The organism is Micromonospora sp. NPDC093244, from assembly GCF_040683695.1.
GTDB lineage: Bacteria > Actinomycetota > Actinomycetes > Mycobacteriales > Micromonosporaceae > Micromonospora.
Genome location: NZ_JBFBEO010000002.1, coordinates 111220 through 168080, shown reverse-complemented (window position 1 = coordinate 168080; position 56861 = coordinate 111220). Strand labels below are relative to the sequence as shown.

The window sequence follows — 56861 nt, the reverse complement described above, 5'->3', positions numbered from 1 at the left end:
GACACCGCGCCGGCCACCGCCGGATCGGCCTCGCATCGCCGCATCGCCGCGCTCGCCCTGCCGGCCCTCGTGGTGCTCGCCGCCGAGCCGCTCTACGTACTCGTCGACACGGCGGTGGTCGGGCACCTCGGCCGGGTTCCGCTCGCCGCGCTCGCCGTCGCCGGCACGGTGATGACGCTTACCGCCTGGGTCGGCACCGTCGTCGCGTACGGCACCACCGGACGGGCGGCCCGTCGCTTCGGCGCGGGCGACCGGGCCGCCGCTGTCGCCGAGGGCGTCCAGTCGTCCTGGTTGGCGTTCGGTGTCGGACTGCTGATCGCGATCGGCATGCAGTTCGGCGGCGGCGCGTTGGCACGTACCCTCGCCGGCGGTGGTGGCGACGTGGCCGACGCCGCCGCGCAGTGGCTGCGGATCGCGGCCCTCGGCGCCCCGGGCCTGCTGCTCGCCGCCGCCGGCAACGGCTGGCTGCGCGGCGTGCAGGACACCCGCCGCCCCTTGTACTTCGTGCTCGGCCCCAACCTGCTGTCCGCGCTGCTCTGCCCCCTGCTGGTCTACCCCGGCGGGCTCGGCCTGGTCGGTTCCGCGGTCGCCAACGTGGTGGCCCAGACCATCGCCGGTGGGCTCTTCGCCGCCGCGCTTGTCGCCGAACGGGTGTCGCTGCGGCCGCAACCCCGGGTGATCCGCCAGCAACTGGTGCTCAGCCGGGACCTGCTGATCCGGGGCGTGGCGTTCCAGGCCAGCTTCCTGTCCGCGACCGCCGTCGCCGCCCGCTTCGGCGCCGCCGCCGTGGGCGCCCACCAGATCGCCCTGCAACTCTGGTTCTTCTCGGCGCTGGTGCTCGACGCCCTCGCCATCGCCGCGCAGTCCCTGGTCGGTGCCGCGCTCGGAGCCGGCGACGCGGCGGACGCCCGGGCGCTGGCCCGACGGATCGGCAGGCTCGGCGGCGTCTGCGGCATCGGCTTCGCGGCGCTCATCGCCGCCGGCGCCGGCGTCGTGCCGTCGTGGTTCAGCTCCGATCCGCAGGTACGCGAACAGGCCATGGTGGCCTGGCCGTGGTTCGTCGTCATGCTGCCGCTGGCCGGGGTGGTGTTCGCCCTGGACGGCGTGCTGATCGGCGCCGGCGACGTGCGGTACCTGCGCAACCTCACAATCGTGGCGGCGCTCGGCGGCTTCCTGCCGGCCATCTGGCTGGCGTACGTGCTGGATCTCGGGCTGGGCGGCATCTGGGCAGGGCTCACCCTGTTCGTGGTGATCCGGCTGGTCGCCCTGCTGCTGCGTCTGCGCAACGGCAGGTGGGCGGTCGTCGGGGCGGCCCGCTGACCAGGTCGCGGTGGTCGCCGCTCAGCACCGCGTGGTGCTCGGCGCAGGCGCGTCGAGGTCGAAGATCGTGCCGGGGTCACCCGCTGGCAGCCGCTTCCCGTGCAGGTCAGCCATCCAGTACTGCTCCTGGATCCAGCCGGCGCGCAGTTGGGCGCAGTCCGCGTTCCAGGTGACGGCAGTCGCCGACGCGATCCACAGACCACGGGAGGACGCCTGCGTGTCCTCCGGATACGGCACCTGCCAGACGACACGGTCGCGGACCGCCACCACACCGGCACCGGCGGGTGCCCGCAGGTCCACGTCGAACGGGTACGCCCAGACGAACTCCGTCGAGACCTCCAGTAGTCGGATCCCCTCCTCCTCAGTGGCCCGGAAACTGACCCGACCGGCGGCTCGCGCACCAGGCTCCCACTCCGACTGCGACCCCATCCGGGTGGCGTAGCGCAGGAAACTGCCGTCGGAGAAGTCCGCACGACGCTGCTCGCGGGCGTCCGGCGCGAGCAGGGCGAGGAACGGTTCGGGGTCGCCCAGGAACATCGACGTGTCCAACCGGCTCTCGACCAGCGCCTTGCGGACCGACTCCAGCGCGGCACGCACCTCGTTCGCCGTGAACGGTCCGGTGGCCTTCGCCGCCGGCATCCGCACGGACTCCTCGCCCGGCGTGAAGGAGGCCGCCGGTGTCCCGGCGAACAGATCGCGGGGATCGCCCACCCTGCTCACTGGTGGGGTGGGACTCGGCGTGGCACCCTCGGCGGCGGAGGCGCGGACGCCGTCGGCGACCTGCCCGATCAGCACCGCGCCGCCGATGATTACCAGCAGGGCCAGCGCCAGGCCGAAACCGATGAGCAGCGGGCCGTTGTGCCGGGCCGAGAGGAAGCGCAGCCGGTCCAGCCCGGTCGGCTGGTGCTCGACCTCCGGTGAGCGCATCCAGTCCGGCAACTGGACCGGGTTGATCTCGGCGACCGGTGCGGGGCCGGGGGATTCTCCCGGATCCGGTGGCGTCCGCTCGCCCGTCGTTGGCGTGTCCGCCACAGGTCCTCCGTCAGTAGTAGTAGTCACCCATCGCCAGCGCGAACAGGTAGTAGGCGCCGAACACCGCAGCCGTCCCCAGCACGGCGGCGACGACGAACGACACCACGGCGACGACGTGCGGATGCGAATCGCCCCACCGGGTCCGGTCGCGCCACCGCCACCACGCGCGGCGGGCGGCGTCCAACCTCGGCTGCCGCTCCACGAGGCCGTCGAGCAGCCGTGCGGGGGTTCGCCGCGCTGGGGTGGGCTGCCGCATCCAGTCCGGCAGGTCGACGGGGTTGCGGTGCTCGTGGGCCGGACGTTGGTCGGGGGTCATCGGCGGTCCTGGTGTGGCGACGACGGTAGGGCGGATGATCATTGCATCCCGGGGGCCGGCGCGCTGCCCCGTCCACTCCCGTCGCGGGCGGCACCGAAGCGCCGCCCACGCATCCGCGCCTACCGGGCGTCTGGCAGGCTTGGCCGACGTGAGCACCGATGGCCTGATCGTGGTCGACAAACCCGGCGGCATGACGTCGCACGACGTCGTGGCGCGGATCCGCCGACTGGCGAAGACCCGCCGGGTCGGCCACGGCGGCACCCTCGACCCGATGGCCACCGGAGTGCTCGTCATCGGTGTGGGCCGGGCCACCCGGCTGCTGACGTACCTGATCGGCGCCGGCAAGAGCTACACCGCCACCATCCGACTCGGTCAGGCCACAGTCACCGACGACGCCGAGGGTGACGTGATCGCCACCACCCCGGCCGGTCTGGTGACCGACGAGGCGATCCGCGCGGCGCTGGCGGCCCTGAGCGGCGAGGTCGACCAGGTGCCGAGCGCGGTCAGCGCCATCAAGATCAACGGACAGCGGGCGTACAAGCGGGTCCGCGACGGCGAGAGCGTGGAACTGCCGGCGCGTCGGGTCACCATCTCCCGGCTGGAGGTGCTGACGATCCGCCGTACCGAACCGGACGTGGTGGACGTGGACGTGGACGTGACCTGCTCCTCCGGCACGTACATCAGGGCCATCGCCAGGGACGCGGGCCTGGCGCTCGGCGTCGGTGGGCACCTGACCGCGCTGCGCCGGACCGCCGTCGGCGGCTTCACCCTCGACGAGGCGGCCACCCTCGACCAGCTGGAGCAGCGCGCTCCGGCCGTGGTGAACCTCTCGCTGGACGCCGCGGCCGACCGGTTCTTCCCGCGCCGTGACGCCACGCCCGACGAGGCGCGGGTGCTCGCCCACGGCGGCCCGCTGGACCCCACCGGGCGCACCGGGCCGTACGCCGTCTTCGGTCCGGCGGGCGGCCTGATCGCTATCGTCAGCGAGCGGGACGGGCGGGCCCGCGCGGAGATCGTGCTCGCCCCGGCCTGACGGCGGGGCGCAGGTCCGCCGGCCCCGGCCGGCGGGACAGCAGGGGAGGAGCGGCATGCAGCGGTGGCGGGGGTACGACGCGGCGCCCGGAGGGTGGGGACGCTCGGTCGTCACCATCGGCGTCTTCGACGGCGTACACAGGGGGCACCAGGCGACGATCGGCCACGCCGTGGCCCGCGCCCGGGAGTTGGGCGTGCAGTCGGTGGTGGTCACCTTCGATCCGCACCCGGCCGAGGTGGTCCGCCCCGGCTCGCACCCGGCGGTGCTCACCGAGCAGGCCCGCAAGGCGGAACTGATCGAGGCGCTCGGCGTGGACGTGCTCTGCGTGGTGCCGTTCACCCAGGAGTTCTCCCGGCTGCCGGCCGAACAGTTCGTGCACGACGTCCTGGTCGAGCACCTGCACGCCGCGCTTGTGGTGGTCGGCGGCAACTTCCGCTTCGGGCACCGCGCCGCCGGTGACGTGGCGCTGCTGGAGCGGCTCGGCCAGACCTTCGGCTTCGGCGTGGAGGGCGCCCCGCTGGTCACCGAGGACGGCACCGTCTTCTCCTCCACGTACATCCGCTCCTGCGTCGACGCGGGCGACGTCGGCGCGGCGGCGGCGGCGCTGGGCCGGCCGCACCGGCTCGAGGGCGTGGTGGTCCGCGGCGACCAGCGCGGCCGGGAGCTGGGCTTCCCCACCGCCAACCTGCTCTGCCACAGGTACGCGGCGGTGCCCGCCGACGGGGTGTACGCGGCCCGGCTGATCCGCCGCGGCCAGCACGAGCCGCTGATGGCTGCCGTGTCGGTGGGCACCAACCCGACCTTTTCCGGCCGGGAGCGGCGGGTCGAGGCGTACGCGCTGGACTTCTCCGGCGACCTGTACGGCGAGCGGCTGGCCCTGGACTTCGTGGCGCACCTGCGTGGGCAGGTCCGGTACGACTCGATCGAGCCGTTGATCGCCCAGATGAACCAGGACGTCGAACGCACCCGACGCGCCCTGAGCTGACGCTCACGCGGCCCGGCCGAGGCCCTTGGCCGGCTGTTACCGGCGGGTGCTGGTAGTCTTGCCGGGACGTCGGGTGACCGGCGTGGGGCCTCGCGTGCCTGCTCGACGCCGCGGGTGCGAGGTACCGGTCCGTTCCCGGTCCATCGGGACGACGGACATCTACTTGATCAACCCATCGAAACAGGGAGAACATGGCGCTCGACCAGGAAGCCAAGGCCAGCATCCGTGCGGAGTACGCGACCGCCGAGGGCGACACCGGTTCGCCGGAGGTCCAGGTCGCGGTCCTCACCAAGCGGATCGCCGAGCTGACCGAGCACCTGAAGGTGCACAAGCACGACCACCACAGCCGCCGTGGGCTGCTGCTGCTGGTCGGCCGTCGCCGTCGGCTGCTCAACTACGTCCAGAAGAAGGACATTGCGCGCTACCGGTCGCTCATCGAGCGGCTCGGCCTGCGCCGGTGACGTGACGGGGGAGTGGCCGACCGGCCGCTCCCCCGCACCGCGTCCCACCTGAAGAACACGGGCCGCGCGACCACCCGAGAGGGAGCCGGTCAGCGTACCGGTCTCCGGTAGTGGCCCCCGGGAACCCGGCATTGCGCCGGCCACCCGGGCGCTTCGATCGAAGACCGGCCGGCTGAGCAGCTCCCCGACGTCGCGGGCCCACGACGCGAAGGAGCACGACAGCACATGACCGAGACCAAACTCGGCACCGAATCCCGCACCGCCGTGATCGACAACGGGTCCTTCGGCACCCGTGAGATCACCTTCTCCACCGGCCGGCTGGCCCGTCAGGCCGCCGGCTCCGTCATCGCCCAGCTGGGCGAGACGGTGGTTCTCTCCGCCACCACCGCCGGCAAGCAGCCGAAGGAGCAGTTCGACTTCTTCCCGCTGACCGTCGACGTCGAGGAGCGGATGTACGCCGCGGGCCGCATCCCCGGCTCGTTCTTCCGCCGTGAGGGCCGGCCCAGCGAGGACGCGATCCTCACCTGCCGCCTGATCGACAGGCCGCTGCGCCCGTCCTTCGTCAAGGGCCTGCGCAACGAGGTCCAGGTCGTCGAGACCATCCTCGCGCTCGACCCGCAGCACCCGTATGACGTCGTGGCGATCAACGCCGCCTCGATGTCGACGAAGCTCTCGGGTCTGCCGTTCTCCGGCCCGATCGGGGCGACCCGCGTCGCCCACATCGACGGCCAGTGGGTCGCCTTCCCGACCCTGGAGGAGCTGGCTCGCGCCACCTTCGACATGGTCGTGGCCGGCCGCACGCTCGACGACGGCGACGTCGCGATCATGATGGTCGAGGCCGAGGCCACCCCGAACGCCGTCGCGCTCATCTCGGCCGGTGCCACCGCACCGACTGAGGAGGTCGTGGCCAGCGGCCTGGAGGCCGCCAAGCCGGCCATCCGCGAGCTGTGCCGCGCGCAGAGCGAGCTGGCCGAGGTCGCCGCCAAGCCGGTCGCCGAGTTCCCGGTCTTCCTGGACTACCAGGACGACGTGTACGACGCGGTCTCCGAGCTGGCCCGCGGTGACGTGGCCGAGGCGATCACCATCGCCGGCAAGGCCGACCGCGAGGAGGCCCTGGACCGGGTCAAGGCCCGGGTCGCCGAGGAGCTGGGTGCTCGGTTCGAGGGTCGGGAGAAGGAGCTCAGCGCCGCCTTCCGGTCGCTGACCAAGTCCGAGGTGCGCAACCGCGTGCTGCGCGAGCAGGTCCGCATGGACGGCCGTGGCCCGCGCGACATCCGCGCGCTGACCGCCGAGGTCGGCGTGCTGCCCCGGGTGCACGGTTCGGCGCTGTTCGAGCGCGGCGAGACCCAGATCCTGGGCGTCACCACGCTGAACATGCTCCGCATGGAGCAGATGGTGGACACGCTGTCCCCGGAGAACCGCAAGCGCTACATGCACAACTACAACTTCCCGCCGTACTCGACGGGTGAGACCGGCCGGGTCGGCTCGCCGAAGCGTCGCGAGATCGGCCACGGCGCTCTCGCCGAGCGCGCGCTGATCCCGGTGCTGCCGTCGCGCGAGGAGTTCCCGTACGCCATCCGGCAGGTGTCCGAGGCGCTCGGCTCCAACGGCTCCACCTCGATGGGTTCGGTCTGCGCCTCGACGCTGGGCCTGCTCTCCGCGGGTGTGCCGCTGAAGGCACCGGTCGCCGGCATCGCGATGGGTCTCATCTCCGACGAGGTGGACGGCAAGACCCAGTACGTGACGCTCACCGACATCCTCGGTGCCGAGGACGCGTTCGGTGACATGGACTTCAAGGTCGCCGGTACGCCTGAGTTCGTCACCGCGCTCCAGCTCGACACCAAGCTCAACGGCATCCCGTCGGACGTGCTGGCCGCCGCGCTTCAGCAGGCCAACGAGGCCCGGCAGATCATCCTCGGCGTGATGAAGGCGGCTATCGAGGCTCCGGCCGAGATGTCGGACTACGCGCCGCGGGTCACCACCGTCAAGATCCCGGTCGACAAGATCGGCATGGTGATCGGCCCGAAGGGCCAGACCATCAACGCGATCCAGGACGAGACCGGCGCCGAGATCTCCATCGAGGACGACGGCACGATCTACGTCGGCGCCACCAACGGCCCGTCGGCCCAGGCGGCCGTCGACCGGATCAACGGCATCGCCAACCCGACCCTGCCCAAGCAGGGCGAGCGGTTCCTCGGCACGGTGGTCAAGACCGCCGCGTTCGGTGCGTTCATCTCGCTGCTGCCGGGCCGGGACGGCCTGCTGCACATCTCCAAGGTGGGCGACGGCAAGCGGGTCGAGCGCGTCGAGGACTTCCTCAACGTCGGCGACCGGGTCGAGGTCGAGATCGCGGACATCGACGCCCGCGGTAAGATCTACCTGGACAAGGTCCGCCCGGAGGGCGCCGAGGCGCCGGCCGCCGGTGAGGCCGCCGGTGGCGACCGACCGTCTGGCCGGGACCGGGGCGACCGGGGTCCGCGTGACCGGGGCGACCGCGAGCGTGGCGGCGACCGGGGCGGGCGTGGCCCGGAGCGCGGCGACCGTGGCGAAGGCGGCGGCGAGGGTGGTGGCGAGGGCGGCGAGCGTCCGCGCCGCCGGACCCGGCACAGCTGACAGTCGTACACCGCATCACCCACCCCTCGTCGAACCGGGAGCACCACGTGAGTCGGGCCTTCAGTGCGCCGTTTCCACCGGATCGACGGGGGGTGGCTCCGTCTCGGGCCACCGGGGCGGGCCGTTCCGGCGGCACCGCCCGCGCGGTGACCCGGACGCTCAGCGACGACCCGCTGGGCGGCACGGTACGACGTACCGTGCTGCCCAGCGGCCTGCGCGTGCTCACCGAGGCGATTCCGGCGATGCGCAGCGTCTCGTTCGGCGTCTGGGTGGCGGTCGGCTCGCGTGACGAGACCGGCCCCCAGGCCGGCGCCGCGCACTTCCTGGAGCACCTGCTCTTCAAGGGCACCCACAAGCGCACCGCGCTGGAGATCTCCTCGCAGATCGAGGCGGTGGGTGGCGAGACGAACGCCTTCACCACGAAGGAATACACCTGCTACTACGCCCGCGTGCTGGACGAGGACCTGCCGCTGGCGATCGACGTGATGTGCGACCTGGTCGCCGACTCGCTGCTGGAGCCGGCAGACGTGGAGACCGAACGTGGCGTGATCCTGGAGGAGATCGCCATGCACGACGACGAGCCCGGTGACGAGGTGCACGACCTCTTCGCCCGCGCCGTCTACGGCGACCACCCGCTGGGTCGGCTGATCTCCGGCACCGAGGAGACTGTCACGCCGATGACCCGGCGGCAGATCCAGAGCTTCTACCGAAGCCGCTACACGGCGCCGCAGATCGTCATCGCCGCCGCCGGCAACCTGGATCACGCCGCGGTGGTCAAGCTGGTGCGCCAAGCCGTCCGGGGCACCCCCCTGGACAGCGACCCGGCCAGCCCGGCGCCGCACCGCGCGGCCACCCCTGCGGTACGCACCAAGCCGGCGACCACACTTGTCGAGCCGAAGGAGACCGAGCAGGCGCACGTCCTGCTCGGCTGCCCCGGCATCGACCGCCTCGACGAGCGGCGCTTCGCCCTCGGGGTGCTCAACAACGTGCTCGGTGGCGGCATGTCCAGCCGCCTGTTCCAGGAGATCCGCGAGCAGCGCGGCCTCGCGTACTCGGTGTACTCGTACGCCAGCCAGTACGCCGACACGGGGCTGTTCGCCGTCTACGCCGGCTGCGCGCCGGGCAAGGTCGACGAGGTGCTGGCCCTGACCCGCGCCGAACTGGCCCGGGTCGCCGCCGACGGGTTGACCGAGGCCGAGGTGGCCCGGGGCAAGGGCATGAGCAAGGGCTCGTTCGTGCTCGGCCTGGAGGACACCGGCTCCCGGATGAGCCGGCTGGCCAAGGGTGAGCTGCTCTACGGCGACCTGATGCCCGTGGACGAGCTGCTCCGCCGGGTCGACGAGGTGACCGTCGAGGACGTGAACTCCCTCGCCGCGGAGCTGCTCAGCCGCCCGATGTCGCTGGCCGTGGTCGGCCCGTTCGGGGCGAGCGACTTCGCGGTCTGAGGGCCCTCGCCGTACGTCCGGGTGTGCGTCCCGGTCGGTGGAGCCGACCGGATCCGACGACTGGGGCACGTCCCGATTGGGATAGGTTGTGCCCCGTGACTGACGAGCGGGACACGATTCGGGTAGGCGTTTTCGGTGCGCGTGGCCGGATGGGCATGGAGGTCTGCAAGGCGGTGGAGGCCGCCGACGATCTCACCCTCGTGGCGTCGATCGACCAGGGCGACGACCGTTCCGCCGTCTCCGGCGCCGACGTGGTCGTCGACTTCACCACGCCGGACGTCGTCATGGACAACCTCCAGTGGTGCATCGACCAGGGCATCAGCGCGGTGGTCGGCACGACAGGCTTCACCGGGCAGCGCCTGGAGCAGGTACGCGGCTGGCTGTCCGGCAGGCCCGAGGTGAGCGTGGTCATCGCCCCGAACTTCGGCATCGGCGCGGTGCTGATGATGCAGTTCGCCGCGCGGGCCGCCCGGCACTTCGAGTCCGTCGAGATCATCGAGCAGCACCACCCGCGCAAGCTGGACGCCCCGAGCGGCACCGCCACGCACACCGCCCGGCAGATCGCCCAGGCCCGCGCCGAGGCCGGCCTCGGCCCGGTGCCGGACGCCACCACTGACGAGGTGCCGGGCGCGCGGGGCGCCGACATCGACGGGGTACGCGTGCACGCCGTCCGCGCCACAGGTCTGGTCGCCCACCAGGAGGTGCTGTTCGGCACGACAGGCGAGACGTTGACGATCCGGCACGACTCGTACGACCGGGTGTCGTTCATGCCGGGTGTGCTGCTCGCCGTCCGCGCGGTGCGCAACCGCCCCGGCCTCACCGTCGGCCTGGACGCCCTGCTCGACTGAGTCGCCTGCCTCCGCGAGTTGACCGGGTAGCATCCGCCGATGATCGATGGTGGACATCTCGACCGCGTCGGCCGGCAGGTCACCCTGCGCCCGGTCGACGACGCCAACTGGCGGGCGGTGGCCGACGTCGCCCCGCGCGACGAGCAACGCCGGTTCGTGGCCGCGCTGGGGGCGCGTTACCTGCTACTCAGCATGCGCTCCGAGGTGTGGACCTCCCTCGCCGTGTACGCCGACGGGACAGTTGTCGGCCACGTCATGTGGGGTGTGGACGACGACGGCTCGCACTGGATTGGCGGAATGCTGATCGACGCCGCCGAGCAGCACCGTGGCGTGGGCCGCGCGGCGGTGCAGACCCTTGCCCCCTGGCTGGCGGCCCGACCCGGCAACCCCCCGGTCCGCCTGTCCTACCACCCCGACAACACCCAGGCCGCCGCCCTCTACACGTCCCTGGGCTTCCGCCCCACCGGCGACTGGGACGACGAAGAGCTGATAGCCCAACAAACCCCCTAACCGGGGCCACCACACCTGTCACTCGACCTTCTCGGCCGGCACGGCCACGTGCAGGCGCACCTGAGGCACCAGCATGTCGTCGACGTCAAGCGCCCGGGCCGCGCCGTCGGGCTCCCACCCGGTGCTGGTGAGGAACGTGCGGGTCGCCTCGTCGCCGTCGAACGCCCAGGCCACCGCCCGACCCATCCCGTCCTCGCGCCACAGGTCCACGGTGGCGGCGAGCAGCCGACTGCCGTGCCCCCGCCGACCCCAGCGCGGCTCCACAAGCAGGTCGGTCACGGCGGCCACGTCCGGGCCGAGCGCGTCGGCAGGCTCGCCCGGAGCGAGGGCCTCGGCGTCGGCCGGGCCGGAGGCGGCGAACCCCACCAGATACGATTGCTCGGCCTGTTCGACGGCGACCAGCACCCGGTGCGCGCCCGAGGGCGGCTCCAGCACCGCGGCGCTCCACCGCCGGGCGAGGAACGCCTCGTCCAGGTTGTCGAGCACGTGCCGAGGAAGGATCCGGCGGTACGCGACCCGCCAGGTCGCGAGCTGGATGCGTGCGATCTCGCCGGCGTCCTCGGGACGCGCCGGGCGGACGTACCCGAGAGCCATGGGACGGAAGCCTACGCAGGGCCAGGGAGGCGACGGTGGCGCAGGGTGCCAACAGGACGGCCGCGCAGGTCGTGGGCGTGGTGGCGCTCGCCGCGGCGGTAAGCGTCTTCCTCGCCGTCGCTGCCGTACGGCACGGCTTCTTCGACCTGAAGGTCTACTACGGCGCGTTGACGTGGTGGGTGCACGACGGCGGGGAGATCTACGACTACCTGAAACCCAACACCCAGTACGGCTTCACCTATCCGCCGTTCGCCGCGCTTGTCATGCTGCCCATGGCGTACCTGCCGTGGACGGCCGCGACCGTGGTGAGCGTGCTCGCCAGCGTGGTCACGACGGCCGTCCTGATCTGGTGGCTGGTCGACCCGATCGCCCGGCGGGCCGGCTGGACCCGGTGGTTCGCCCTGGCCGTGGCGCTCTGCCTGGCCGCCGCGTTCGAACCGATGCGCGAGACTGTCAACTTCGGTCAGGTGAACACGCTGCTGCTCTTCCTGGTGGCGGTGGATCTGCTGCGGCTGCTGCCGACCGGCAACAGGTGGGCAGGTGTGGGCATCGGTCTGGCCACCGCGATCAAACTGACGCCTGGCATCTTCATCGTCTACCTGCTGGTCACCGGGCGGTGGCGGGCGGCGCTTACCGCCAGCGGCACGGCGGCCGGGGTGTCCCTGCTGGCCGGGGCGCTCTTCCCGGACGCGTCCCGGGAGTTCTGGACCGAGGCGCTGTGGAACACCGGCCGGGTCGGGGAGCTGGCCTTCGTGTCCAACCAGTCGCTGCGCGGGGTGGTCGCCCGGCTCGACCCCCAGCATCCGAGCACCCTGCTGTGGCTGCTGCTCGTGCTCGGCACCCTGGTGCTCTGGGCCTGGCGGTCCCGCTCGGCCGTCGCGGCAGGTGACGAGGCGACCGGCCTGGCGCTCACCGGCGCGGTGATGTGCCTGGTCAGCCCGGTCACCTGGGTGCACCACCTGGTGTGGCTGCTGCCCGCGCTGATCCTGCTCGTCGACAACGCGATGGCCGCGCCCGCCGGCCGCCGCAGGCGCGTCCTGCTGGCCGCCGTGACCATCGGGTACGTGCTGCTGATCAGCCGGACCGTGTGGGTCTGGGAGAAGGACTTCACAGGCGTCGACGGCTTCCTCGGCAGCAACGCCTATGTGTGGATCAGCCTGGCGCTGCTGGCCTTCCTGCCGATCCGCCGGTGGCTGGCCCCAGGCGGGTCAGCCGTCGAGACGTCCGGCGTACCGCAGCTCGACCAGCCCGAGCGGCCCGCGCCCGCCGGCGAGAGGCACCTGGTAGGTCGACCGCTCACCGTCAGGTGACAGGCCGGCCCGCTCACAGAATCGGCGGGCCCGCCCGTTGTCCGCCAGCACCCACAGCCGGTAGCCGGTCCAGCCCCGCTCACTGAGCCCGACGCGGGCGGCGTCGAGCAGGGCGTTGGCGGTCCCGTCGCCCCAGAACGCCGGCTCGACGTAGAGCGCCAGCACCTCACCGACCGCCGGGTCCAGGTCGTCCCGGTCCTGGTTGCGGCGGTACGGCCCGAAGGTGGTGAAGCCGACGACCAGCCCGTCCACCTCACCGAGCAGGGTGGTGAACGGGTGTTCCGGGTCGGCGGTGCCGACGTCCCGACGGCGCTGCGCCCAGGCGACCACGTTGAGCCGACCGAGCACCTCGTCCGGCACGAAACCGGCGTAGCCCGCCTGCCAGCCGTGCACGTGCACCCGGGCGACCGCCTCGGCGTCGTCCGGCTCCTCCCGGCGGATGGTCAGCATTGCACCGTTCTATGCCCCGATGACGGTCCGAGTCCAGCTTCCCGCACCGGCGTCGTACCGATGATTTAGGGTCGCCGACGATGGCCGCACCGGAATCACTCTCGCTCGCCCAGGCCCGCCGGGTGGCGCTCGCCGCCCAGGGCTTCGCCGACCCGCCGCCGACAGGCGTGCCCACACGCCGGCACCTGCGCCGGGTCCTCGACCGGGTCGCTCTCATCCAGATGGACTCGGTGAACGTGCTGCAACGCGCGCACTACCTGCCGCTGTACAGCCGACTCGGCCCGTACCCGACGACGCTGCTCGACCAGGCCGCCTACCGTCGCCCACGGGAGCTGTTCGAATACTGGGGTCACGAGGCGTCGCTGGTCCCGGTCGGGCTGCACCCGATGCTGCGCTGGCGGATGGCGCGGGCGCACAGCGAGTCCTGGGGTGGCATGCGCCGCATCGCCCAGGAGCAGCCGGAGCTGGTCGCCTGGGTACGCGACGAGGTGGCCGCCCGGGGGCCGCTGACCGCCGCCGAGATCGAGCACGACGCGCCCCGCGAGACAGGCAACTGGGGGTGGAACTGGTCGGCGGTCAAGCGCGCGCTGGAGTTCCTGTTCTGGGCCGGCGAGGTGACCGCCGCCGAGCGCAGCACCTCCTTCGCCCGCCGCTACGACCTGCCCGAGCGGGTCCTCCCGGCGGCAGTGCTCGACGCGCCGACCCCTACCGACGCCGAGGCGTACCGGACGCTCGTTGCCCTTGCCGCGCGCTCGCTTGGGGTGGCTGCCGAGCCGGAGCTGCGCGACTACTTCCGGCTGCCGCTGGCCGGCGCCCGGCAGGCCGTCGCGGAGCTCGCCGAGGCCGGCGAGCTGGTGCCGGTCACCGTGGCGGGCTGGCGGCAGCCGGCGTGGCTGCACGCGTCCGCCCGGCTGCCCCGCTGGATCCGGGCCAACACGCTGGTCAGCCCGTTCGACCCGCTGATCTGGGAACGGGCCCGCACCGAGCGGCTCTTCGACTTCAGCTACCGGATCGAGATCTACGTTCCCGCGCCGCAGCGGGTCTACGGCTACTACGTGCTGCCCTTCCTCCAGGGCGACCGGTTCACCGCCCGGGTCGACCTGAAGGCCGACCGCAAGGCAGGGGTGCTGCTGGTCCCGGCCGCCTGGCTCGAACCGGGTGCCGACCCGGGAGAGACAGCTGTGGCGCTCGCCGCCGAGTTGTACCGGCTCGCCGGCTGGCTCGGCCTGGACGCGGTGGCGCCGCCCGCCGCAGGTGACCTGGCCGGCCCGCTGGCCGCCGCGTTGGCAGGCGTGTCAGGTGTACCGTGAGCGCGTGACGAGCGTTCCGGGACCGGTCGACCAGCCGCAGCCCGCACCGGGGGCGGTCCACACGATGCCGGTCGGTGCCGCAGACCCCGCGGCGGCCGGCCCGGCGGGTTGGCCGACGCCCCCGCCGGGTGGTTACCCGGCACCGGAGCCCGATCGGCTCACCCGCTTCGTGCTGCGGCTCTACGAGCGTTCGCCGCGCTGGGCGGTGCCGCTGGCCGCCGTCGGCTGCGTCGCTGCCGGCATGAGCTACGCGCTGCTCAGCAACCCGACGTACGCCGACCCGGACGCCGCGCCGACCTGCCTGCTCAAGCTGACCACCGGCCTGGACTGTCCGGGCTGCGGTGGCACCCGCGCGCTCTGGTACGTGCTGCACGGCGACCTGCCGGCAGCCGCCCGGCACCACTTCCTGTTCGTCTTCGCGCTGCCGTTCCTCGCGTACCTCTTCGTGGCCTGGGCGGGAAACCAGGCGTTCGGTTGGCGGATGCCCGAGCTGCGGATCAGCTCCAAGGTCATCGGCGGCTTCCTGGCCGCCTGGCTCGCCTTCTCGGTGCTGCGCAACCTGCCCTGGGCGCCGTTCACGTCGCTCTACGTCTGAGGGCCCGCCAGCTCCGCCCTGCGTGATCAGGCTCGGCCTTCCTCGGGCGGGCCATGCGGGGTCCTGCGCGTCCTGTCGAACTGCCCCACGTGTGGGGCTTGGCGGTGGTGGTTCCGGCGTGGGGCCGCCTGCTGCGGGCGTGGGGTGTGGCGGTGGTGGTTCCGGCGTGGGGCCGCCTGCTGCGGGCGTGGGGTGTGGCGGTGGTAGCCGGCGTCGTGCCGGCTGCCCCAGATGTGGGGCAGCTCGACAGGGAGCGAGGATGCGGTAGGGACCCGGCAGGGCGTCGGCGTGCCGGTCGAGATCCTGGACACCTGCGGCCCCGATGGTGCGCACAAGACGGTGATTTTGCGGTAGCTGGGCGCTTTCTGCACCGCGAGCCCGAGTTGGGCAGGGGACCGTCGGCTACTACAGTCCCAGGAATGCCGGAGATGGTGCAGCCCCAGGTCAAGTTGATCGCGTGGACCCAGTTCGCGGCCCCGGACGACGTGCCGTGGTCGACCGACGCGGAGGGTGGCCAGGCGCTCGCCGAGTTCGCCGGCCGGGCCTGCTACCAGTCGTGGAAGAAGCCGAACCCGGCGACCGCCACGAACGCGGGCTACCTTGCGCACATCCTCGAGGTCGGCCACCTGAGTGTGCTGGAGCACGGGTCGGTGACCTTCTACTTCACCGGGGTGTCCCGCTCGTTCACCCATGAGCTGATCCGGCACCGGCACTTCTCGTACTCCCAGCTCTCCCAGCGTTACGTCCCCGAGCGCGACGCGGCAATGGTCGAGCCGGCGGTCATCGCGGACGACCCGGAGCTGCACAAGAAGTTCACCGAGGCCGCCGAGGCCAGCGTGCGGGCGTACACCGAGTTGCTGGAGGGCCTCGAACAGCGGTTCTCCGACGAGCCCAACCCGACGCTGCGCCGCAAGCAGGCCCGGCAGGCGGCCCGGGCGGTGCTGCCCAACGCCACCGAAACCCGGATCGTGGTCACCGGCAACTACCGGGCGTGGCGGCACTTCGTCGCCATGCGGGCCACCGAGCACGCCGACGTGGAGATCCGTGAGCTGGCCGTGGAGTGCCTGCGTCAGCTCCAGGGCGTCGCCCCGAACGTGTTCGCCGACTTCGTGATCTCGACGCTTCCGGACGGCACCGAGGTGGCGGCCAGCCCGCACGAGGCGTCCTGAGGCCTTCCCCGGCGGGCGCCGGCTGGTCGTCCGCTAGGTTGGAGGGTATGACGCACGACCACCCTGACGCCTCGGCCCGGCCGGTGTCCCGCCCCTTCGGCCGGATACTCACGGCCATGGTGAGCCCCTTCACCCCCGACGGTTCGCTCGACCTCGACGGCGCCGCCCAGTTGGCGAGCCACCTGGTCGACGAGCAGGGCAACGACGCGCTGGTGGTCAACGGCACCACCGGCGAGTCGCCTACCACCAGCGACGCCGAGAAGGAACGCCTGATCCGGGCCGTCGTGGAGGCCGTCGGTGACCGCGCGAGGGTGGTCGCCGGTGTCGGCACCAACGACACCAGGCACACCATCGAGCTCGCTGCCGCCGCCGAGAAGGCGGGCGCGCACGGCCTGCTCGTGGTCACCCCGTACTACAGCAGGCCGCCGCAGAGCGGGTTGCTGCGACACTTCACCGCGGTGGCCGACGCCACCGGCCTGCCGGTGATGCTGTACGACATCCCGCACCGCTCCGGCGTGCCGATCGACACCGAGACGCTGGTCCGGCTCGCCGAGCACGGCCGGATCGTCGCGGTCAAGGACGCCAAGGGTGACCTGACCGCCACCAGTTGGGTGACCAGCCGGACCGACCTCGCCTTCTACAGCGGCGAGGACGCTCTCACCCTGCCGGCGCTGGCCGTCGGGTCCGCGGGCGTGGTCGGCACCTCGACGCACTTCACCGGGGCGCTGACCGCACAGATGATCGAGGCGTACGACGCGGGGGACATGCCCGCCGCGCTGGCCCTGCACCGGCGGCTGCTGCCGCTGTTCACCGGCATCTTCCGCACCCAGGGCACCATCCTGGTCAAGGCCGCCCTGGCGTCGCTGGGCCTGCCCGCCGGCCCGGTGCGACCCCCGCTCGTGGACGCCACAAACGACGAGATCGCCCAGCTGCGTGCGGACTTCGCGGCAGCGGGCCTGGAGATGCCCGAATGACCGAACGACACGATGGGCGCCGAGTGACGGCGTCGCAGAATGAGGTGGACGAGTGACCGAGGCGCACATCGAGGCGGAACTACCCCCGCCGCTGCCGGAAGGTGGCCTGCGGATCATCCCGCTCGGCGGGCTCGGTGCCATCGGTCGGAACATGACCGTCTTCGAGTACGACGGCAAGTTGCTGATCGTGGACTGCGGGGTGCTCTTCCCCGACGTCGAGCAGCCGGGCGTGGACCTGATCCTGCCCGACTTCGGCCCGATCCTGGACCGGCTGGCCGACGTCCAGGCGATCGTGCTGACCCACGGCCACGAGGACCACATCGGCGCGGTGCCGTACCTGCTCGCCCACAAGCCTGACATCCCCCTGGTCGGCTCGCAGTTCACCCTTGCCCTGGTCGAGGCGAAGCTCGCCGAGCGGCGCATCCAGCCGTACACGCTCACCGTCCGGGAGGGCGGCCGGGAGCGGCTCGGCCCGTTCGAGTGCGAGTTCTTCGCGGTCAACCACTCCATCCCGGACGCGCTCGCCGTGGCCATCCGCACCCCGGCCGGCCTGGTGCTGCACACGGGCGACTTCAAGATGGACCAGCTCCCGCTGGACGGCCGGATCACCGACCTGGCCGGCTTCGCCCGGCTCGGCGCCGAGGGCGTCGACCTGCTGCTGTCCGACTCCACCAACGCGGAGATCCCCGGCTTCGTCACCCCGGAGCGGGAGATCGGGCCGGTGCTCGACTCGATCTTCGCGAAGGCCAAGGGCCGGATCATCGTGGCGTCGTTCGCCTCGCACGTGCACCGCGTGCAGCAGGTCTTCGACTCCGCCGCCGAGCACGGCCGCAAGGTCGCGCTGATCGGCCGGTCCATGGTCCGCAACATGGGCATCGCCCGGGATCTCGGCCTGCTCAACATCCCGGCCGGCCTGGTCATCGGGATCGAGGAGGCGACCACGCTGCCTCCCGAGCAGATCGTGCTGATGTCCACCGGGTCGCAGGGTGAGCCGATGAGCGCATTGGGCCGGATGGCCAGCGGCGACCACAGGCACATCACCATCGCCCCCGGCGACACGGTGGTGCTGGCGTCCTCGCTGGTCCCCGGCAACGAGACCTCGGTCTACCGGGTGATCAACAGGCTGGCCCGGGCGGGCGCGGTCGTGGTGCACAAGGACGTGGCGAAGGTGCACGTCTCCGGGCACGCCCCCGCCGGCGAACTGCTCTACCTGCTCAACGTGGTCCGCCCCAGCAACCTGATGCCGGTGCACGGCGAGTGGCGTCACCTCCGCGCCCACGCCCGGCTCGGCATCGAGTCCGGGGTGGCCGCCGACCGGGTGGTCATCTGCGAGGACGGCGACGTGGTCGACCTGGTCGAGGGCCGGGCCAGCCTCGTCGGGCACGTGAAGAGCCGGTACGTCTACGTCGACGGCCTCGCCGTCGGCGACGTCAGCGAGTCGCTGCTCACCGAACGGCGGATCCTCGGCGACGGCGGTTTCATCGCCACCACCGTGGTCGTCGACTCGGTCACCGGCAAGGTGGTCGCCGGCCCGACGCTGTCGGCGAAGGGCTTCTCCGAGGACCCGGAGGCGTTCAACCCGGTGATCCCGCTGGTCACCGAGGCGCTGAACCGGGCGGCGGCGGACGGCATCACCGACCCGCACCAGCTCCAGCAGATCGTCAGGCGGACCGTGGGGCGGTGGGTCAACGACGCGTACCGTCGTCGTCCGATGATCGTGCCCACCGTCGTCGAGGTCTGAGCACGTCGCACTGACCGCCGGTCCGTCCGAGAGGGCGGACCGGCGTTCAGGGCAGCGCGGCGACCGCCTCGGCGTACGCGACCCCTGTGGCGATGGCGGCGTCCACGAGCACCGTGAGCTGCTCCGGGGCAACCCCGTGCGCCAGGTCGGTGGCCACGTCGCCGGCCAGCACCAGTTCCTCGCCGAGGTCGTGCGCGTACGCCTTGGGCAGCAGCCGGTCGTGGTTCCAGGCGTTGCAGAAGGCGTACGCCTCGGCGCGGCGGCTCGCCGGCAGCCGGCGGGCGGCCATGGCGCGGGCGTGCAGCACCTCACCGCGTTCGCCGGCCCGACGGAACTGGATCACCACGGCGCCCCACCGGCCGACCACAGTGGCGCCCTCGTCCACGGCGTACCGGTCCCCGCGCCGGTCCAGCGCGGCGGTGATCATGTCGATGGTCAGGGTCGCCAACTCGCGTCCGTCATCGGCTTCGTCGCCGTCGCCGGAGTCGGGCTGGGCGTCGTCGGCCGGCAGGGGCACCGGCGCCGCCACGGGGCGTTCGGCCAGCCAGGCGGCCATCCGGCCGGAGTGGTGACCGGTGCCGTTGCGGGCGTCGAAGCTGCCGGCCAGCTCGTTGGCGATCGCGAGAAGCAGGGCGCCCAGGGTGGCGACGTCCAGGTCGGTGGCCGGTCGCCCCCCGTACGCCGGGCGGGGCACCGTGCGCACGCCGAGGCCTGCCTCGACGCCCAGCGCGCAGACCAGCGCTCCGGCGGCGGCGAACTCCATCGCGGCGAGGTCGTCGGTGGGTCGGTCCAGTCGGGGCAGCTGCTCGGCCAGGATGGCGAGCCCGCGTTCCAGGTGCCCGCCCAGGGCGCAGAACCGCAGGTGCGCGGCGAGGTACGGGAACGCCGCGCGTTCACGCCGGTGCCGCCGGTACGCCCGCACGTGCGCCACGGCGGCCCGTTCCGGCTCGCCGACGCGCAGCTCGGGCAGCAGCCCGGCCACGAGCGCCCGCTCGGGCTGGTCCGTGCAGTCCACCGCGTCGCCTGTCGGTTCGGCCAGCTCGGTCAGTGCGGCCCGCCACTCTCCCCAGCCGGCGAGCAGCTCCGCGCGGCGGGCCGGTGCGCAGCCGGGGCAACCACCGGACGGCCCGCCGACCGTGCCGGCCCACCGCTGGTACCAGTGCCGGGCGGTGGGCTCGTCGCCGAGGTGGTCGGCGATCCGGCAGCGCAGCTCGGCGACGGTAGGCGCGTCGGGACCGTCCGCCCCGACCCGGTGGGCGAGATCGTCCAGGAGGGACCGGGTCTGGTCCAGTCCCACCCGGGGGGTGCCGAGCAGCGCCTCCACGGCGTAGCGCTGAAGGCGTAGCAGCAGCGGGACCTCGTCGTCGGTGAGCAACTCGGGCCGGTAGTCGGCGGCGGCCCGGCACCGGCGCACCGGCTCGACCAGCCGCCACCGTTCGCCGTGCAGCAGGTACGCCTCGACGAGCGCGAACCGGGCGTCCAGTGCGGACCTGAGGTCTCCCGCCGCGTCAGCCCGCTCGGCGAGCCGTTCGAGGGCGAGCAGCCGGTCCGGTCCGTCGGGCAGGTCGCGTGCGTCGGCGAGCGCGCTCACCAGCGCCGGATCGCGATGTACGGTCACGCCGGCACCGCGCCGGGCAGCCGGGCGACGGCCACGGCGAGTTGACAGCCGGCCGAGATGCCACAGTCGAGCAGCTGGTCCAGCTGGTGCGGGGTCACCCCCCGCTCCAGGTCGGTGATCACCTCGCCGTAGACCCGCGCCCGGCCGCCGTCGTCGACGTGCACGAACGCCTTGGGCCAGAGCCGGTCGTGGTTCCACGAGTTGCAGAAGGCGTACAGCTCCGGCACCCGTTCGATCCCGAAGGTGGGCGTGACCATCGTGCGGACCTGGAGCAGTTCGCCGGCCGCACCGACGCGCAGGAACCAGATCAGGTTGTCGTCGAAGCGGCCCACCAGGTCCCCGTTCACCGCCCGCCCGACCGCTCGGCCCCGCGCGGCGAGCACCGCGGCGACCAGTTCGCCGGTCAGTGGGCGCAACACGTCGGGGTGCCCGGCAAGCGGATCGTCCGGACCGTCCTCGAATCCCGGCGACGCCATGGGGCATCCCTTCTGAGGCGGATATCACGACCGGCGGCGCGGTCCGTGGTGCGACGCGCGGACACGACCCGGAAAAGCGGCGTTCTGCCGGGTCCCGCCGTTACCGTGACTCTATGGCGGGCCGTACCTCTCAGGCGAGCCGGCGGCGCGGCGCGTCGCCGCGCGGTGGCACCAACAACCGTGCCCGCCAACCGGCGAAGAAGACCAGGGCGCCGGTACGCCGGCGAACCACTGCCGCGCGGCCGGGTCCGGCGGTGTACGTCGGCCGCGCCGTCGGTGCACTGTGGATGGGTCTGGCGCACGGGATGGGCTGGGCGGTGCGCGCCGCCGGTCGGCAGGCGGCCTCGGCCCGCGACCTCGACCCGGAGCACCGCCGCGACGGGGCGGGGCTGCTCCTGTTCGGGTTGGCCCTGCTCAGCGCCGTGGCGCTCTGGTTGTCAGGCGCCGGTCCGGTGGGCGCGCGCCTGGCCGACACGATCCGGCTGTTCCTGGGCGCGATCTCCGTGGTCGTACCTGTGCTGTTGATGATCGGGGCGTGGCGGCTGATGCGTCAGCCGGCGGACCCGGCGCACCGGGGCCGCGGGTTGATCGGCTGGGGTTCGCTGCTGGTGGCGACAGCCGCGCTGCTCCAGATCGGTCAGGACCCGACGGACACCGTGCAGCGTGACTACGCCGGCGGCCTGGTCGGCGCGGGTGTCGGCGGGCTGCTGGAGCGGGCTGTCACCGCGTGGGTCGCCGTCCCGCTGCTGGTCCTGCTGCTCCTCTTCGGCCTGCTCGTGGTCACCGCGACACCAATCAACAAGATTCCCGAGCGGCTGGGTCTGCTCGCCGGTCAGCTGGTGGCGCCGCCGGAGGCCACCGAGGAGTCGGAGGAGCCGGCGGCCCGGCCGGCGCGCAAGCGACCGGCCAAGCGGATGCCGCCACCGCTTGACCCGGACGACTTCGAGGATCTGGAGGGTGCCGACCTCCAGGAGACCATGGTCCTGCCGCGCAAGGCGCCGTCGAAGGTGCCGGCCAGCCGCAAGCCGGTCGAGCCGCCGGAGCACTCGCCCGCGCCGACGCGGGCCGAGCAGTTGGCGCTGACCGGTCTCGCCGGTGACTACACGCTGCCGCCGGCGAACATGCTCAGCAGCGGCGCCGCGCCCAAGACCCGCAGCAAGGCCAACGACGAGGTGATCGCCGCGCTCACCGGCGTGTTCGACCAGTTCGACGTGGACGCGGCGGTCACCGGCTTCACCCGCGGCCCCACGGTCACCCGGTACGAGGTGGAGCTGGGGCACGGCGTGAAGGTCGAACGGATCACGCAGCTGTCCCGCAACATCGCGTACGCCGTGAAGTCGCCGGACGTGCGGATCCTCAGCCCGATCCCGGGCAAGAGCGCGGTCGGCGTGGAGATCCCCAACACCGACCCGGAGAACGTGGCGCTGGGCGACGTGCTGCGCTCGCGGGCGGCGACCAGCGACCACCATCCGATGGTGGTGGCGCTCGGCAAGGACATCGAGGGCGGCTACGTGGTGGCCAACCTCGCCAAGATGCCGCACATCCTGATCGCCGGCGCGACGGGTGCCGGCAAGTCGTCCTGCCTCAACACGCTGCTGGTGTCCATCCTGACCCGGGCCACCCCGGACGAGGTGCGGTTGCTGCTGATCGACCCGAAGCGGGTCGAGATGACCGGCTACGAGGGCATCCCGCACCTGGTCACGCCGATCGTGACGAACGCCAAGAAGGCGGCGGACTCGCTGGACTGGGTGGTCCGCGAGATGGACATGCGCTACGACGACCTCGCCGCGAACGGCGTGCGGCACATCGACGACTTCAACCGCAAGGTGCGCAACGGCGAGATCAAGGCCCCGCCGGGCAGCGAACGGGAGATGCGCCCGTACCCGTACCTGCTGGTGATCGTGGACGAGCTGGCGGACCTGATGATGGTCGCGCCGCGCGACGTGGAGGACTCGGTCGTCCGGATCACGCAGCTGGCCCGGGCGGCGGGCATCCACCTGGTGCTGGCCACCCAGCGTCCCTCGGTCGACGTGGTGACGGGTCTGATCAAGGCGAACGTGCCGTCGCGGTTGGCGTTCGCGACCTCGTCCCTCGCCGACTCGCGGGTCATCCTGGACCAGCCGGGCGCGGAGAAGCTTCTCGGCCGGGGTGACGGGCTCTTCCTGCCGATGGGCGCGTCGAAGCCGGTGCGGATCCAGGGCGCCTGGGTCACCGAGCGGGAAATCGCCGACGTGGTGAAGTTCTGCAAGGACCAGCGCGAGCCGGAGTTCCGCCCGGACGTGCTGGCTCCCGCGCAGGAGAGCAAGAAGAAGATCGACGAGGACATCGGCGACGACCTGGATCTGCTGGTGCAGGCGGTGGAGCTGGTGGTCACCTCGCAGTTCGGCTCGACCTCGATGCTCCAGCGCAAGCTGCGTGTCGGTTTCGCGAAGGCGGGTCGTCTGATGGACCTGATGGAGACCCGGGGCGTGGTGGGGCCGTCGGAGGGGTCGAAGGCGCGCGACGTGCTGATCAAGCCGGACGAGCTGGAGGACGTCCTGAGCGGCCTGCGCGGCGACGTGGACTGACGTCGTCCGACCTCCGGACACGCGACGGGCCCGCCGGTAACCGGCGGGCCCGTGTCGGAGTGCGGTCAGTTGTTGATCAGAGCGCCGATGATCACCAGGCTGATGATCGCGGCGAGGACGCTGGCCGCGGCGGCGTACCAGCCCAGGGGCTTGTCGCCGAGCACCGCGCCGACGATGCCCGCGATGACGCCGAGCACGCCGAAGATGATCGGGTTGAGCAGCAGGGCGAGGACCGCGAAGACGAAGCCCACGATGGTGAGGATCCGGGCGGCGTTGCTGCGCGGGCGGGCGGTGCTGGACATGTTGGCCATGTCGTCCTCCGTTTGAGAGCCTGTCGTGACGAATCGATCAATACCCACTGTGGGGACCTGTCACGCGTGCCTCTTCAGTGGAAGACCTTCAGGCCGACCACGCCCGCCACCACGAGCAGCAGGCACAGGATCCGGGGCAGACTCGCCGACTCGCCGAGTGCCAGCATCCCGACCAGGGCGGTGCCGACCGCGCCGATGCCGACCCAGACCGCGTACCCGGTGCCGACCGGGATCTCCCGCAACGCGTACGCCAGACCGGCCATGCTCAGCACCAGGGTCACCACGAACACCACTGTCGGTACCAGTCGGCTGAGGCCGGCGCTGCGGTCCAGGGCGGTCGCCCACGCCGTCTCCAGCAGTCCGGAGATCACCAGTACGAGCCAGGCCATGTCCACCTCACGGGTCGGCGCCCGGGCTGCCCACCGGGACGAGTCGGCACATCACGCGGGGCGTCTTGGCCTGACCGGGTACGCCCACCACTCGTCCGGGGCGGCCGCGAGTGTCCGGGGCCACCGGAGCCGACGCTAGCACCGGCCCGGCGTCGGGTGCGGTGACTCCCGACACCTCGCGTTGACCTCTACCTCGCTTCAACTTGCACTATGGCAATCATGACCCTGCTCTACGCCGACTCCGAGGTCGCCGCCGCGCTGGACGCCACCACCACCGTCGACGCCATGCGGGACGCCCTGCTGGCCGCGTACGACGGCCGGCTGGTCGCCCCGCCCCGGGCCGCCGCCCCGCTGGCCGGTGGGCGGATGGTGCTCACGGCCGGGCACCTGGTCGACGAGTGGTACGGCTTCCGCTCGTACGACACCTTCGGGCACCCGCAGGCCGAGCAGCTGGTCGTCCTGCACGACGCCGGCACCGGGACGATCCGGGCGGTCGCCGTGGGCGAGGAGCTGGGCTCCCGGCGTACCGGAGGGTTGGGCGGTGTCGCAGTCGACGCGCTGGCCCGGCCCGACGCGGCGACCCTCGCGGTGATCGGCTCGGGGCGGCAGGCGTGGAGCCAGGTGTGGGCCGCCGCCGCGGTCCGACCCCTGCGCGACGTCGTGGTGTACAGCCGCTCCGCCGCCCGGCGGGACGCCTTCGCCGCCCGCGTCCGCGCCGAGCTGGGCGTGCCGTCCCGCCCGGCGACCGACCCGGGCGCCGCCGTGACCGGCCGGGACATCGTGGTGCTCGCCACCACCAGCCCGACCCCGGTGCTCCACGCCGTCGACCTGAGCCCCGGCACGCACGTCAACGCGGTCGGCTTCAAACAGCGTGATCGCAGCGAGTTCGGCACCGACCTGCTGGACGCCGCCGACCTGCTGGTCACCGACTCGCCCGCACAGGCGGCGGACTACCGGCCGCCGATGCTCGCGGCCACACCCCCGTACGCCGGGCGGTTGCGGGATCTGGGCGGCATCCTGGCCGGCGCGGTCCCCGGCCGGACCACCGCGGACCAGATCTCCGTCTTCTGCTCCACAGGCCTGTCCGGCACCGAGGTCTTCCTGCTCGACCGGCTGACGCGGGTGGCCGCCCCGACGCGGTGACCGTCAGCCCGGAGGTGCTGGTACGCGTGCGTGGGTGTCCCAGGCCGGCCCGGTACCCTCGGATGGTGTCTGCCACCTCCCCTGATGCCAACGCCGAGGGCCGCCGTGTCGCCCTGCTGACCCTGGGCTGTGCCCGCAACGAGGTCGACTCGGAGGAGCTGGCCGCCCGGCTGCACGCCGACGGCTGGCAGGTGACCACCGACGGCGAGGGCGCCGACGTGGTGGTCGTCAACACCTGCGGCTTCGTGGAGAAGGCCAAGCAGGACTCCATCCAGACCCTGCTCGCCGCCGCCGGGACCGGCGCCAAGGTGGTCGCCGCGGGCTGCATGGCCGAGCGGTACGGCCGGGAGCTGGCCGACAGCCTGCCCGAGGCGCAGGCCGTGCTGAGCTTCGACGACTACCCGGACATCGCCGCCCGCCTGAACGCGGTGGTCGCCGGCGAGCAGGTCACCGCGCACACCCCCCGGGACCGTCGTGAGCTGCTGCCGCTGACCCCGGTGCAGCGGCGCGACACCGCCGTCTCGCTGCCCGGGCACGGCACCGTGACGCGTACCACAGTCGACACCGACGAGCACACCCCTGCGCACCTGCGGCAGGTGCTGCGCCACCGACTGGACACCGGCCCGGTCGCCTCGCTGAAGCTGGCCAGCGGGTGTGACCGCCGCTGCGCGTTCTGCGCGATCCCCGCCTTCCGTGGGGCGTTCGTGTCGCGTACGCCCGACGAGCTGCTCGCCGAGGCGGAGTGGCTGGCCAAGACCGGCGTACGGGAGCTGGTGCTGGTCAGCGAGAACTCCACCTCGTACGGCAAGGACCTGGGTGACCCCCGGGCGTTGGAGAAGCTGCTGCCGCAGCTCGCCGCGGTGTCCGGCATCGTCCGGGTGCGGGTGAGTTACCTCCAGCCGGCCGAGACCCGACCGGGCCTGGTCGCGGCGATCGCCGGTACGCCGGGCGTGGCACCGTACTTCGACCTGTCGTTCCAGCACTCCAGTGAGCCGGTGCTGCGCCGGATGCGCCGTTTCGGCTCCACCGACCGGTTCCTGGAGCTGCTGGCCAGCGCCCGCGAGTTGGCACCGGAGGCGGGCGCGCGGAGCAACTTCATCGTGGGCTTCCCAGGCGAGACCCGTGGCGACGTCGACGAGCTGGTCCGGTTCCTCACCGAGGCCCGGCTCGACGCGATAGGCATGTTCGACTACAGCGACGAGGACGGCACCGAGGCCGCCGGGCTGCCCGGCAAGGTCTCCGCCGCGACGATCAAGCGACGGTACGACAGGCTCAGCGCGCTCGCCGACGAGCTGTGCTCGCAGCGGGCCGAGGACCGTCTCGGTTCGACAGTCGAGGTGCTCGTCGACTCGATCGACGACGGTGTGGTGGAGGGCCGGGCGGCGCACCAGGCGCCGGAGGTGGACGGCTCGACGACCCTTGTCGCTCCGGCCGAGGGTGGGGTCGACCTGGCCGCCCTGCGCCCGGGTGACCTGGTCCGCGCGACGGTGACCGGCACCGAAGGGGTGGACCTGCTCGCCGTGCCGGATGAGATGATCTCGGCGGCGCCCGGCGCGGCACGGTGACGGCGGGTCCGAGCGGAGCGGGGGAGCCAGGTGGTGCGGTGCCGGGAACGCCACGGCGGCCCGAGCGGAGTGCGGCGGTGACGGGGGCGGCCGGATCGACGCCGGGCCGGGTGGTGGCCGTGGTGCCCGTCCTCAACGCGGCGAACGCGCTCACCGCCCTGCGGCTGGTCCTGGTTCCGGTCTTCGCCGCCTCGGTGATCGCGTCCGGGATGACCCATTCCGGCTGGCGGATGGCGGCCTGCCTGATCTTCGCGGTGGCCTCGGCGACGGACCTGGTGGACGGCTGGATCGCCCGCCGGTTCGCCCTGGTCACCTCGGTCGGCAAGGTGGCCGACCCGATCGCCGACAAGGCGCTCACCGGCGCGGCCCTGGTGCTGCTCTCCTGGTACGACCGGCTGCCCTGGTGGGTGACGGCGCTGATCCTCGTCCGCGAGCTGGGCATCACCGGGCTGCGGTTCTGGGTGATCAGGCACGGCGTGATCGCCGCCAGCCGCGGCGGCAAGGTCAAGACGGCGCTCCAGATCCTCGCCATCGCCTGGTACCTCTGGCCGATGCCGGCGGCCCTCGCCGCCGTCGGCCCGTGGATCATGGCCGCCGCCGTGCTGGTGACGGTCGTGACGGGCTTCGACTACATCGTCCAGGCCGTCCGCCTGCGCCGTCCCCGCTGACCCGTCCACGGCGGGTCGGCCGCCCGGCTCATGATCGGCGCCGTCGGAGCGGGAGGGTTGGGTGGCGACGAGTGGGGAAGGAGGGTTCGATGCAGAAGGATCAGGGCTCTGAGCCGTCGGTGGGCAGTCCGGCGGCCGGAGCCGTGCACAGCCTCTCGCAGCGGCACGAGACGCTGGCCACCGTCGAATCGCTCACCGGCGGGTTGCTGGCCGCGTCGATCGTGGAGATCGCCGGGGTCAGCGGGATCTACCGGGGCGGGCTCGTCGTCTACGCCACCGAGCTGAAGGCCACGCTGGCCGGCGTGCCGACCGGACTGCTCGACGAGCGCGGGCCGGTGGACCCGGAGGTCGCGGCGGCGCTCGCCGAGGGCGGCCGGCAGCGCTGCGGCGCCGACTGGGGAATCGCCACCACAGGTGTGGCCGGTCCGGAACCGCAGGACGGCAAGCCCGTCGGCCTGGTCTACGTCGCGGTGGCCGGCCCGAACGGGAGCGAGGTCCGCGAACTCGATCTGGACGGCGGGCGGGACCACATCAGGTCGGCGGCGGTGACCGAGGCGTTGCGGCTGCTCACCGAGCGGATCCACGCCGACGACGCGACCCGTGACTCGGCCGGCGCCGGCCACCGGTGAGCCGTCGCGGGTCATCCGACGGGCGGGGCGGGATGTCGCGCGGGCCCGCAGCGGGTACGGTTGCGGGAAGGCTCCGGCGCTCGGAGCCGGCGCGGTCCGCCGCGGCCGGCTGCCCGACGCCGAGCGAGAAGTATCCCTCAGGGGGAGGTGCGATGGTCCTGCTACGCCGGGTAATCGGTGACGCACTGCGGGCGCGCCGGCAGGGGCAGCACCGCACCCTGCGCGAGGTGTCCACCGCGGCGAACGTCAGCCTCGGCTACCTCTCCGAGATCGAGCGCGGGCACAAGGAGCCGTCCAGCGAGTTGCTGGCCGCGATCTGTGACGCCCTCGGAGCCCGCCTGTCCGAGTTGCTGCGCGAGGTGAGCGACACGGTGGCGCTCGCCGAGCAGATGCCCGGGGTGCTCGTCGATATGCAGGACGAGCCGGCCGAGGCCGCGCCCGTCGGCGCGGCGACAGCCGTCCGCAAGAGCACCAACCGCGGCGTGCGCCAGGTCACCTCCGACGGCAAGGTCGCCGTCTCGGTCCGCCACGAGTCGCCGCTCAAGGCGACCCTGCGCAGCACCCGGGTCCGCCCCACCGAGCGCGACCGGGACGTGGTCTGCGCCGCCTGAGCCGTCCTCCCTGCTGACAATGGGCGAGGCGGCCCCAGCCGCGTAGGGTTGCCCACAGGAGCTGCCGGTGCCGTCGACCGCCCGGTACGGATGCCGTACTGGCGTTCGGCTGGGACGATGGAGACCGGCCGGGGTCGTGGTCGGCCGGCTCGTCCGGTCCGACCGCGGGTGGAGTGACGCGACTGAGGGGATACCGCGGAGATGGCGAACCCGTTCGTCAAGGGTTGGAACTATCTGATGGCGCTCTTCGGTGCCAAGATCGACGAGCACGCCGATCCGAAGGTGCAGATTCAGCAGGCCATCGAGGATGCCCAGCGGCAGCACCAGGCGCTGGTCCAGCAGGCCGCCGCGGTCATCGGCAACCAGCGCCAGCTGGAGATGAAGCTATCCCGCCAGATGTCCGAGGTCGAGCGGTTGCAGGGCAACGCCCGCCAGGCGCTCGTGCTCGCCGACCAGGCCCGGGCCAAGGGTGACGAGGCCGAGGCCGGGCGGTTCGAGCAGTCCGCGCAGACCCTCGCCACCCAGCTGGTCTCGGCGGAGCAGGCCACCGAGGACCTCAAGACCCTGCACGACCAGGCGTTGGGCGCCGCCGCGCAGGCCCGCCGGGCCGTCGAGAACAACTCCATGATCCTCCAGCAGAAGCTCGCCGAGCGCACCAAGCTGCTCAGCCAGCTGGAGCAGGCCAAGATGCAGGAGACGGTGGCCCGCTCGCTGGAGTCGATGTCGTCGCTCACCGCTCCCGCCAACACCCCGTCGCTGGACGAGGTGCGGGACCGCATCGAACGGCGGTACGCCAACGCGATGGGGCGCGCGGAACTGGCAGGTAACTCGGTCGAGGGCCGCATGCTGGAGATCCAGAAGGCGACCATCGACTCGGCCGGCTCGGCCCGGCTGGAGCAGATCCGGTCCAGCATGGCAGGGGAGCAGCTCGGCGGCGCCGGGCAGCGAGAGGCAGTGCCGCAGGCCGAGAAGGCGGCCGACCCCGCCGCCGCGGCCCGGTTGGACGAGCTGCGCGCCAGCATGGCCCGCGAGCGCGGCACCGGCGACCCCACAGCCGCCAGCTGAACGTCTCATCCGAGGAGGTCAGGTGGCAGACGAGCGAACCCGGTACTTCCGCCGGCTGGATCGGCTGCGCCGGTCCGCCCGACGGTGGAGCGTGCTGGCCGGTGGCCTCGGCGGCGCCGCCGCGGTGCTGACCCCGTACGCCGGCCTCGGTCTGCCCGACGCGGCCTGGGCCGGCGCGGCGGGCAGCGCGATGGCGCTCGCCGCCTGGCGGTGGATCGACCTGCGGGCGCTGGCCGCCCGACCGGCGCCCCCGGCGCTGGACCCGGTCGAGGCCGCGGCCCGGTCCCGGGCCCGGCTGGTGGCGGCCGTCGAGCGGCTGCCGGTCGGCAACGGGGTTCTCGCCGAGGTCCGCCGGGTCCGTTCCCGGGTGGCCTTGCGGGGCACCAGCGCCGGTGCGCCGTGGGCCCGGCTGGATCGGGCGGCCCTCACCCTGGCCGGGATGGCGCCGCGCCTCACCGGGCTCGCCGAGCCGGCGGTGCTGGAGGCCGCCGCCGCCGACAGTTCGCTGCGCGAGCTGGCCGCCCGGGTGGCGAGCGTCGAACGGGCGCTGCGACTGGCCCCGGCCGACGCGCGCCCGCCGCTGGCCGAGGCGCACGGCGCGTTGGCCGCCCAGTTGGAGAGCGGCGTCGCGGCGTACGAACGGCTCGTGGTGGCCGCCGCCGGCTACCTGGCCGAGGACGCCCGGCCGCAGGCCGCCCACCCGGCCGCCGACCGGCTCACCGAGGCCACCGACCTGCTGCACGGCGTCGCCTCGGCGCTCGCCGAGCTGCGCACCGCCGGCACCCCGCTGCGCGCGCCCACCCGCTGACCGCACGCCTGTCACGGTGGCGTCGTGACGGAGACCGGGCCGGTGTAGGCCGAACTGCCCACGACATTGAACGACCGGATCCGGTAGTGGTACGTCACGCCCCGGGTCAGCCCCGTGTTGGTGAAGCCGCGACCGGTCACCGTGAAGGTCGCGACCTCCCGGTCGAACACCGGGTCCAGTGCCCGTTGCACGATGAAGCCGGCCCCTGAGCCGACGCTCGTGTCCGCCGTCCAGCCCAGGACCACAGTCGCCGTGTCCGGGCCCGGCGCGCTGGCGGTGGCGCTGACCCCGCTCGGGGTGCTCGGCGCGGCCGGGGTGCTCACCGCGGCGACAGTCGACCAGGCCGACGCGGCGCCCAGGTAGGTGGTCCGGACCCGGTAGTAGTACGTGGTGTCCGGCGCCACCGCGACGTCCAGGTGGTGGGTGCCGACCCCGATCGCCGTCGTGCCGGGGCCGCTGCTGAACGTCGGGTTGGTGGCGCGTTGCACGTCGATACCCGTGGCGAAGGACCTGTTCGTCCAGCGCAGGGCCACCCGCAGCGGTGCCGCCGGCAGGATCGTGCCGACGATGCCGACCGGGGCGGGCAGGTGCACCGAGGCGGGCACGCTGTTCGACCAGGACGAGTAGCTGACCGCGTTCTCCGCCCGGATCCGGTAGTGGTACGTCACCCCGGGGGTGACTGTCGCGTCGATGTAGCGGGTGGCGGTCGCCGCGACGGTGATGGTGGTGACCTCGCCGTCGAACGTCGCGTCGGTGGCCCGTTGCAGGACGTGGCTGGTGGCGGGCGGACGCCCCCCGTTGCCGGTCCAGGTGAGCGCGATCGCCGGCAGCGCGGTCGCCGAGCCGGGCACCGGGGTGGCGGTCAGCCCGGTGGGCGCCCTCGGTGCGACCCGCAGCACCAACGGCCGGGTCATCCCCAGGTCGCGGTGGGCGGCGCGCTGACTGTGCCAGCGGTACTCCCAGCCCACGTTCACCAGCTGGTTCACCACCGCGGCGGGCCGCCCGTCGGCGGGGCTGACAGGCGTCGAGCCGGTCCGGGTGCCGGCCGGCCGGCCCGGGTCGAGCAGCCGGACGCTGTCGCCCAGCTTGAACGGCAGGGTCGGCGCGACGGGGCGCAGGGCCACCACCACGTCCTCGCGGGGGTTGACCCGCACGATGCCCTTCCAGCCCAACTCGGCGCCGTGCGGAGCGCGCAACGTGCCGTCCCAGCCGACCCGGTTGACGACCTGCACGTCACAGCCGCCGAAGCACAGCGGCTCGGTCTGCCTGACGTTGCCGCTGATCCGCCAGATCTGCGTGCCGTCGGTCGGCGCTCCGATCGGCACGGCCGGGTCGGCGGCGAACAGCACCTCGGTGACCGGATCGGTCGGGCCGAGGGGGAGGGTCGCCGGGGTCAGCGGCCCGGCCTGCGGGTGCCCGACGCCGAGCCGGCCGGCCAGCCGCCCATTGTCGGGTTCGAAGACCTGCTGTACGGCCTTGACCTCGACCGGCAGGGTCACCGGGCCGGCGCCGCCCGCCGGGGTGAAGGTCACCGTGGCGGCGTGCACCGGCACCGTCGTCTCCCGTGCCGTCCGGGTGCCGAACGCCGTGTCGTACGCCGGCTGCGGCACGATCGGCGGGCGCTGGCTGGCCGCGTACGCCAGGGGGAGCCGGTCGCGCAGCCGGGCCAGGTCGTACGGCGGCTCCGCGTCCCCGGTGACCCGGAACTGGAGCAGGGTGCGGGTGTTCGGACCGTACCCCGGCTCGGTGGGGGGCGGGCCACCCTCGGCGGTCCGGTCGGGGGCGTCGCTGTGCTGGTCGTAGCGCCCGTCGAAGCCGGGCAGCGGTGCGGGCGCGTCGTTGTACAGGATCAGCGTGCTGCCGGGCGGCACGGCGGAGAAGTCGACGAGCACGTCGGCCCGTTCGCCGGGCGCGAGCAGCAGGGTGTGACAGTCGATGTTCAGCACTGTCGGGTCGAGCCTGTCGTAGCGGTAGCCGACCGGCCGGTTCGCCAGCACCACGGGGGCGGGCAGCAGGCCTGCCTCGTTGCCGATCTGGACGAACGCCGGTCCGGCGGCGCGGGGGTCCGGCACCCCGCCGTCCCGTCCGTCCGTCGGCCAGCCCGCCGGCCGGTCCGCCGCCCGCAGGGCGGGCACCATCGGCACCTCGCCCGCCTCGGGGTCGGCCAGGGCGCCGTCCGGGGTCCACATCGGCCCGTCCGAGCAGGCCCGGTAGAGCTGGAGGTTGAGGCTGCGGTCCAGGCAGGCGTTGAGGATCCGGAACCGGTACGCGCGGGGCCGCACCTCCAGGTACGGGTAGGCGACGCCGTTGACCAGCGGGGTGTCGCCGTACGCCTCGGGCACCGCGGACGGGTGCGGCACACCGGGCGCGAGGGGTGGCTCGTCAGGCGCTCCCACCGGATCGTGGTGGGGGTTGGGCACCGGTCCGGCCGAGGTCGGCGCGTTCCCGCCGCCGCCCGGGGCCGGGTCGCCCGACCAGGGGCCGTAGTCCCACCGCCCGGTCGGGTTGCGCCCGCCGGGCCGGTACGGGTCCTGGCGCGGCTGGTAGACGTGCGGGTGCCAGAGGCTGCCCCGGGCGCCCCAGCGTTCCCGGTCCCAGGTCGGGTCCTCGGCGGCGAGCTGGGTGTCGTCCGGCACGAAGGTCTTGTCCTCGACGACAAGCGGCAGCTGGTCGGCCGGCAGCACCTGATCGGCCACCAGCTCGTCCTCGGCCGGGTCGGTGAGCAGGTAGAGCGCGAGCTGCCCACCGTAGACGGTGAGTCGGGCCAGCCCGTGGGTGTTGTCGTGGAACCACATGAGCCGGCCGCTCTGCTCGTTCGGGTAGTAGAGCGTGGTGGCTCCGGCTCCCGGCGGCGGCATGTCCGGCACGTCTGCCAGGCCGGTGCCGGTCGGGTACGGGGTGATCTCCCCGGCCGGGGTGATCCACTGCCCGGGGTTGCCGGCGCTGGTCCAGCCGGTCAGAGCCCCGGCCAGGTGCAGCACCGCCCGGTTCTGCGGGTACGGCGCCGGGCCGTCCAGCGGGCCGAGGCCGGCACCGGCGACCGTGTCGTCGACCGGGAGGAACAACTCGCCGGCCCGGCCGGTGGGGAGCTGGTTGACGAACTTCACCCGGACCGGCCGGCCCCGCCGGGCGAGGATCATCGGGCCGAGGTGCCAGGGCCGCTCCGGGGGCGCCACCGTGTTGTGCCCCGACGCGTCGGTGCCGAGGTTGAGCTGCCGGTAGCCGCGCAGCCGGGTGGCCGGCAGGTCCCGGTGCAGGCGTTGCGCGTACTCCTGGAGGCCGATCTCGTAGTAGTCACAGCCCGGATAGCTGATCGTGTCCGGGACGGCCACCGGCAGGTACGCGCCGAGCCCGACGCCGCCCACCTGACCCGGGACCGGGAGGGCGTCGACGAACTTGCGCAGCCCGGTGCCGGGCACCAGCCGCCCGTCTGCGTCCCGTGCCGGTCGGGGGCTGTACGCGAAGTTCGGCACCGGGCCGAAGCTGCGCGGCGCGACGGCCGGATCCAGGCTGGTGGTCGGGGCGACATCGTCGGTCGTGCCCGCGACCCGCTCGGCGGCCCGTGCGGCCGGCACCACGGACGCCGTCCGGCCGTTGACGTGGCCGTCGCGGGTGGTGCGCTCGAAGAAGGTGGAGCGGAGTCTGCGGAAGATCGCCATGACTCTCCCCGGGTCGGGGCACGAGGCCCGCCACCCCGGCGTGGCGACCCCGATGCTCTGCTGACGGTCGGTGAGCACTCAACCGCAGCATGCGACGCGAACGGCCAGATAGGAATTACCCAATCGTCCGTATCTGGGCCGACCTCGATCGACGCGGGGTGGTCAACCGGCCGGTGAAGCGTCCGGCGGCCCCGGCTGGCAGACCGGGCACCAGTAGGTGACGCGTTCGCCCAGCTCCTGCTTGCGGATCGCGGTGCCGCAGCGGCGGCAGGGCTGGGCGCGGCGACCGTACACGTAACTGGTCTGGCCCCGGTGCAGAGAGCCGGTGCTGCTCTGCGTCCACCGACCCCGGTTGGCGGCGAGCAGTCGCTGCGCGACTGTCACCAGGCCGGTGAGGTCGGGCACCGCGCCCACCGGGGTCCACGGGGACACGCCGCGCAGGAACAGCACCTCGCACTTGTAGAGGTTGCCCACGCCCGCCAGCGCGCGCTGGTCGAGCAGGGCCTCGCCGATGGTCCGCTCCGGGTCGGCGCCGAGCCTGCGGACCGCCTCGGCCGCGTCCCAGTCCGGGCCGAGCAGGTCCGGGCCGAGGTGACCCACCAGGCCGTTCTCGTCGGCGGTCGGCACCAGCGCCAGCTCGTGCAGGTGGTAGCCGACCGCCACCGCGCCGGGGCTGCGCAGCACCACCCGGATCAGGTGCGCCGGCCGGCCGTTCCACCGTTCCCCAGGCGCGTACGCCCGCCACGCGCCGTCCATCCGCAGGTGCGAGTGCAGGGTCCAGTGCGCCGCGTCCAGGGCGGTGAGCCGCAGCAGCAGGTGCTTGCCCCGGCTCGCCGACTCGCGGACCGTCCAGCCCGTGAGGTCGGTGGTCGCCAGCTGCGGCACCCGGAAGTCGCTGCCGGTGAGCCGTGCGTCGGCAAGCGCGCGGTGCAGTACGCGCGCGGTGTTCCAGACGGTGTCGCCTTCGGGCACCCCACCATCCTCCCTCGTTCGAGCAGGATTCGCATGTGTCGCTATTTGTACCCAGCTTCCTCATGATCTCCGGACATGCGAAGGTCAGGGGGTTCTGAGGAGAATGCCTATGTCAAGGCCTCAATGTCGTATCCGTCCCCTCGCCGTCGTCGCCACCCTCGCCCTCGCCCTTACCGCCACCCTCGTACCCGCCACCAGCGGAATCCCGCACACCGCCGCCGGTAACCCGCTCACCCTCACCGCCGCCGCACCCGGCGGTGAACTGTGGAACGCCGACCTGTCGGTCGTCGACCGCGACGACGTGAACGTCAGTCGTACCCCCGCCGGCCTGCGGCTGCGCGACACCCGGAACGCCGGACGCAGCCGGCACAGCGCCGTCGCCGAGGGGATGCTGCTCATCGTTCCCCGCACCCTGGCCCGGCCGGCCACCCGGGTCCGCGCCCAGGTCACCGCCGACGTGCCGGCCGGCGCCACCGTCGAGGCCCAGGTCCGGGCATGGCGCGCCAGCGGCTGGACCGAGTGGCGGGCCGCCACCACGGGCACGGTCTTCGACCGCCCGGTGAGCCGGGTGCAGACCCGTGTGGTGCTCACCGCGCCCGCCGGCGGCGCCACCGCGACGGTACGGGCCGTCCAGCTCACCGCCGACGCGACCGCGGCCGTCTCCGCGGCCACGCCCGGCCTCACCTACCGGGTGTACGCCACACGCATCGGCCTGGTCGGCGAGCTGACCGCCAACGGCCGTACCGTGCAGCCCCGGGACCACTTCGCGGCACTACCGTCGCGGCGCGGCCTGTCCCCCCTGAACACCGGGGACTACACCGTGCGGGTCTGCACCACCACGGGCTCCCGCTGCGAGTACGCCCCCGTCTGGGACGTCGGGCCGTGGAACACCCGCGACGACTACTGGAACCCCTCCGCGGTACGCGAGAACTGGAAGAACCTGCCGCAGGGCCGACCCGAGGCGCAGGCCGCCTACCAGTCGGGCTACAACGGCGGGCGGGACCAGTTCGGGCGTACGGTGCTCAACCCGGCCGGCATCGACCTGGCCGACGGCACCTTCTGGGACGGCCTGAAGCTGACCACCAACGCCTGGGTGGACGTCGCCTACCTGTGGACGGGTGGCGGACCGCGCGGCGTGGTCGGTGACGGGCCACTGAACATCCGCACCGGCGCCAGCACGTCGTACCCGATCCGTGGCCTCGCCGCCCGGCTCGCCAACGTGCCGCTCCAGTGCTACGTCACAGGCCAGTCGGTGGCCGGCCCCTACCGCACCACCACCCGCTGGAACCGGCTCGCCACCGGCCAGTACGTCAGCCACGCGTACATCTCCGGCGTGTACGGCGGCAGCGTGCCGGTCTGCTGACCAGGTCCCTCGCCCCGTCGGGCGCCGTCAGGGGCGCTCGTCGGGGCGGGCCGGGCGCACCATGTCCTGGTAGCGCGGGTGGCTGGCGCCGTAGACGGCGTAGTTGAGCCGGGCGTGCGACAGGCTCAGGTCGCCGTTGGGGCCGCCCCGGACGGCGTCCGCGTCGGCGTCGGTCTGACCGTCGTCGGTCCAGAAGCAGACCGGGCAGGTCCCCCCGCCCGTTCGGGACGCACAGCACGGACAACCCACGGGAACTACGTGTTCACCCACCGGGGCAGCATTCCACAGTCGAATATCAGCGGGAAACCCGTAGGACGTCACCCGGGGACACCCGCAGCAGGTCCACCGCCCGCCCGCCGTTGACCGCCACGGCGACCAGACCTGCCGAGTCGACGTACACCACCAGGCCGCCCGCCGGGGCGTCGCCGAAGGTGCGGCCCCGCACGGCCCGGTGCGCAGGTGCCGGGCCCGGCGGCCCGACCCGCAGCGCCGCCGGCAGCGGGTCGATCAGGTGCGCCGGAGCGGCCAGCTGGACGTTGCCGAAATGGTCCACAGTCGACACCTCTGCGGCGAAGCCGTCGTCGTCCGAGGTCAGAGTCGGCGGGGGTAGCCGGACCAGACCGGCCGGGTCGATGGGCGTGCCCGCCTCCGCGAGCGCCGCGCCGAGCGCCAGCCGGGCCGCCACCGGCGCGAAGACGTCCCGCCCGTGGAACGTCCCGGACACCCGGGCGGCCTGCCATCGCGGCTCGGTCAGCTCCACCGCCGCAGTGATCCCGCCGAGGGCGTCGGCGGCGTCCGGCAGCAGTCCGTTGTCCGGACCCACCAGCAGCCCACCGGTGGTGGCCAGTGCGACGCCCCGCCGGGCCGTGCCCACTCCCGGATCGACCACCGCCACGTGCACGGCCACCGGCAGGTACGCCACGGTCTGCGCCAGCACCGCCGCGCCGCGCCGCACGTCCGCCGGCGGCACCAGGTGGGTCACGTCGATGACCCGGGCCGCCGGCGCGATCCGGGCGATCACCCCGTGGCAGGCGGCCACGAAACCGTCGGAGAGGCCGTAGTCGGTGGTCAGTGAGATCCAGGGCGTGACGGACATGTCCGCAGGCTAACCCTCCGCGCCGGTGAGCAGTTCCAGGACGAGTTCGTCGTGCAGCGGGATTCCGTGCTCACCCACCAGCGGGATCTCCGGTTTGAGCTGGCGGGCGCGGTCCACCCCGCCCTGATCCACGCGCACCAGCCGCATGCCGCGTCGCTGGTAGAACCGCAGCGCCCGCAGGTTGTCGTTCGAGGTGACCAGCCACACCCGGGCCAGGCCCGCCTCGGTCGCGACCGCCGTCGCCGCCGCCAGCAGGGCGGTGCCGGCGCCGCCGCCGGGAACGGCCGCGACAACCGTGACGACCTCCAGGCCGTCCCCGTCGACGTGGTAGGTCAGCGCGCCGACCACGGTCGCGGTGGCGTCGAGCGCCACCAGGGTCGGCAGGGTACGCACGTCGTGGCGGGTGTCGTGGGCGACCACGTACGGGCCACCCCACTCGCGTTCGTGCAGGGCGTCGACAGCCGTCCGCTCGGCGGGTCCCACCGCCCGCACCTCGACACCGTCCACAGTCCACCTCCGCCTCGCGTCCCCTCGCAGGCTCCGGAGCGTACCCGCCGGCGGGTGGTCGACGCGGCTGGCGGATATGGGACAGCGCGGTGGCCGATTCGCCCCTCCCGCTGCGGGGCGCGGTTGGGCAGACTTGCGCCTGTGACACTTCGGAGCCTGCCCGCCGTCGGGGTTCTGCTGGTCGCCGCCGCCCTCACCGCCGGCTGCGGCGGTGACGACGCCGACCCGTCGAGCGCCGCGCCAAGCGTCTCGTCCCTCTCGGCCCCGGCGGCCACCGGCCTGCCGGTGGCGCCGACTCCCTCGGCGGTCCCGTCCAGGCCCGCCGGTGTCGCACCCCCGCCGACCCCACGGTCGGTCGCGCCGTCAGCCGCGCCGCAGGGCCCCGCGCCGCGCCGGCCGGCCAGTCCGCCGCCCGTGGTGCTGCCGCAGCGGCCGGCCGGGGCACCCGGCGCCACGCAGGTGATCACCGCGTTCAGGGCCGCCGGCCTGAAGGTGCCGCACCCGAGGGACCGGTCCGTCGACTGCGGACCGGACGGGCTCGGCCTGGGCTGTTCCGAGATCGTCGCCACCGACGCCGTCACGGTGTACGTGTTCCCCGACGAGACGAGCGCCAGCGACATCGCCGCGACGTGGGGCGGCCAGTCGTACCGACGCGGTGCGGTGGTGCTCAACTACCTGGAGGCGAGGACCCCGGCCGCCGACCGGCCCCGCTACGAGAAGGTCCTCAACAACCTCGGCTGAGATCCGGCCGGTGCGGCGCTCGGAAGCGGTGACCGCGCGGCGGTCATTGGTGGGCGCGGCGCTCGGGAAGGGTGACCGCGCGGCGGTCAGCCCCGCAGGCGCAGGCCGCGCGGGGTAGCCCGGAAGCCGGCGGCGGTGAGCGCGTCACGCAGCGGCGACGAGTGCACGGCCTCGCCGTCGGCCCGCTCCACCGACATCGCGCCCAACGCCCCCGAGTGCACGGCGTCGGCGAGCGCCTTGCCGGCCGCCGCGAGCGTGTCGGCGTCGTCGGTGAAGGAGAGCAGCGTCCGGCCGCCGCGTTCGACGTAGAGGACCAGGTCGCCGCCGACCTGCACCACGAGCGCGCCCGCCTTACGGCCGGCCCGGTGCCCGGTCGCCGGCGCGGCACCGTCGCCGGAATCGACCACCCGCTCCGGCCAGGGCAGCGCCGCGCCGTACGGGTTGGCCGGGTCGGTGGCGGCGAGCACAGTCGCCGGGGCGCCCCGGCCCCGGGCGCCGTCAGCCGGCTCGGCGAGGGCACGCAGCCGGTCCACCGCGCCGGGTACCGCGAACTGCGCCGCACCGAGCCCTTCGACGAAGTAGCCCCGGCGGGCCGCGCCGCGTTCCTCGAGCGCCGACAGCACCGGGTAGACAGCCGAGAACCCGCCGACCACCTGCTCGGCCATGACCGCCCCGCGGGTGACCACCCCGTGCCGCTCCAGCAGCACGTCGGCGAGAGCGGCGGCGCGGCGAGTCGGATCCAGGTCCCGGTCGGGCAGGCGCGACCAGCGCCCGGCGACAGTCGGCGGGCCGCCCCGGGTGGGCAGCGCCACCCGACCGGGCCGCCGGTAGCGGGTGCGCGGCGCGGACGGCCGCGACCGGTGCGCACCACCCGCGCCGAGCACCGCACGCAGCGGGGCGAGGGTGTCGTTGGTGAGGTGACCGGCCCAGACCAGGTCCCAGATCACGCCGGTCAGCGCCGCGTCGTCGGTCGAGCCGACCCGGTCGGCCAACGGCCGGAAGAACAGCGCCTGCCCGTCGCCGAGCGCGTCGAGCACCGCGTCGTGCAGCGGCGTACGCGTCAGCGCGTCATCGGGTGGCGCAAGAAGCAGCGGGGCCGCGTCCGCGTACGCCAGGGTGACCCAGCCGTCCCCGCCGGAGATCGCGCCCGACCCGGCCCACAGCACCTCCCCGCTGGCGCACAGCTCATCGAGTTGGGCGGGGGAGTAGTCGGCGACCCGACCGGGCAGCACCAGCCGTTCCAGGGCGGACGCCGGCACCGCCGCGCCCTGCAACTGCTCCACGGTGGCGGCCAGCGCCTCCACGCCCCGGGCGGACGAGCCGACCTGCTGCCAGCGGGGCAGGAACGTGGCAAGCGCCCGGGGTGGGACGGGCTCGATCTCCCGCCGCAGTGCGGCGAGCGAGCGGCGACGCAGCATCCGCAGCACCTCGGCGTCGCACCACTGGGCGCCGGCGGAATCCGGTGTGAACTCACCGGAGACCACCCGGCCGGTGGCGGCGAGGCGGCGCAGCGCCTGCTCGACGACGAACACGCCGAGCCCGAAGCGTGCCGCGCAGCTCGCCGCGGCGAACGGACCGTGGGTGCGGGCGTAGCGGGCCACCAGGTCGCCCAGCGGGTCGGCCACCGGTGCGAGGTACGCCTCGGCCACCCCGACCGGCAGAGCCACCCCTAGTGCGTCGCGCAGGCGTGCGGCGTCCTCGACGCCCACCCAGCGCTGCTCGCCGGCGATCCGGACCCGCAGCGCCCGGCGGGTGGCCTCCAGCTCGGTCAGCCAGCTCTCGGGCACACCGCGCTCGGTCAGCTCGTCGTCGCTGAGGTCGCCGAGCACCCGCAGCAGCTCGACTACGTCCTCCGCGTCGCGGGGACGGCGCTGCTCGGTCAGCCAGCGCAGCTGCCTGTCGGTCTCGGTGAGCACCGCCGGGTCGAGCAGCTCGCGCAGGTCGACACGGCCGAGCAGTTCACCCAGGAGCGTGGAGTCCAGGGCGAGCGCGGCGGCCCTGCGCTCGGCGAGCGGGGCGTCGCCCTCGTAGAGGAACGCGCCCACGTAGCCGAAGAGCAGCGACCGCGCGAACGGGGACGGCGCGCTGGTCTCCACCTCGACCAGCCGCACCTTGCGGGTGGCCAGGTCACGCATGAGCCCGGCCAGCGCCGGCTGGTCGAAGACGTCCTGGAGGCACTCCCGGGCGGCCTCCAGGGTGACCGGGAAGTCCGCGTACTCCCGGGCCACGTCGAGCAGCTGCGCGGCGCGTTGGCGCTGCTGCCACAGCGGCTGGCGGCGGCGCGGGTCGCGGCGGGGCAGCAGCAGCGACCGGGCGGCGCACTCGCGGAAACGGGCCGCGAAGAGGGCGGAGGTGCCCACCGTCTCCTCCACCAGTTGGGTGATCTCGTCGGGATCGAAGACCACCACGTCCGCGCCGGGCGGCTCGTCCGCGGTGTCCGGCAGGCGCACCACGATGCCGTCGTCGGAGGGCATCACCTGGGCGTCCATGCCGTACCGCTCGGCGAGCCGGCGGCCCACCGCGAGAGCCCACGGGCCGTTGACCCGCGCACCGAGGACGCTGTGCACGGCGAGCCGCCAGTCGCCCAGCTCGTCACGGAACCGCTCGACCACGATTGTCCGGTCGTCGGGCAGCGAACGGGTGGCCTCCCGCTGGTCGCGCAGGTACGCCATGAGGTTGCCGGCGGCCCAGTCGTCCAGCCCGCCGGTGCGCAGCGCGGCAAGCGCCGCCTCGTCGCTCTGCCGCAGCAGGCCGCGCACCCGGGCGCCGATGGCCCGCCCCAGCTCCACCGGACGGCCCAGCTGGTCGCCCTTCCAGAACGGCATCCGCGCGGCCTGCCCCGGGGCCGGCGACACCAGCACCCGGTCGGGGGTGATCTCCTCGATGCGCCACGACGACGAGCCGAGCAGGAAGACGTCGCCGACCCGCGATTCGTAGACCATCTCCTCGTCCAGCTCGCCGACCCGGGCGGCCCGTTCGGCGCCGGCGAGGAACACCCCGAACAGGCCCCGGTCGGGGATCGTGCCGCCGCTGGTCACGGCGAGCCGCTGCGCGCCGGGGCGGCCGGTGAGCAGGTCGGTGGCCCGGTCCCAGACCAGCCGGGGGCGCAGCTCGGCGAACGCGGTTGACGGGTAGCGGCCGGAGAGCATGTCCAGCACGGCGTGCAGCGCCGAGTCGGGCAGCTCGGCGAAGGGCGCGGCCCGGCGGACCAGCACCGCCACGTCGCCGACCCGCCACGGCTCCAACGCCACCATGGCCACGATCTGCTGGGCGAGCACGTCGAGTGGGTTGCGCGGGTAGTGCAGCTCCTCGATCGCGCCGTCGGTCATCCGTTCGGCGACCACCGCGCAGGAGAGCAGGTCGCCGCGGTGCTTGGGGAAGACCACTCCACGGGAGACCGCGCCCACCTGGTGCCCGGCCCGGCCGACGCGTTGCAGCCCGGCGGCGACGCTCGGCGGCGCCTCGATCTGCACCACCAGGTCGACCGCGCCCATGTCGATGCCCAGCTCCAGGCTGGACGTGGCCACCACTGCCGGAAGCTGGCCGGACTTGAGCGCCTCCTCGATGTGCTTGCGCTCCTCGCGGGACACGCTGCCGTGGTGGGCGCGCGCGATCACCGGCGCCGCGCCGGCCGCCGCGCCGGACTGGGCCATCATCTCGGCGGGTGGCCGGTTGCGCAGCGGACCGGCCGGACCGCCCCACTCCCGCGCGCCCCCGGCCGGGCCGTCCGTCGACAACACCCCGTCCGGTACGCCGGCAGCGTCACCTGCCGACGCGGCGGCCACCTCCTCGGCGGCCAGCTCGTTGAGCCGGGCGCAGAGGCGTTCGGCGCTGCGGCGGGAGTTGGTGAAGACGATTGTGGAGCGGTGCTGCCCGATGAGCGTGAAGACCCGCTCCTCCACGGCCGGCCAGATCGAGGCGCGGCGTGGCCCGGGGCCGCCGAGGTCGTCCTCCGGTGGCTGCTCCTGCTCGTCGAGGCGGGTCATGTCCTCCACCGGCACCTGCACGCTGACCTCGATGGTCTTCGGTGTGGCCGGCTGGACGACGTCGACCGGGCGGGCGCCGCCGAGGAACCGGGCGCAGGCGTCGATCGGTCGGACGGTGGCGGAGAGCCCGATCCGCTGCGCCGGGGCGGGCAGCAGCTCGTCGAGGCGTTCCAGTGAGAGGGCGAGGTGGGCGCCGCGTTTGCTGCCGGCGACCGCGTGCACCTCGTCGACGATCACGGTCTGGACGCCGCGCAGCGAATCCCTCGCCGCGGAGGTGAGCAGCAGGAACAGCGACTCGGGCGTGGTGATGAGGATGTCGGGTGGGGTGCGGGCGAAGGCCCGCCGCTCGTCGGCCGGGGTGTCGCCGGTACGCATGCCGACGGTGATGTCGGGCGGGGTGACGCCGAGCCGGGTCGCCGCCTGCCGGATGCCGGCCAGGGGGGCGCGCAGGTTGCGTTCCACGTCCACGGCGAGGGCCTTGAGCGGACTGACGTAGAGCACACGGCAGCGCTGTCGGGCCTCGGCGGGCGCCGGCTCGCGGGCCAGCTTGTCCAGTGACCAGAGGAACGCCGCGAGCGTCTTGCCGGAGCCGGTGGGGGCCACGACGAGGGCGTTGCGGCCGGCGGCGACTGACCGCCACGCGCCGGCCTGGGCGGGGGTGGGAGCGGCGAAGGCGGCGTCGAACCAGGCGCGGGTGGCGGGGCCGAACCCGTCGAGCACCTCGCCCGTATCTCCCTCTGCCCCGGTCACCGCTCCATCGTGCCCCGCCGGTACGACATCCACGAACAGGCCAGGGCGGGATGTGTCCGGCTGCGTGGAATATGCAACAGATGCGTGCTTAATACGTTAAGTCTCACTTAACTGCTTGCTTGTGACGAGCAACATAAAGTAACTTCACTCGCAACGCGAGCAGGTGGGAGGAATCGGATGGCCGGCGAGCAGCGAAATGTCGCACCCGGCACCGATGTGCTGATCCGCAAGGTCGACAGCCACCTCGCCACGCTCCGCGGCGGTCTGCACGGGCCGGAGCTGGAGCTCGCCGAACGCCTCGCCCGCTGCCTGCGGGAGCTGGTCATCGCCACCGCCCAGGCCAGCGCGGCCGACCGGGGGCAGGTCCGTGTCGCCGTCCACTACTTCGTGCTGCGTCGGGAGAGCCGCGGTCGACTGCTGTCGGTGCGGTCGCTGACCGCCGCCGAGCGGGTGGTCGACAAGGTCCTGCGCCAGCTCGGCCGGCGCGACCTGCTCGCCGAGCTGCACCGTGACCGTCCCGTCCTGGACGACGCGCTGCCCATCGGCGACGCCCTGCTGCGCTGAGCCGGACCGGCCACAGGACAGCCCGCCCCATAGGCACCTCACGGCGATCATTGGGCTAATTCCGGCAAAACGCTCCGCCGGGCGCGCAACTGGCGTCTGATCGCTGCAAGGCGCCACCGCTGTACGGGCGCCGGCCACCTCGACCGGGAGCACGGGTGCTGGTACTGCTCATCCTCCACCTCGTGGCGGCCCTCGCGGCGCCGCTGCTCGTCAGGCGGTGGGGTGCCCACGCGTGCTACCCGTTGGCGCTGGCTCCCGCCGCCGCGTTCTGCTGGGCGGTGGCCCGTACGCCAGCGGTCGACCACGGCAGGGCGGTGGTCGAGACGTACCCGTGGATCGGGCAGTTGGGCTTCGACATCGCGCTGCGGCTCACCACGCTGTCCTGGCTGATGACCCTGCTGATCGGCGGCGTCGGCGCGCTGGTGCTGGTCTACAGTGCCCGCTACTTCGAGTCCGGGTCGGCCGGGCTGACGCAGTTCGCCGCCGTCCTGGTCGCGTTCGCCGGCGCCATGCTCCTGCTGGTCTTCGCCGACGACCTGCTGCTGCTCTACGTCGGCTGGGAGCTGACCACGATCTTCTCGTACCTGCTGATCGGGCACAGCACCGAGCGGCGGTCCAGCCGGTGGGCGGCGGCGCAGGCGCTCACCGTCGCCACCCTGGGTGGGCTGGCCATGCTTGTCGGGTTCATCCTCCTGGGCGAACACGCAGGCACCTACCGCTGGTCGGAGATCGCCACCCGGCCGCTGCCCGGGGGCGGTTACCTGGTCACGGCGGTGCTGCTGATCCTGGCCGGCGCGCTGTCCAAGTCGGCGGTGCTGCCGTTCAACTCCTGGCTGCCGGTGGCGATGGCGGCGCCCACCCCGGTGAGCGCGTACCTGCACGCCGCCGCCATGGTCAAGGCCGGCGTCTACCTGCTCGGGCTGCTCGCGCCGGCGCTCGCCACGGTCGGCCCGTGGCGGCCCGTGGTGCAGGTCGCCGGCCTGGCCACCATGCTGCTCGGCGGCTGGGCGGCGCTGCGGCAGACCGACCTGAAGCTGCTGCTGGCGTACGGCACTGTCAGTCAGCTCGGTCTGCTGGTCGCCGTGACCGGCTCCGGCACCCCGGACGCCGCCCTTGCCGGTGTCGCGATGCTGCTGGCGCACGCGCTGTTCAAGGCGTCCCTTTTCCTGGTCGTCGGGATCATCGACCACGGCGCCGGCACCCGTGACCTGCGCGAGCTGTCCGGGCTGCGGCACTGGTCCCGGCCGCTGTTCGTGGTCGCCGTCCTGGCCGCCGCGTCGATGGCGGGTGTGCCGCCGCTTGTCGGCTTCGTGGCCAAGGAGGCGGTGTTCGCGGCGTTCCTGCACCAGCCACTGCTGCTGGCCGGCTTCGTGGCCGGGACGGTGCTCACCGTGGCGTACAGCGTCCGCTTCCTGTGGGGCGCGTTCAGCGACCGCTCGGGCGTCGAACCGGTCCCGCCGGACCGGAGGATCGCCGGCCCGATGCTGGCCCCGCCGGCAGTCCTGGCCGGCGTCGGGCTGCTCGCCGGGCCGGCCGCCGGCTGGCTCGACGGTCTGCTGCGCCCGTACGCCGACCTGCTCGGCGCGGTCGACGCGCACCTGGCGCTCTGGCCCGGGCTGACCCCGGCGCTCGGCCTGTCCGTGCTGGCCCTTCTCGGCGGCGGTCTGCTCTTCGCGGCGCGCGGGCCGCTCGCCCCGGTGCTGGCCCGGCTCCGCTCGCCGGCGAGCGGCAATCAGGGGTACGAGTGGGTGGTGGGCCGGTTCGACCGGCTGGCCATCGAGGTGACCGGGGCGACGCAACGCGGCTCCCTGCCGCAGTACCTGGGCATCATCCTGGTCACCCTCGTGCTGCTGCCCGGCGGGGCGATGATCGCCGCCAGCCCGTGGCGGGCGCGGATTCCGCTCTGGGACAGTCCGCTGCAACCGGTGGTCGTCGTGGTGATCGCGGTGGCGGCGGTGCTCGCGGTAGGTGCCCGCCGCCGGCTCACCGCGATGCTGCTGGTGGGCATGACCGGCTACGGCACCGCGATGTTGTTCGTCCTGCACGGCGCGCCCGACCTGGCGCTCACCCAGTTCCTGGTGGAGACCGCGACGATCGCCGTCTTCGTGCTCGTGCTGCGCCGCCTGCCGGAGCGGTTCTCGGCCCGGCCGCTGCGCCGTAGCCGGTGGACCCGCCGGGCGATCGGGGTGGCGGCGGGCGTGGTCGCGGCCGGGCTGGCCCTCGTCGCGGCCAGCTCCCGCCGCGCGCCGGACATCTCCGCCGCGTTCCCGGACCTGGCGGTGACGCACGGGTACGGCCGCAACGTGGTCAACGTGACACTCGTCGACATCCGGGCCTGGGACACCATGGGCGAGATCGCGGTGCTTGTGGTGGCCGCGACGGGGGTCGCCAGCCTGATCTTCGAACGGTCCCGCACCGGCCCGCGACCCCGTCGTCCGGAGTCGGACCGGCGGGTCAACAGGCCGGGCCGGCCGGTGTGGCTGCGCGGCGGGCCGACCCTCTACGAGGAACGCCGTTCGATAGTGCTGGAGGTGGTCATCCGGCTGATCTTCCACACCGTGGTGTTGTTCTCGCTGTTCCTGCTGTTCTCCGGCCACAACGCGCCGGGCGGTGGGTTCTCCGGTGGCCTGGTGGCCGGTCTCGCGCTCGTGGTCCGCTACCTCGCCGGCGGCCGGTACGAGCTGACCGAGGCGGCCCCGGTCGGCGCCGGCCTGGTCCTCGGCGCGGGACTTGCCGTGTCGGTGGGCTCCGGGGTGGTGGCCCTGCTCATCGGCGGGCAGGTGCTGGAGAGCGCCGAGATCAACCAGTCGTTGCCGCTGATCGGTGAGGCGCACCTGGTCACGTCGCTGTTCTTCGACATCGGCGTGTACCTGGTCGTGGTCGGGCTGGTGCTGGACATCCTGCGCAGTCTCGGCGCCGAGGTGGACAGGCACATCGAGGCGACCGGGACCGCCGAGGGCGGGCTGGCCGTCGACAAGGGGGAGCGGGCATGACCGCGGCGCGTGCCGGACCCACGCTGATGCTGGTGCTCGTGGTGGCCGTGCTGGTCGGCTGCGGGGTGATCCTGCTGTTGGAACGCAGCCTGACCCGGATCCTGCTCGGGGTGGTCCTGCTCGGCAACGGGGTCAACCTGCTGATCCTGCTGGGTGGACGGGCCGGTGGGGCGCCGATCGTCGGCACCGGCCCGGTGGGCGAGATGAGCGATCCGTTGCCGCAGGCCATGGTGCTGACCGCCATCGTGATCACCTTTGGGTTGACCGCGTTCCTGCTCGCCGTCGCGTACCGGAGCTGGTTTCTCACAGGTGACGACGAGGTGCCCGACGACCTGGAGGACAGGCAGATCATCCGCCGGGCCGAGCGCAACGAGGTGGGCGCCGCCGACCTCGGCGGGGAGGGCCCGGACGAGGACCCGGAGCAGGTGGATCCCGAACCCGCCCGCCGCCGGCTGCGACGCGGGGAAGAGGCGTGATGGGTACGCTCCTGCCGCTACCGGTGGTGGTGCCGCTGCTCGGCGCGGCGCTGACCCTGCTGCTGGCCACCCAACCCCGGATCCAGCGCGCGGTGAGCGTGCTCTGTCTGGCCGGTACCTTCACCGTCGCGGTGGTGCTGCTCGTGCAGGCGTACCGCTACGGGCCGGTGGTGATGGTGATCGGTGGCTGGCCCGCCCCGGTGGGCATCGTGCTGGTCGCCGACCAGCTCGCGGCGTTGATGCTCGTGGTCTCCTCGGCGGTGACCCTCTGCGTGCTGCTGTACTCCGTCGGCCAGGGCCGCAGCGAGACCGGCGAGACCACGCCGGTGGTCATCTTCCACCCGACGTACCTGGTGCTCACCGCCGGTGTCACCACCGCGTTCCTCGCCGGGGACCTGTTCAACCTGTTCGTCGGCTTCGAGATCCTGCTGGTCGCCAGCTTCGTGCTGATCACGCTTGGCGGTACGGAGACGCGGATCCGGACCGGGTCGACGTACGTGGTGGTAAGCATCCTCTCCTCGATGATCTTCCTGACCGCCGTGGGGTTGGTGTACGCGGCCACCGGCACGCTCAACCTGGCGCAGCTCTCCCAACGCCTGGACGCGCTGCCCGACCGCGTGCGGTTGGCCCTGCAACTGATGCTGCTGCTCGGCTTCGCGATCAAGGCGGCGGTCTTCCCGTTGTCGGCCTGGCTGCCGGACAGTTACCCGACCGCGCCGGCCCCGGTCACCGCCGTGTTCGCCGGGCTGCTCACCAAGGTCGGTGTCTACGCGATCATCCGTACCGAGACGTTGCTCTTCCCGGACGGGCAGGTCGACGACCTGCTGATGGTCGTCGCCGGGTTGACCATGCTGGTCGGCATCCTCGGCGCGGTGGCCCAGTCGGATCTGAAGCGGCTCTTCTCGTTCACCCTGGTCAGCCACATCGGCTACATGATCTTCGGGGTGGCGTTGAGCACCACCGCCGGGCTCTCCGGCGCGATCTTCTACGTGGTGCACCACATCACCATCCAGACCACGTTGTTCCTGGTCGCCGGGCTGGTCGAGGAACGGGCCGGCAGCACCGACCTGCGCCGCATCGGTGGGCTGGCCCGGGTCGCGCCGCTGCTCGGCGTGCTGTTCTTCGTCCCGGCGATGAACCTCGCGGGAGTGCCCCCGTTCTCCGGTTTCCTCGGCAAGCTCGGGCTGCTCGAGGCCGGGGTGGCGGCCGGCGGGGCGCTGCCCTACGCGCTTGTCGGGGCCGGCACGCTCACCAGCCTGCTCACCCTCTACGTCGCGTCCCGGGTGTGGAACATCGCCTTCTGGCGGGCACCCCGGATCGCCACCGGTGAACCGGTCATCCAGCTGCCCAGGCTGATGATCGGGGCCACCGTCGGCCTTGTCGCGTTCGGTCTGGCGCTGACCGTGCTGGCCGGCCCGCTGTTCGACGTCACCACCGACGCGGCCACCGACCTGCTGTCGCGCACACCGTACGTGCGGGCGGTCCTGCCGGACGGTGCGCCGTGACCGACCCACGCGACAGTGAGCCCGAGGCCGTCGGCGAGCAGTCCGCGTCCCGGCGTGGCCGGTTCGGGCGGTGGCGGGACCAGGCGGTGGCGCTGGGCTGGCTGGTGCTGGTCTGGAACCTGCTCTGGGGCCGGATCAGCTGGGCGAACCTGGCGAGCGGCCTGCTGGTGGGCAGCGCGGTGCTTGTGTTCTTCCCGCTGCCGGCGGTCACCTTCGGCGGCCGGCTGCGGCCCCGGGCGCTGCTGGTGTTCGCCGGCCGCTTCGTCGTCGAGCTGGTCAGCGCGAGCCTGCACGTCGCCCGGATCGCCGTGCAGCCCGGCTACCGTCCGCGCGGCGCGATCATCGCCGTCACGTTGCGGGTCCGTACGGACCTGAACATGGCGCTCACCGCGGAGGCGGTCACGCTGGTTCCCGGCACGCTGATCCTCGAGGTGGACCGCGCTTCCGCGACGCTCTACCTGCACGTGCTGGACACCCACCGGCCGGCGGATCTGGACGCGGCCCGGGAGCGCACGCTCGCCCTGGAGCGGCGGATCGTCCGGGCGGTCGGCTCCGCCGCCGAACTGCGCCGTATCGACACCCCACCCGCCGAGAAGGGAATCTCCCCGTGATCACAGTCCTGGCCGTCGTCCTCACCGCGCTGCTGTCCGTGACCGCGCTGCTGGCGCTGGCCCGGCTCTACCGGGGCCCGTCGCTGCTGGACCGGGTGATCGCCGCGGACATGCTGCTCGCCACCATGATCGCCGCGGTGGGCGCGGAGGCGGCGGTCAACCGGCACGCCACCACGCTGCCCGTGCTTGTGGTGCTCTCCCTGCTGGGGTTCGTCGGCTCGGTGTCGCTGGTCCGCTTCGCCGTACGGGAGCCGGCGTGATCGCGACTGTCGCGGACTGGCTCGGCGGGGCCTGCCTGGTCGCCGGCGCGGTGCTCGGGCTGGCCGCCGCGATCGGTGTGCTGCGCTTCCCGGACGCCCTGTCCCGGATGCACGCCGCCACGAAGCCGCAGGTGCTCGGCGTGCTCCTGCTGCTGCTCGGCATCGCGCTGCGGCTGCGGTCGATGGCGGACCTCGGCATGATCGCGCTGGTGGCCGTCTTCCAGCTGGCCACCGCACCGGTCGCGGCACAGATGATCGGCCGGGCCGCGTACCGCTCCGGCCGGCTGGACCGGAACCTGCTCGACGCCGACGAACTGGCCGATCGCGGCTCGGGCGGCGGTTCGACGGGGCCGGGCTGACGGCTCGCGCGGCGGGTGAAACGGACGATCGGATGCCTTCGGCACACCCTCAGCGGAGTCCCAGCCAGGGCCGATAAAATGACGGCATGATCGACTCTTCTGCCCAGGAGGGCAGCAGTAGCCAGCCGGGTCGTGCCCGGCATATTCTCGTTCCGACGACCCCGGGAGCCCTGAGCGACCCGTGTTGATCGTCGTCGGTCTCCTTCTGATCATTGTTCTCACGGCCGCCACCGGTTACTTCGTGGCGCAGGAGTTCGGCTACGTCGCCGTCGACCGGGGCAAGCTGCGCCAGCTCGCCGACGACGGTGACCAGGCAGCCGCCCGCGCGCTGACCGTCACCGGCCGGCTCTCCTTCATGCTGTCCGGCGCTCAGCTCGGCATCACCGTCACCGCACTGCTCGTCGGTTACGTCGCCGAGCCGTACCTGGGCGGTGGCCTCGCCGAGGTGCTCGGCGTGGCCGGCGTCAGCGAGGCGGTCAGTTTGCCGCTGTCGGTGGCGCTGGCCCTGGTCATCGCCACCGTCGTGCAGATGGTCCTCGGTGAGCTGGCCCCGAAGAACCTGGCCATCGCGAGGGCCGAGCAACTCGCCCGGGCGTTGAGCCGTTCCACCCTGATCTACCTGGCCGTCGCCGGGCCGCTGATCCGGCTCTTCGACCGGGCGTCGATCCGCCTGCTGCGCCGGATCGGCATCGAGCCGATCGAGGAGCTGCCCAGCGGCGCCACCCCCGCCGACCTGGAGCAGATCATCGCCGAGTCCCGCGAGGAGGGCAGCCTGGACGCCGAGATGTCCACGCTGCTCGACCGGGGTCTGGACTTCCGCGAACTCACCGCCGGTGAGGCGATGGTGCCCCGGGTCGACGTGCACACCGTACGGGGACACGAACCGGTGAGCCGGGTGGTCGAGCTGCTGGACACCGGCCACTCCCGCTTCCCGGTACGCGGGGCGGAGGGCGTCGACGACCTCATCGGCATCGTCGGCATCGCCGACGTGCTCGGCGTACCCCCGGGGGACCGGGCGACCACCGCGGTGAGCGCGGTGGCCGGGCCGCCGTTGCTGGTGCCGGAGACGTTGCCGCTGCCCACGGTGCTGGACCGGCTGCGGTCCGGGCACCGGCAGATGGCGTGCGTGGTCGACGAGTACGGCGGTTTCGCCGGCGTGATCACGCTTGAGGACATCGCCGAGGAGCTGGTCGGCCCGATCCGGGACGAGGACGACCCACCGGAGCGGGCACCGGCCCGGCAGGACGACGGGTCCTGGGTGGTGCCGGCCCGCTGGCGGATCGACGAGGTCGCCGACAGCACAGGCATCGCCCTGCCCGAGGCCCCCGAGTACGACACGCTCTCCGGGCTGGTGATGCGGGAGCTGGGCCGGGTGCCGGAGGTCGGTGACAAGTTGGAGATCAGCCTGTTGCCCGAGGGCGCCGACGGCGAGGACGGCGAGGCGGAGCCCCGCGCGCTTGTCGAGGTGCTTGCCGTGGACCGGCACGTGGCCGACTCGGTGCGTCTTCAGCTGACCACACCGGGGGTGTCCGCGTGAGCCCCGGAATCGCGCTGTTCAGCTCGGTGATCCTGCTGGCGCTGAACGGGTTCTTCGTGGCCGCCGAGTTCGCCCTGGTGGCCAGCAAGCGGTACCGCCTGGAACAGGCGGCGGCCAACGGTGGTCGGGCGGCGCGTGCGGCGCTGGACGGCGTCCGCGAGCTGTCGCTGATGTTGGCCGGCGCGCAACTCGGCATCACCCTGTGCACCCTGGGTCTCGGCGCGCTCGCCGAACCGGCGATCGAGCACCTGCTCAGCCCGCTGCTGCACGCGGTGGGTCTGCCGGACGCGGCAAGCCACCTGATCGCCCTGATCTTCGCCCTCGGCGTGGTGACGTTCCTGCACCTGGTGGTGGGGGAAATGGCACCGAAGTCGTGGGCGATCACCGACGCGGAGCGCTCGGCGACGCTGCTCGCCCTGCCGTTCCGCGCCTTCGCCCGGGTGTCCCGGCCGGTGCTCTCCGCGCTCAACGCCCTGGCCAACGCGATCCTGCGGCTGTTCGGGGTCAACCAGCAGGATCAGCTCGCCCAGGTGCACGGCCCGGACGAGCTGCGGATCCTGCTGGAGCAGTCCCGTGAGCACGGGCTGCTCGGTGCCGAGCAGCACCAGCTGCTGACCAGCATGCTGGAGTTGCAGGGCACGTCCGTGGCCCAGGTGATGGAACCGTTCGCCACCATGGTCACCGTCCGCCGCGACGACCCGGCTCAGCGCATCGAGGAGGTCAGCCGCGACAGCGGCCGGTCCCGCCTGGCGGTGCTGGACGAGGGCGGCGACGTGTGCGGCCTGGTGCACGTGCGAGAGGCGGTACGGGTGGTCACCACCGGTCGCGCCGCCACCGCCGAAGAGCTGATGACGCAGGCGTTCACCCTGCCTGCGACGTCGTCGGTCACCGAGGCGGTGGCCGCCATGCGGGCCCGGCAGTCGCAGCTCGCGTTGGTGCGCAACGGCGGCGGCCCGGCCCGGCCGATCGGGTTCGTCGCGCTGGAGGACCTCCTGGAGGAGGTCATCGGCGAATTCGACGACGAGACCGACACGGTCCCGCGCGGGCGCAGACTGCGCTGACGGCGGCGGCCCGGCCGTGCCGTACGGCACGGCCGGGCCGGTCCGGCTTTGAGGTGACCTCCACCGGGTAGGCGCGGCTGGTGCGGGGGGCCGCCGGGGCCCCGCCCCGGAGGGAGGCGCGCGGTGCGGCTGACCGGTGTGTCGCGGGAGTCCGGTTGGACCGGGCTGTCCGTGCAGACCACGCTTCCCAACCCGAGCACCCGTCCGGGTCTGCGCCTGCCGGGGCGGGTGACGGTGGCCGCCGGCCCCGATGACGTGCTCGTCCGTCACATCCGGCTCGGCCTGGTCACCACCGTCGAACCGGACGATCCGGCGGCGCCGCGGCGGCTGATGCAGTTCCACCAGGTGCCCATCGCCGGCCGGTTCGTCGTACCGGCGGGCCGCCGGCGGGCTGTCGACTTCGCCATGCCGCTGCCGTGGGAGATCCCGGTGACCACGTTCGGCGGGGTGCCGCTGCTGAGCCTGCGGATGGGCCTGCGGACCGAGGTGTCGGTCGACCCGGATCTGGACCAGGGGGCCATGGTGCCGGTCTTCGTGCATCCGGTGCCCACGCAGCAGCACATCCTGGCGGCGTTGGACACGCTGGGCTTCATGATCCGGCAGGCGGGGTTGCAGGAGGGCGGGCTGCCGGGGGTGGAGCACACCCTGCCGCTGCACCAGCGGTGGGGCTACTGGGTGGGGCCGCTCTACGCGGGGCCGATCACCGAACTGGAGCTGATCTTCGTGACGAACTCGGCCGGCCTGGAGGTGATCATCTGGCTGGACCGGCGGTTGGCGCTGGCCGGGATCACCCACCAGAGCATCAGCCGGTTCCGGATCTGGCACGCGGACGCCGGGCAGCGGGACTGGACCGCCACAGTGGACGGCTGGCTGCGCCAGGCGATCAACAGGCACGCCGCGGCCGCCGCCCACGCCGACTGGTCCGCGCAGATCACCGGGTCCGCGCATGTGAGCCGCCACCCCGACGAGCCGATCAAGCCGGGCTACGGACTGGGCGGCACCGCGGGAGGCGCAGGCGTGGGAGGCGGCGGCTCCGGCGGCGACGGCACCTGAACCCCCACACCCCACACCCCACACCCCACACCCCACATCCCACATCCCACATCCCACACCCCACGCCCCACACCCCACGCCCCCGCTCCCCGCTCCCGCGATCTTGCACTTTCGGCGGTGGCAAATCGGGTAAAAGCGCGTATCTCGCCAACAGAAAGTGCAAGATCGCGCGTGACGGGGGAGGGGCTCCGGGGTGCTAGCCCGCGCTTGCGGTGGCCAGTTTGAGGCTGAAGGCCAGGAAGAGGGCCGCCACGGCGGTGGTGCCGCTGACCGCCAGGCGGCGGCGTTGGCGGAACTGGGCGGCCAGGAACGTGCCCGCGAAGATCAACGCGGTCAGGTAGATCGCGCTTGTCACCTGCGCGATCAGGCCGAGCAGCAGGAACGACAGCGCCGGCCAGGCGTAGCCGGGGTCGACGAACTGGATGAAGAACGAGATGAAGAACAGGATCGCCTTCGGGTTCAGCAGGCTGATCACCAACGCCTTGCGGAACGGGCTGCGCATCTCCGCCGGCTCGGCGGCGTCGATGAGTCGCGGCGCGGTCGGGTCGTTGCGGTCGCGCCAGCGCCGCCAGGCCCCGCGCAGCATCGTCACCCCGACATAACCGAGGTACGCGGCACCGGCGTACTTGATCACCAGGAACACCGGAGGGTACGCCTTGAGCAGCGACGCCACCCCGGCGGCGGAGAGGAACATCAGCACCCAGTCGCCGACGAACACCCCGCCCGCGGCCCGGTAGCCGGCCCCCACACCCCGTTTGGCGGCGGTGGAGAGCACGAAGAGCGAGTTCGGCCCGGGCAGCAGGATGATGGCCACTGTGCCCAGCACGTACGTCCAGATGTCGGTGATCCCCAGCACGCCCGCCATCATCACGCCGCCGGTGCCGTCCGTCGAAGTCTTTCCCGCAGCCTGAGCTGTGCGTTCGGCCACTCGTCGACGGTCATCGCGTACTGCACGGTGTCCCGCCAGGAGCCGTCCGCGCGCTGCCGGTGCATCCGCAGCACGCCTTCCCGGGTCGCGCCGAGCCGTTCGATCGCCGCCTGCGAGCGGTCGTTGCGGATGTCGGTGTGCCAGGCGACCCGTACCGCTCCCAGCTCGTCGAAGGCCCGGCCGAGCAGCAGCAGTTTCGCCTCGGTGTTGATGCCGGTACGCCACCAGGCCCGGCCGAGGAAGGTGTGCCCGATCGCCACCGACCGTCGTTCCGGGTCGATCTCGTAGTAGGACGTGGTGCCGACCACCGCCCCGGTGCTCGCGCAACGCTGCACCCAGGGCACCCGTTCGCCGCGGTGCTGGGCGTCCAGGGCGGCGGCGATCACCTCGGCGGTGCCGGCCGGCGTGGTGGGCCGCCGGACGCCCAGGTGCCGCCACACCTCGTCGTCGGCGGTGGCGGCGTGCAGGTCGTCGGTGTGCGCCAGGTCCAGCGGCTCCAGCAGGACGTGCTCGCCGCGCAGCGGCGCCGGCTCGTGCCACGGTGTGCGGACGGTCCGCAGGTACGCCGGCAGCGGCGCGGTGACCCCAACGTCCGGCTCCGGCCGCCCGGCGGTCAACCGCAGCGGCAGCACGCCGGCCCAGTGCGGCAGGCGCAGGTCGGCGTCGGCCTCGCGGACACCGCCGGTGCGGGACCTGACGGACACCTCGCGCAGCGGCAACGCGAGCACCGCTGTCTCGGCCAGCTCGCGCCGGCTCGGTGGGCGGGTGTCGGTGCTGCGTCCCGCGCCCACCTTCTCGACGAGCGCGGTGAGCATGGCGCTCTTCTCCCGCTCGTCGGTGACGAGGCGGGCGGTGCCGTGCGCGACGACGGAGCGGTAGTTGGCGCTGTGGTGGAACTGGGAGCGGGCGTAGACCAGCGCGTCGAGCACCGTCACCGCGACGCAGACCGGGAGCCCGTCGTCGCCCCGCGCGGCGAGCAGTGGACGGCTGCCGGTGGAGCCGTGCAGGTAGAGCGTGTCGCCGACGCGGACGTGCAGGGTGGGCAGCACCCGTGGCTGGCCGTCGACGGTGAACCCGAGCGCGCAGTGGTACGCCTCGTCGAGCACGGCGTGCGCCGCTTCGCGGTCGTAGCTCATCCGGTCCCGGGAGCGGTGGGGGATGGTGCGGGCGGTGGGTGGGTACATCGCGCGCCCTTTCGTACCAGTACAATCCGTTATTTGTGTCAGCACGCTATCAGTTCACCGGATCCACGGCCGTCGCGATTTCGGCAAGCATCGAGTCGGGCATCCGTACCGACGCCCTGCCGCCCGGCACCACGCTGCCGCCGGTGCGGGCCCTCGCCACCGAGCTGGGCGTCAGCCCCGCCACCGTCGCCCGCGCCTACCAGGAGCTGCGTCAGCGCGGCCTGCTCGCCACCGCCGGCCGGCACGGCACCCGGGTGCGTCCCCGCCCTCCGGTGGCCGCCCGCCGCTCCGCGCTGCGCCCGCCCCCGCTGCCCGGGGCCCGCGACCTGTCCCTGGGTGAACCGGACCCGCGGCTGCTGCCCCCGCTCGGCCCGCACCTGGCGGCACTCGCCGCCGACGCGGGCGCGCCGGTCGGCTACTCCCACGCCGGGGTGCTGCCCGAGCTGGCCGAGGCGGCCCGCGCCCGACTGGCCGCCGACGGCGTACCCACCGGTGAACTGACGGTCACCGGTGGCGCGCTCGACGGCATCGAGCGGCTGCTCGGCGCCCACCTGCGCCCCGGCGACGCGGTAGCGGTGGAGGACCCGGGCTGGGCCAACCTGCTCGACCTGGTGGCCGCGCTGGGGCTGCGCCCGATCGGCGTACCGCTCGACGACGAGGGCCCGCTGGTGGCCGGGGTGGCTGCCGCGCTCGCCGCCGG

51 protein-coding genes and 1 riboswitch (2 of these 52 only partly in view) are annotated in these 56861 nt (G+C 73.2%); of the genes, 35 read left to right on the top strand and 16 right to left on the bottom strand.

Annotation, left to right across the window (positions count from 1 at the left end):
• Positions 1-1320, top strand: partial view of an MATE family efflux transporter gene (locus AB0N27_RS10775; protein WP_364366647.1) — the 3' portion only. 21 nt of this gene lie to the left of the window's left edge; only the last 1320 of its 1341 coding nucleotides appear in the window; the start codon falls outside the window, past its left edge; it ends in the stop codon at positions 1318-1320.
• A gap of 21 nt (positions 1321-1341) precedes the next feature.
• Here the strand turns inward: AB0N27_RS10775 and AB0N27_RS10770 are convergent, their stop codons facing one another.
• Together AB0N27_RS10770 and AB0N27_RS10765 are read right to left on the bottom strand one after the other, a co-directional pair.
• Positions 1342-2352 (bottom strand): hypothetical protein, encoded by a 1011-nt coding sequence (locus tag AB0N27_RS10770; RefSeq protein WP_364366644.1) that lies wholly within the window; start codon positions 2350-2352, stop codon positions 1342-1344.
• 10 nt (positions 2353-2362) lie between these two features.
• The gene (locus tag AB0N27_RS10765) at positions 2363-2668 is read right to left on the bottom strand and encodes a hypothetical protein (protein WP_364366642.1); all 306 of its coding nucleotides are present in this window, start codon (positions 2666-2668) and stop codon (positions 2363-2365) included.
• 148 nt (positions 2669-2816) lie between these two features.
• Between AB0N27_RS10765 and truB the strand changes: the two genes are divergently transcribed.
• From truB to AB0N27_RS10730, 7 genes are all read left to right on the top strand, one after another.
• Positions 2817-3701, top strand: a complete 885-nt coding sequence (gene truB, locus AB0N27_RS10760) for a tRNA pseudouridine(55) synthase TruB (RefSeq protein WP_364366639.1) — start codon at positions 2817-2819, stop codon at positions 3699-3701.
• Between the two features lie 55 nt (positions 3702-3756).
• A complete protein-coding gene (locus AB0N27_RS10755; protein ID WP_364366636.1) occupies positions 3757-4686 on the top strand; it encodes a bifunctional riboflavin kinase/FAD synthetase in 930 nt (309 codons plus the stop codon).
• A gap of 191 nt (positions 4687-4877) precedes the next feature.
• Entirely contained in the window at positions 4878-5147 is a 270-nt protein-coding gene (gene rpsO / locus AB0N27_RS10750) for a 30S ribosomal protein S15 (protein WP_030337594.1), read from the top strand.
• Between the two features lie 225 nt (positions 5148-5372).
• Positions 5373-7760 carry a polyribonucleotide nucleotidyltransferase gene (locus tag AB0N27_RS10745; protein ID WP_364366633.1) on the top strand — a complete coding sequence of 796 codons (2388 nt, stop codon included), beginning with the start codon at positions 5373-5375 and terminating at the stop codon, positions 7758-7760.
• A 47-nt stretch (positions 7761-7807) separates the two neighbouring features.
• Positions 7808-9205: a pitrilysin family protein gene (locus AB0N27_RS10740; protein WP_364366630.1), complete on the top strand. Its 1398-nt coding sequence runs from the start codon at positions 7808-7810 to the stop codon at positions 9203-9205.
• 95 nt (positions 9206-9300) lie between these two features.
• On the top strand, positions 9301-10053 hold the full coding sequence (dapB, locus tag AB0N27_RS10735; RefSeq protein ID WP_364366627.1) for a 4-hydroxy-tetrahydrodipicolinate reductase: 753 nt from the start codon (positions 9301-9303) through the stop codon (positions 10051-10053).
• A gap of 39 nt (positions 10054-10092) precedes the next feature.
• Positions 10093-10563 carry a GNAT family N-acetyltransferase gene (locus AB0N27_RS10730; protein ID WP_364366624.1) on the top strand — a complete coding sequence of 157 codons (471 nt, stop codon included), beginning with the start codon at positions 10093-10095 and terminating at the stop codon, positions 10561-10563.
• An 18-nt stretch (positions 10564-10581) separates the two neighbouring features.
• On the opposite strand, the gene AB0N27_RS10725 is transcribed toward AB0N27_RS10730, so the two are convergent.
• Positions 10582-11157 carry a GNAT family N-acetyltransferase gene (locus tag AB0N27_RS10725; RefSeq protein WP_364366621.1) on the bottom strand — a complete coding sequence of 192 codons (576 nt, stop codon included), beginning with the start codon at positions 11155-11157 and terminating at the stop codon, positions 10582-10584.
• A gap of 35 nt (positions 11158-11192) precedes the next feature.
• On the opposite strand from AB0N27_RS10725, the gene AB0N27_RS10720 reads away from it, so the two are divergent.
• Positions 11193-12467, top strand: coding sequence for a glycosyltransferase 87 family protein (locus AB0N27_RS10720; protein WP_364366618.1), 1275 nt, complete (start codon positions 11193-11195; stop codon positions 12465-12467).
• On the opposite strand, the gene AB0N27_RS10715 is transcribed toward AB0N27_RS10720, so the two are convergent.
• Entirely contained in the window at positions 12366-12917 is a 552-nt protein-coding gene (locus AB0N27_RS10715; protein WP_364366615.1) for a GNAT family N-acetyltransferase, read from the bottom strand. The two genes, AB0N27_RS10720 and AB0N27_RS10715, sit on opposite strands and share 102 nt — an antisense overlap.
• A gap of 80 nt (positions 12918-12997) precedes the next feature.
• Between AB0N27_RS10715 and AB0N27_RS10710 the strand changes: the two genes are divergently transcribed.
• The 5 genes from AB0N27_RS10710 (at position 12998) to AB0N27_RS10690 (ending at position 18706) form a co-directional block, all read left to right on the top strand.
• Positions 12998-14227, top strand: a complete 1230-nt coding sequence (locus tag AB0N27_RS10710) for a crosslink repair DNA glycosylase YcaQ family protein (protein WP_364366612.1) — start codon at positions 12998-13000, stop codon at positions 14225-14227.
• Positions 14217-14822, top strand: coding sequence for a DUF2752 domain-containing protein (locus AB0N27_RS10705; RefSeq protein ID WP_364366610.1), 606 nt, complete (start codon positions 14217-14219; stop codon positions 14820-14822). Before AB0N27_RS10710 ends, AB0N27_RS10705 begins: the two co-directional genes overlap by 11 nt.
• A 428-nt stretch (positions 14823-15250) precedes the next feature.
• Positions 15251-15991: an FAD-dependent thymidylate synthase gene (thyX, locus tag AB0N27_RS10700; RefSeq protein ID WP_145785820.1), complete on the top strand. Its 741-nt coding sequence runs from the start codon at positions 15251-15253 to the stop codon at positions 15989-15991.
• Between the two features lie 47 nt (positions 15992-16038).
• The gene (dapA, locus tag AB0N27_RS10695; RefSeq protein WP_364366608.1) at positions 16039-16965 is read left to right on the top strand and encodes a 4-hydroxy-tetrahydrodipicolinate synthase; all 927 of its coding nucleotides are present in this window, start codon (positions 16039-16041) and stop codon (positions 16963-16965) included.
• A 52-nt stretch (positions 16966-17017) separates the two neighbouring features.
• Positions 17018-18706, top strand: a complete 1689-nt coding sequence (locus AB0N27_RS10690) for a ribonuclease J (RefSeq protein WP_139584782.1) — start codon at positions 17018-17020, stop codon at positions 18704-18706.
• A gap of 46 nt (positions 18707-18752) precedes the next feature.
• Here the strand turns inward: AB0N27_RS10690 and AB0N27_RS10685 are convergent, their stop codons facing one another.
• Both AB0N27_RS10685 and AB0N27_RS10680 read right to left on the bottom strand, forming a co-directional pair.
• Positions 18753-20324, bottom strand: coding sequence for a YbjN domain-containing protein (locus tag AB0N27_RS10685; protein ID WP_364366604.1), 1572 nt, complete (start codon positions 20322-20324; stop codon positions 18753-18755).
• On the bottom strand, positions 20321-20800 hold the full coding sequence (locus tag AB0N27_RS10680) for a YbjN domain-containing protein (protein WP_139584784.1): 480 nt from the start codon (positions 20798-20800) through the stop codon (positions 20321-20323). The genes AB0N27_RS10685 and AB0N27_RS10680 overlap by 4 nt, the downstream gene beginning before the upstream one ends.
• A gap of 113 nt (positions 20801-20913) precedes the next feature.
• On the opposite strand from AB0N27_RS10680, the gene AB0N27_RS10675 reads away from it, so the two are divergent.
• A complete protein-coding gene (locus AB0N27_RS10675; protein WP_364366600.1) occupies positions 20914-23367 on the top strand; it encodes a DNA translocase FtsK in 2454 nt (817 codons plus the stop codon).
• A 65-nt stretch (positions 23368-23432) separates the two neighbouring features.
• Here AB0N27_RS10675 and AB0N27_RS10670 read toward each other — a convergent pair whose 3' ends face one another.
• Both AB0N27_RS10670 and AB0N27_RS10665 read right to left on the bottom strand, forming a co-directional pair.
• Entirely contained in the window at positions 23433-23678 is a 246-nt protein-coding gene (locus AB0N27_RS10670) for a hypothetical protein (RefSeq protein ID WP_354823461.1), read from the bottom strand.
• 74 nt (positions 23679-23752) lie between these two features.
• Complete coding sequence (locus AB0N27_RS10665; protein ID WP_139584787.1) at positions 23753-24067, bottom strand: SMR family transporter; 315 nt, start codon at positions 24065-24067, stop codon at positions 23753-23755.
• Between the two features lie 54 nt (positions 24068-24121).
• Positions 24122-24180: riboswitch (guanidine-III (ykkC-III) riboswitch) on the bottom strand.
• Positions 24181-24286: 106 nt separating this feature from the next.
• Between AB0N27_RS10665 and AB0N27_RS10660 the strand changes: the two genes are divergently transcribed.
• The 7 genes from AB0N27_RS10660 to AB0N27_RS10630 all read left to right on the top strand — a co-directional run bounded on the left by AB0N27_RS10660 (position 24287) and on the right by AB0N27_RS10630 (position 30556).
• Positions 24287-25210 carry an ornithine cyclodeaminase family protein gene (locus tag AB0N27_RS10660; protein WP_364370611.1) on the top strand — a complete coding sequence of 308 codons (924 nt, stop codon included), beginning with the start codon at positions 24287-24289 and terminating at the stop codon, positions 25208-25210.
• Between the two features lie 62 nt (positions 25211-25272).
• Positions 25273-26775, top strand: coding sequence for a 30S ribosomal protein S12 methylthiotransferase RimO (rimO, locus tag AB0N27_RS10655; RefSeq protein ID WP_364366596.1), 1503 nt, complete (start codon positions 25273-25275; stop codon positions 26773-26775).
• 77 nt (positions 26776-26852) lie between these two features.
• Positions 26853-27443, top strand: coding sequence for a CDP-diacylglycerol--glycerol-3-phosphate 3-phosphatidyltransferase (gene pgsA, locus AB0N27_RS10650; RefSeq protein ID WP_364366593.1), 591 nt, complete (start codon positions 26853-26855; stop codon positions 27441-27443).
• 89 nt (positions 27444-27532) lie between these two features.
• Positions 27533-28072 (top strand): CinA family protein, encoded by a 540-nt coding sequence (locus AB0N27_RS10645; protein ID WP_364366591.1) that lies wholly within the window; start codon positions 27533-27535, stop codon positions 28070-28072.
• A 152-nt stretch (positions 28073-28224) separates the two neighbouring features.
• The gene (locus AB0N27_RS10640) at positions 28225-28683 is read left to right on the top strand and encodes a helix-turn-helix transcriptional regulator (protein WP_354823473.1); all 459 of its coding nucleotides are present in this window, start codon (positions 28225-28227) and stop codon (positions 28681-28683) included.
• A 201-nt stretch (positions 28684-28884) separates the two neighbouring features.
• On the top strand, positions 28885-29748 hold the full coding sequence (locus AB0N27_RS10635; RefSeq protein ID WP_364366587.1) for a PspA/IM30 family protein: 864 nt from the start codon (positions 28885-28887) through the stop codon (positions 29746-29748).
• A gap of 22 nt (positions 29749-29770) precedes the next feature.
• Positions 29771-30556: a hypothetical protein gene (locus AB0N27_RS10630; protein WP_364366585.1), complete on the top strand. Its 786-nt coding sequence runs from the start codon at positions 29771-29773 to the stop codon at positions 30554-30556.
• Positions 30557-30567: 11 nt separating this feature from the next.
• Here AB0N27_RS10630 and AB0N27_RS10625 read toward each other — a convergent pair whose 3' ends face one another.
• Both AB0N27_RS10625 and AB0N27_RS10620 read right to left on the bottom strand, forming a co-directional pair.
• On the bottom strand, positions 30568-34215 hold the full coding sequence (locus AB0N27_RS10625; protein ID WP_364366582.1) for a hypothetical protein: 3648 nt from the start codon (positions 34213-34215) through the stop codon (positions 30568-30570).
• Positions 34216-34377: 162 nt separating this feature from the next.
• The gene (locus AB0N27_RS10620) at positions 34378-35187 is read right to left on the bottom strand and encodes a DNA-formamidopyrimidine glycosylase family protein (protein ID WP_364366580.1); all 810 of its coding nucleotides are present in this window, start codon (positions 35185-35187) and stop codon (positions 34378-34380) included.
• 109 nt (positions 35188-35296) lie between these two features.
• Here AB0N27_RS10620 and AB0N27_RS10615 point away from each other — a divergent pair, with 109 nt between their 5' ends.
• Positions 35297-36550 carry a hypothetical protein gene (locus AB0N27_RS10615; protein WP_364366578.1) on the top strand — a complete coding sequence of 418 codons (1254 nt, stop codon included), beginning with the start codon at positions 35297-35299 and terminating at the stop codon, positions 36548-36550.
• A 27-nt stretch (positions 36551-36577) separates the two neighbouring features.
• Here the strand turns inward: AB0N27_RS10615 and AB0N27_RS10610 are convergent, their stop codons facing one another.
• The 3 genes from AB0N27_RS10610 to AB0N27_RS10600 are packed head-to-tail and all read right to left on the bottom strand — an operon-like array spanning position 36578 to position 38153.
• The gene (locus tag AB0N27_RS10610) at positions 36578-36820 is read right to left on the bottom strand and encodes a CPCC family cysteine-rich protein (protein ID WP_225854764.1); all 243 of its coding nucleotides are present in this window, start codon (positions 36818-36820) and stop codon (positions 36578-36580) included.
• A gap of 25 nt (positions 36821-36845) precedes the next feature.
• Positions 36846-37646, bottom strand: coding sequence for an SAM-dependent chlorinase/fluorinase (locus AB0N27_RS10605; RefSeq protein ID WP_364366574.1), 801 nt, complete (start codon positions 37644-37646; stop codon positions 36846-36848).
• Between the two features lie 9 nt (positions 37647-37655).
• The gene (locus tag AB0N27_RS10600; RefSeq protein ID WP_364366571.1) at positions 37656-38153 is read right to left on the bottom strand and encodes a GNAT family N-acetyltransferase; all 498 of its coding nucleotides are present in this window, start codon (positions 38151-38153) and stop codon (positions 37656-37658) included.
• Between the two features lie 141 nt (positions 38154-38294).
• Here AB0N27_RS10600 and AB0N27_RS10595 point away from each other — a divergent pair, with 141 nt between their 5' ends.
• Positions 38295-38894: a hypothetical protein gene (locus tag AB0N27_RS10595; protein ID WP_364366568.1), complete on the top strand. Its 600-nt coding sequence runs from the start codon at positions 38295-38297 to the stop codon at positions 38892-38894.
• A gap of 86 nt (positions 38895-38980) precedes the next feature.
• On the opposite strand, the gene AB0N27_RS10590 is transcribed toward AB0N27_RS10595, so the two are convergent.
• A complete protein-coding gene (locus tag AB0N27_RS10590; protein ID WP_364366565.1) occupies positions 38981-43630 on the bottom strand; it encodes an ATP-dependent helicase in 4650 nt (1549 codons plus the stop codon).
• A gap of 177 nt (positions 43631-43807) precedes the next feature.
• On the opposite strand from AB0N27_RS10590, the gene AB0N27_RS10585 reads away from it, so the two are divergent.
• From AB0N27_RS10585 to AB0N27_RS10540, 10 genes are all read left to right on the top strand, one after another.
• The gene (locus AB0N27_RS10585; protein WP_364366562.1) at positions 43808-44194 is read left to right on the top strand and encodes a hypothetical protein; all 387 of its coding nucleotides are present in this window, start codon (positions 43808-43810) and stop codon (positions 44192-44194) included.
• A gap of 155 nt (positions 44195-44349) precedes the next feature.
• Complete coding sequence (locus tag AB0N27_RS10580; protein WP_364366559.1) at positions 44350-47187, top strand: Na+/H+ antiporter subunit A; 2838 nt, start codon at positions 44350-44352, stop codon at positions 47185-47187.
• A complete protein-coding gene (locus tag AB0N27_RS10575) occupies positions 47184-47663 on the top strand; it encodes a Na(+)/H(+) antiporter subunit C (RefSeq protein WP_364366556.1) in 480 nt (159 codons plus the stop codon). The genes AB0N27_RS10580 and AB0N27_RS10575 overlap by 4 nt, the downstream gene beginning before the upstream one ends.
• Entirely contained in the window at positions 47663-49168 is a 1506-nt protein-coding gene (locus tag AB0N27_RS10570) for a Na+/H+ antiporter subunit D (protein ID WP_364366553.1), read from the top strand. Before AB0N27_RS10575 ends, AB0N27_RS10570 begins: the two co-directional genes overlap by 1 nt.
• Positions 49165-49779 carry a Na+/H+ antiporter subunit E gene (locus AB0N27_RS10565; protein ID WP_364366550.1) on the top strand — a complete coding sequence of 205 codons (615 nt, stop codon included), beginning with the start codon at positions 49165-49167 and terminating at the stop codon, positions 49777-49779. Before AB0N27_RS10570 ends, AB0N27_RS10565 begins: the two co-directional genes overlap by 4 nt.
• Positions 49776-50039 carry a monovalent cation/H+ antiporter complex subunit F gene (locus AB0N27_RS10560; protein ID WP_364366547.1) on the top strand — a complete coding sequence of 88 codons (264 nt, stop codon included), beginning with the start codon at positions 49776-49778 and terminating at the stop codon, positions 50037-50039. Before AB0N27_RS10565 ends, AB0N27_RS10560 begins: the two co-directional genes overlap by 4 nt.
• Positions 50039-50398: a monovalent cation/H(+) antiporter subunit G gene (mnhG, locus tag AB0N27_RS10555; protein ID WP_364370608.1), complete on the top strand. Its 360-nt coding sequence runs from the start codon at positions 50039-50041 to the stop codon at positions 50396-50398. Before AB0N27_RS10560 ends, mnhG begins: the two co-directional genes overlap by 1 nt.
• A 181-nt stretch (positions 50399-50579) precedes the next feature.
• The gene (locus tag AB0N27_RS10550; protein ID WP_364366544.1) at positions 50580-51935 is read left to right on the top strand and encodes a hemolysin family protein; all 1356 of its coding nucleotides are present in this window, start codon (positions 50580-50582) and stop codon (positions 51933-51935) included.
• Positions 51932-52996 carry a hemolysin family protein gene (locus AB0N27_RS10545; protein WP_364366541.1) on the top strand — a complete coding sequence of 355 codons (1065 nt, stop codon included), beginning with the start codon at positions 51932-51934 and terminating at the stop codon, positions 52994-52996. Before AB0N27_RS10550 ends, AB0N27_RS10545 begins: the two co-directional genes overlap by 4 nt.
• 123 nt (positions 52997-53119) lie before the next feature.
• Positions 53120-54049: a sporulation protein gene (locus AB0N27_RS10540; RefSeq protein ID WP_364366538.1), complete on the top strand. Its 930-nt coding sequence runs from the start codon at positions 53120-53122 to the stop codon at positions 54047-54049.
• Positions 54050-54245: 196 nt separating this feature from the next.
• Here AB0N27_RS10540 and leuE read toward each other — a convergent pair whose 3' ends face one another.
• Complete coding sequence (gene leuE / locus AB0N27_RS10535; RefSeq protein ID WP_364370605.1) at positions 54246-54917, bottom strand: leucine efflux protein LeuE; 672 nt, start codon at positions 54915-54917, stop codon at positions 54246-54248.
• On the bottom strand, positions 54917-56161 hold the full coding sequence (locus AB0N27_RS10530; protein ID WP_364366535.1) for a bifunctional pyridoxamine 5'-phosphate oxidase family protein/GNAT family N-acetyltransferase: 1245 nt from the start codon (positions 56159-56161) through the stop codon (positions 54917-54919). The genes leuE and AB0N27_RS10530 overlap by 1 nt, the downstream gene beginning before the upstream one ends.
• A 35-nt stretch (positions 56162-56196) precedes the next feature.
• Here AB0N27_RS10530 and AB0N27_RS10525 point away from each other — a divergent pair, with 35 nt between their 5' ends.
• Positions 56197-56861, top strand: the 5' portion of a protein-coding gene (locus AB0N27_RS10525; protein WP_364366532.1) for an aminotransferase class I/II-fold pyridoxal phosphate-dependent enzyme. Its footprint extends 676 nt past the window's final position; only the first 665 of its 1341 coding nucleotides appear in the window; its start codon is at positions 56197-56199; its stop codon lies beyond the right edge, outside the window.

What these genes read in the sequence shown, in the direction of transcription:
- AB0N27_RS10765 (WP_364366642.1), bottom strand. Translation starts at nt 2,668, where the DNA reads ATGACCCCCGACCAACGTCCGGCCCACGAGCACCGCAACCCCGTCGAC.
- AB0N27_RS10755 (WP_364366636.1), top strand. Translation starts at nt 3,757, where the DNA reads ATGCAGCGGTGGCGGGGGTACGACGCGGCGCCCGGAGGGTGGGGACGC.
- rpsO (WP_030337594.1), top strand. Translation starts at nt 4,878, where the DNA reads ATGGCGCTCGACCAGGAAGCCAAGGCCAGCATCCGTGCGGAGTACGCG.
- AB0N27_RS10745 (WP_364366633.1), top strand. Translation starts at nt 5,373, where the DNA reads ATGACCGAGACCAAACTCGGCACCGAATCCCGCACCGCCGTGATCGAC.
- AB0N27_RS10730 (WP_364366624.1), top strand. Translation starts at nt 10,093, where the DNA reads ATGATCGATGGTGGACATCTCGACCGCGTCGGCCGGCAGGTCACCCTG.
- AB0N27_RS10725 (WP_364366621.1), bottom strand. Translation starts at nt 11,157, where the DNA reads ATGGCTCTCGGGTACGTCCGCCCGGCGCGTCCCGAGGACGCCGGCGAG.
- AB0N27_RS10715 (WP_364366615.1), bottom strand. Translation starts at nt 12,917, where the DNA reads ATGCTGACCATCCGCCGGGAGGAGCCGGACGACGCCGAGGCGGTCGCC.
- AB0N27_RS10710 (WP_364366612.1), top strand. Translation starts at nt 12,998, where the DNA reads ATGGCCGCACCGGAATCACTCTCGCTCGCCCAGGCCCGCCGGGTGGCG.
- thyX (WP_145785820.1), top strand. Translation starts at nt 15,251, where the DNA reads ATGGTGCAGCCCCAGGTCAAGTTGATCGCGTGGACCCAGTTCGCGGCC.
- dapA (WP_364366608.1), top strand. Translation starts at nt 16,039, where the DNA reads ATGACGCACGACCACCCTGACGCCTCGGCCCGGCCGGTGTCCCGCCCC.
- AB0N27_RS10680 (WP_139584784.1), bottom strand. Translation starts at nt 20,800, where the DNA reads ATGGCGTCGCCGGGATTCGAGGACGGTCCGGACGATCCGCTTGCCGGG.
- AB0N27_RS10675 (WP_364366600.1), top strand. Translation starts at nt 20,914, where the DNA reads ATGGCGGGCCGTACCTCTCAGGCGAGCCGGCGGCGCGGCGCGTCGCCG.
- AB0N27_RS10670 (WP_354823461.1), bottom strand. Translation starts at nt 23,678, where the DNA reads ATGGCCAACATGTCCAGCACCGCCCGCCCGCGCAGCAACGCCGCCCGG.
- AB0N27_RS10665 (WP_139584787.1), bottom strand. Translation starts at nt 24,067, where the DNA reads ATGGCCTGGCTCGTACTGGTGATCTCCGGACTGCTGGAGACGGCGTGG.
- AB0N27_RS10660 (WP_364370611.1), top strand. Translation starts at nt 24,287, where the DNA reads ATGACCCTGCTCTACGCCGACTCCGAGGTCGCCGCCGCGCTGGACGCC.
- rimO (WP_364366596.1), top strand. Translation starts at nt 25,273, where the DNA reads ATGGTGTCTGCCACCTCCCCTGATGCCAACGCCGAGGGCCGCCGTGTC.
- AB0N27_RS10645 (WP_364366591.1), top strand. Translation starts at nt 27,533, where the DNA reads ATGCAGAAGGATCAGGGCTCTGAGCCGTCGGTGGGCAGTCCGGCGGCC.
- AB0N27_RS10640 (WP_354823473.1), top strand. Translation starts at nt 28,225, where the DNA reads ATGGTCCTGCTACGCCGGGTAATCGGTGACGCACTGCGGGCGCGCCGG.
- AB0N27_RS10635 (WP_364366587.1), top strand. Translation starts at nt 28,885, where the DNA reads ATGGCGAACCCGTTCGTCAAGGGTTGGAACTATCTGATGGCGCTCTTC.
- AB0N27_RS10625 (WP_364366582.1), bottom strand. Translation starts at nt 34,215, where the DNA reads ATGGCGATCTTCCGCAGACTCCGCTCCACCTTCTTCGAGCGCACCACC.
- AB0N27_RS10615 (WP_364366578.1), top strand. Translation starts at nt 35,297, where the DNA reads ATGTCAAGGCCTCAATGTCGTATCCGTCCCCTCGCCGTCGTCGCCACC.
- AB0N27_RS10605 (WP_364366574.1), bottom strand. Translation starts at nt 37,646, where the DNA reads ATGTCCGTCACGCCCTGGATCTCACTGACCACCGACTACGGCCTCTCC.
- AB0N27_RS10585 (WP_364366562.1), top strand. Translation starts at nt 43,808, where the DNA reads ATGGCCGGCGAGCAGCGAAATGTCGCACCCGGCACCGATGTGCTGATC.
- AB0N27_RS10575 (WP_364366556.1), top strand. Translation starts at nt 47,184, where the DNA reads ATGACCGCGGCGCGTGCCGGACCCACGCTGATGCTGGTGCTCGTGGTG.
- AB0N27_RS10570 (WP_364366553.1), top strand. Translation starts at nt 47,663, where the DNA reads ATGGGTACGCTCCTGCCGCTACCGGTGGTGGTGCCGCTGCTCGGCGCG.
- leuE (WP_364370605.1), bottom strand. Translation starts at nt 54,917, where the DNA reads ATGATGGCGGGCGTGCTGGGGATCACCGACATCTGGACGTACGTGCTG.
- AB0N27_RS10530 (WP_364366535.1), bottom strand. Translation starts at nt 56,161, where the DNA reads ATGTACCCACCCACCGCCCGCACCATCCCCCACCGCTCCCGGGACCGG.